Source organism: Catenisphaera adipataccumulans, assembly GCF_014202755.1.
GTDB classification, from domain to species: domain Bacteria; phylum Bacillota_I; class Bacilli_A; order Erysipelotrichales; family Erysipelotrichaceae; genus Catenisphaera; species Catenisphaera adipataccumulans.
Genome location: NZ_JACHHK010000004.1, coordinates 115344 through 173014 on the forward strand (window position 1 = coordinate 115344; position 57671 = coordinate 173014).

53 protein-coding genes and 1 other annotated feature (2 of these 54 cut by a window edge) are annotated in these 57671 nt (G+C 48.5%); of the genes, 39 read left to right on the top strand and 14 right to left on the bottom strand.

What is annotated here, in order from left to right; all coding sequences use genetic code 11:
- The 4 genes from HNQ47_RS06320 to HNQ47_RS06335 all read left to right on the top strand — a co-directional run.
- Window positions 1-341: the 3' portion of an electron transport complex protein RnfA gene (locus HNQ47_RS06320; protein WP_183328554.1), read on the top strand. 238 nt of this gene lie to the left of the window's left edge; only the last 341 of its 579 coding nucleotides appear in the window; its start codon lies beyond the left edge, outside the window; the stop codon is at window positions 339-341.
- Window positions 341-520, top strand: a complete 180-nt coding sequence (locus HNQ47_RS06325) for a hypothetical protein (protein WP_183328555.1) — start codon at window positions 341-343, stop codon at window positions 518-520. The genes HNQ47_RS06320 and HNQ47_RS06325 overlap by 1 nt, the downstream gene beginning before the upstream one ends.
- Window positions 520-825, top strand: coding sequence for a (Fe-S)-binding protein (locus HNQ47_RS06330; protein WP_183328556.1), 306 nt, complete (start codon window positions 520-522; stop codon window positions 823-825). Before HNQ47_RS06325 ends, HNQ47_RS06330 begins: the two co-directional genes overlap by 1 nt.
- A gap of 104 nt (window positions 826-929) precedes the next feature.
- A complete protein-coding gene (locus HNQ47_RS06335) occupies window positions 930-3086 on the top strand; it encodes an LPXTG cell wall anchor domain-containing protein (RefSeq protein WP_183328557.1) in 2157 nt (718 codons plus the stop codon).
- 49 nt (window positions 3087-3135) lie between these two features.
- Here the strand turns inward: HNQ47_RS06335 and HNQ47_RS06340 are convergent, their stop codons facing one another.
- The gene (locus HNQ47_RS06340; protein WP_183328558.1) at window positions 3136-4770 is read right to left on the bottom strand and encodes an Rqc2 family fibronectin-binding protein; all 1635 of its coding nucleotides are present in this window, start codon (window positions 4768-4770) and stop codon (window positions 3136-3138) included.
- Window positions 4771-4861: 91 nt separating this feature from the next.
- Between HNQ47_RS06340 and gmk the strand changes: the two genes are divergently transcribed.
- From gmk to HNQ47_RS06415, 15 genes are all read left to right on the top strand, one after another.
- The gene (gene gmk / locus HNQ47_RS06345) at window positions 4862-5440 is read left to right on the top strand and encodes a guanylate kinase (RefSeq protein WP_183328559.1); all 579 of its coding nucleotides are present in this window, start codon (window positions 4862-4864) and stop codon (window positions 5438-5440) included.
- Window positions 5441-5534: 94 nt separating this feature from the next.
- Window positions 5535-5990, top strand: a complete 456-nt coding sequence (locus HNQ47_RS06350; RefSeq protein WP_246346087.1) for a ribosome maturation factor RimP — start codon at window positions 5535-5537, stop codon at window positions 5988-5990.
- A 10-nt stretch (window positions 5991-6000) separates the two neighbouring features.
- Window positions 6001-7617 (top strand): transcription termination factor NusA, encoded by a 1617-nt coding sequence (nusA, locus tag HNQ47_RS06355; protein WP_183328561.1) that lies wholly within the window; start codon window positions 6001-6003, stop codon window positions 7615-7617.
- Window positions 7618-7625: 8 nt separating this feature from the next.
- A complete protein-coding gene (rnpM, locus tag HNQ47_RS06360) occupies window positions 7626-7883 on the top strand; it encodes an RNase P modulator RnpM (RefSeq protein ID WP_183328562.1) in 258 nt (85 codons plus the stop codon).
- Complete coding sequence (locus HNQ47_RS06365) at window positions 7876-8163, top strand: L7Ae/L30e/S12e/Gadd45 family ribosomal protein (protein ID WP_183328563.1); 288 nt, start codon at window positions 7876-7878, stop codon at window positions 8161-8163. Before rnpM ends, HNQ47_RS06365 begins: the two co-directional genes overlap by 8 nt.
- 10 nt (window positions 8164-8173) lie before the next feature.
- Window positions 8174-10075: a translation initiation factor IF-2 gene (infB, locus tag HNQ47_RS06370; RefSeq protein WP_183328564.1), complete on the top strand. Its 1902-nt coding sequence runs from the start codon at window positions 8174-8176 to the stop codon at window positions 10073-10075.
- Between the two features lies 1 nt (window position 10076).
- On the top strand, window positions 10077-10424 hold the full coding sequence (gene rbfA / locus HNQ47_RS06375; protein ID WP_183328565.1) for a 30S ribosome-binding factor RbfA: 348 nt from the start codon (window positions 10077-10079) through the stop codon (window positions 10422-10424).
- Window positions 10425-10580: 156 nt separating this feature from the next.
- Window positions 10581-11804, top strand: coding sequence for a thiolase family protein (locus tag HNQ47_RS06380; protein ID WP_183328566.1), 1224 nt, complete (start codon window positions 10581-10583; stop codon window positions 11802-11804).
- Window positions 11805-12029: 225 nt separating this feature from the next.
- A complete protein-coding gene (locus HNQ47_RS06385; protein WP_183328567.1) occupies window positions 12030-13169 on the top strand; it encodes an acyl-CoA dehydrogenase in 1140 nt (379 codons plus the stop codon).
- Window positions 13170-13189: 20 nt separating this feature from the next.
- Window positions 13190-13987, top strand: coding sequence for an electron transfer flavoprotein subunit beta/FixA family protein (locus HNQ47_RS06390; protein ID WP_183328568.1), 798 nt, complete (start codon window positions 13190-13192; stop codon window positions 13985-13987).
- 10 nt (window positions 13988-13997) lie between these two features.
- Entirely contained in the window at window positions 13998-15026 is a 1029-nt protein-coding gene (locus tag HNQ47_RS06395) for an electron transfer flavoprotein subunit alpha/FixB family protein (RefSeq protein ID WP_183328569.1), read from the top strand.
- Between the two features lie 21 nt (window positions 15027-15047).
- On the top strand, window positions 15048-15884 hold the full coding sequence (locus tag HNQ47_RS06400; protein ID WP_183328570.1) for a 3-hydroxyacyl-CoA dehydrogenase family protein: 837 nt from the start codon (window positions 15048-15050) through the stop codon (window positions 15882-15884).
- A 63-nt stretch (window positions 15885-15947) separates the two neighbouring features.
- Window positions 15948-16727: an enoyl-CoA hydratase-related protein gene (locus HNQ47_RS06405; protein ID WP_183328571.1), complete on the top strand. Its 780-nt coding sequence runs from the start codon at window positions 15948-15950 to the stop codon at window positions 16725-16727.
- Between the two features lie 11 nt (window positions 16728-16738).
- On the top strand, window positions 16739-18088 hold the full coding sequence (locus HNQ47_RS06410) for a butyryl-CoA:acetate CoA-transferase (protein ID WP_183328572.1): 1350 nt from the start codon (window positions 16739-16741) through the stop codon (window positions 18086-18088).
- Window positions 18089-18218: 130 nt separating this feature from the next.
- Window positions 18219-19253, top strand: coding sequence for a threonine aldolase family protein (locus HNQ47_RS06415; protein WP_183328573.1), 1035 nt, complete (start codon window positions 18219-18221; stop codon window positions 19251-19253).
- Here the strand turns inward: HNQ47_RS06415 and HNQ47_RS06420 are convergent.
- Genes HNQ47_RS06420 through HNQ47_RS06440 form a run of 5 tightly spaced genes read right to left on the bottom strand, consistent with a single transcriptional unit; the run spans window position 19223 to window position 23517 of the window.
- The gene (locus tag HNQ47_RS06420) at window positions 19223-20305 is read right to left on the bottom strand and encodes a metallophosphoesterase (RefSeq protein ID WP_183328574.1); all 1083 of its coding nucleotides are present in this window, start codon (window positions 20303-20305) and stop codon (window positions 19223-19225) included. The two genes, HNQ47_RS06415 and HNQ47_RS06420, sit on opposite strands and share 31 nt — an antisense overlap.
- Before the next feature lie 12 nt (window positions 20306-20317).
- The gene (locus HNQ47_RS06425) at window positions 20318-21055 is read right to left on the bottom strand and encodes an alpha/beta hydrolase (protein WP_183328575.1); all 738 of its coding nucleotides are present in this window, start codon (window positions 21053-21055) and stop codon (window positions 20318-20320) included.
- A 7-nt stretch (window positions 21056-21062) separates the two neighbouring features.
- Entirely contained in the window at window positions 21063-22301 is a 1239-nt protein-coding gene (locus HNQ47_RS06430; protein ID WP_183328576.1) for an ATP-grasp domain-containing protein, read from the bottom strand.
- Window positions 22298-22816 carry an NUDIX hydrolase gene (locus tag HNQ47_RS06435; RefSeq protein ID WP_183328577.1) on the bottom strand — a complete coding sequence of 173 codons (519 nt, stop codon included), beginning with the start codon at window positions 22814-22816 and terminating at the stop codon, window positions 22298-22300. The genes HNQ47_RS06430 and HNQ47_RS06435 overlap by 4 nt, the downstream gene beginning before the upstream one ends.
- Entirely contained in the window at window positions 22816-23517 is a 702-nt protein-coding gene (locus HNQ47_RS06440; RefSeq protein WP_183328578.1) for an N-acetylmuramoyl-L-alanine amidase family protein, read from the bottom strand. Before HNQ47_RS06440 ends, HNQ47_RS06435 begins: the two co-directional genes overlap by 1 nt.
- Window positions 23518-23593: 76 nt before the next feature.
- Between HNQ47_RS06440 and HNQ47_RS06445 the strand changes: the two genes are divergently transcribed.
- From HNQ47_RS06445 to HNQ47_RS06510, 14 genes are all read left to right on the top strand, one after another.
- Window positions 23594-24328: a segregation and condensation protein A gene (locus tag HNQ47_RS06445; protein WP_183328579.1), complete on the top strand. Its 735-nt coding sequence runs from the start codon at window positions 23594-23596 to the stop codon at window positions 24326-24328.
- Window positions 24325-24873, top strand: a complete 549-nt coding sequence (gene scpB / locus HNQ47_RS06450; protein WP_183328580.1) for an SMC-Scp complex subunit ScpB — start codon at window positions 24325-24327, stop codon at window positions 24871-24873. The genes HNQ47_RS06445 and scpB overlap by 4 nt, the downstream gene beginning before the upstream one ends.
- A 2-nt stretch (window positions 24874-24875) precedes the next feature.
- The gene (locus tag HNQ47_RS06455; protein WP_183328581.1) at window positions 24876-25589 is read left to right on the top strand and encodes a pseudouridine synthase; all 714 of its coding nucleotides are present in this window, start codon (window positions 24876-24878) and stop codon (window positions 25587-25589) included.
- Window positions 25586-26305, top strand: coding sequence for an RsmE family RNA methyltransferase (locus HNQ47_RS06460; RefSeq protein WP_183328582.1), 720 nt, complete (start codon window positions 25586-25588; stop codon window positions 26303-26305). Before HNQ47_RS06455 ends, HNQ47_RS06460 begins: the two co-directional genes overlap by 4 nt.
- Window positions 26305-27585: a tRNA (N(6)-L-threonylcarbamoyladenosine(37)-C(2))-methylthiotransferase MtaB gene (mtaB, locus tag HNQ47_RS06465; RefSeq protein ID WP_183328583.1), complete on the top strand. Its 1281-nt coding sequence runs from the start codon at window positions 26305-26307 to the stop codon at window positions 27583-27585. The genes HNQ47_RS06460 and mtaB overlap by 1 nt, the downstream gene beginning before the upstream one ends.
- A 4-nt stretch (window positions 27586-27589) precedes the next feature.
- Complete coding sequence (locus HNQ47_RS06470) at window positions 27590-29056, top strand: UDP-N-acetylmuramoyl-L-alanyl-D-glutamate--2,6-diaminopimelate ligase (RefSeq protein ID WP_183328584.1); 1467 nt, start codon at window positions 27590-27592, stop codon at window positions 29054-29056.
- Window positions 29057-29123: 67 nt separating this feature from the next.
- A complete protein-coding gene (gene rpsU / locus HNQ47_RS06475) occupies window positions 29124-29303 on the top strand; it encodes a 30S ribosomal protein S21 (RefSeq protein ID WP_183328585.1) in 180 nt (59 codons plus the stop codon).
- A 45-nt stretch (window positions 29304-29348) separates the two neighbouring features.
- Window positions 29349-30314, top strand: coding sequence for a PhoH family protein (locus HNQ47_RS06480; RefSeq protein ID WP_343052928.1), 966 nt, complete (start codon window positions 29349-29351; stop codon window positions 30312-30314).
- A gap of 35 nt (window positions 30315-30349) precedes the next feature.
- On the top strand, window positions 30350-31081 hold the full coding sequence (locus HNQ47_RS06485; RefSeq protein ID WP_183328586.1) for a YebC/PmpR family DNA-binding transcriptional regulator: 732 nt from the start codon (window positions 30350-30352) through the stop codon (window positions 31079-31081).
- Window positions 31077-31273 (top strand) — a binding site (T-box leader). It overlaps the preceding gene by 5 nt.
- A 35-nt stretch (window positions 31274-31308) precedes the next feature.
- The gene (hisS, locus tag HNQ47_RS06490; protein ID WP_183328587.1) at window positions 31309-32589 is read left to right on the top strand and encodes a histidine--tRNA ligase; all 1281 of its coding nucleotides are present in this window, start codon (window positions 31309-31311) and stop codon (window positions 32587-32589) included.
- 3 nt (window positions 32590-32592) lie between these two features.
- Entirely contained in the window at window positions 32593-34374 is a 1782-nt protein-coding gene (gene aspS, locus HNQ47_RS06495; protein WP_183328588.1) for an aspartate--tRNA ligase, read from the top strand.
- 82 nt (window positions 34375-34456) lie between these two features.
- Complete coding sequence (locus tag HNQ47_RS06500; protein ID WP_183328589.1) at window positions 34457-35860, top strand: sodium-dependent transporter; 1404 nt, start codon at window positions 34457-34459, stop codon at window positions 35858-35860.
- A 272-nt stretch (window positions 35861-36132) separates the two neighbouring features.
- Window positions 36133-36723 (top strand): HD domain-containing protein, encoded by a 591-nt coding sequence (locus HNQ47_RS06505; protein ID WP_183328590.1) that lies wholly within the window; start codon window positions 36133-36135, stop codon window positions 36721-36723.
- Window positions 36716-37210: a nitroreductase family protein gene (locus HNQ47_RS06510; protein WP_183328591.1), complete on the top strand. Its 495-nt coding sequence runs from the start codon at window positions 36716-36718 to the stop codon at window positions 37208-37210. The genes HNQ47_RS06505 and HNQ47_RS06510 overlap by 8 nt, the downstream gene beginning before the upstream one ends.
- Window positions 37211-37264: 54 nt before the next feature.
- Here the strand turns inward: HNQ47_RS06510 and rpmB are convergent, their stop codons facing one another.
- The gene (rpmB, locus tag HNQ47_RS06515) at window positions 37265-37456 is read right to left on the bottom strand and encodes a 50S ribosomal protein L28 (protein ID WP_183328592.1); all 192 of its coding nucleotides are present in this window, start codon (window positions 37454-37456) and stop codon (window positions 37265-37267) included.
- A 137-nt stretch (window positions 37457-37593) separates the two neighbouring features.
- Between rpmB and mraY the strand changes: the two genes are divergently transcribed.
- Genes mraY through HNQ47_RS06530 form a run of 3 tightly spaced genes read left to right on the top strand, consistent with a single transcriptional unit; the run spans window position 37594 to window position 40723 of the window.
- On the top strand, window positions 37594-38571 hold the full coding sequence (gene mraY, locus HNQ47_RS06520; RefSeq protein WP_183328593.1) for a phospho-N-acetylmuramoyl-pentapeptide-transferase: 978 nt from the start codon (window positions 37594-37596) through the stop codon (window positions 38569-38571).
- A 1-nt stretch (window position 38572) separates the two neighbouring features.
- Window positions 38573-39895 (top strand): UDP-N-acetylmuramoyl-L-alanine--D-glutamate ligase, encoded by a 1323-nt coding sequence (gene murD / locus HNQ47_RS06525; protein WP_183328594.1) that lies wholly within the window; start codon window positions 38573-38575, stop codon window positions 39893-39895.
- A gap of 3 nt (window positions 39896-39898) precedes the next feature.
- Window positions 39899-40723 (top strand): undecaprenyl-diphosphate phosphatase, encoded by an 825-nt coding sequence (locus tag HNQ47_RS06530; RefSeq protein WP_183328595.1) that lies wholly within the window; start codon window positions 39899-39901, stop codon window positions 40721-40723.
- A gap of 28 nt (window positions 40724-40751) precedes the next feature.
- Here HNQ47_RS06530 and HNQ47_RS06535 read toward each other — a convergent pair whose 3' ends face one another.
- Both HNQ47_RS06535 and trpS read right to left on the bottom strand, forming a co-directional pair.
- The gene (locus tag HNQ47_RS06535; RefSeq protein WP_183328596.1) at window positions 40752-41855 is read right to left on the bottom strand and encodes a glycerol dehydrogenase; all 1104 of its coding nucleotides are present in this window, start codon (window positions 41853-41855) and stop codon (window positions 40752-40754) included.
- Window positions 41856-41924: 69 nt separating this feature from the next.
- Window positions 41925-42914: a tryptophan--tRNA ligase gene (trpS, locus tag HNQ47_RS06540; RefSeq protein WP_183328597.1), complete on the bottom strand. Its 990-nt coding sequence runs from the start codon at window positions 42912-42914 to the stop codon at window positions 41925-41927.
- Between the two features lie 96 nt (window positions 42915-43010).
- Between trpS and HNQ47_RS06545 the strand changes: the two genes are divergently transcribed.
- On the top strand, window positions 43011-43511 hold the full coding sequence (locus HNQ47_RS06545) for a Spx/MgsR family RNA polymerase-binding regulatory protein (protein ID WP_183328598.1): 501 nt from the start codon (window positions 43011-43013) through the stop codon (window positions 43509-43511).
- Between the two features lie 11 nt (window positions 43512-43522).
- Here the strand turns inward: HNQ47_RS06545 and HNQ47_RS06550 are convergent, their stop codons facing one another.
- The gene (locus HNQ47_RS06550; protein ID WP_183328599.1) at window positions 43523-44962 is read right to left on the bottom strand and encodes an LTA synthase family protein; all 1440 of its coding nucleotides are present in this window, start codon (window positions 44960-44962) and stop codon (window positions 43523-43525) included.
- A 209-nt stretch (window positions 44963-45171) separates the two neighbouring features.
- Between HNQ47_RS06550 and ppdK the strand changes: the two genes are divergently transcribed.
- Window positions 45172-47799 (top strand): pyruvate, phosphate dikinase, encoded by a 2628-nt coding sequence (gene ppdK / locus HNQ47_RS06555; protein WP_183328600.1) that lies wholly within the window; start codon window positions 45172-45174, stop codon window positions 47797-47799.
- 76 nt (window positions 47800-47875) lie between these two features.
- The gene (locus HNQ47_RS06560; RefSeq protein ID WP_183328601.1) at window positions 47876-49060 is read left to right on the top strand and encodes a MalY/PatB family protein; all 1185 of its coding nucleotides are present in this window, start codon (window positions 47876-47878) and stop codon (window positions 49058-49060) included.
- 30 nt (window positions 49061-49090) lie between these two features.
- Here HNQ47_RS06560 and HNQ47_RS06565 read toward each other — a convergent pair whose 3' ends face one another.
- The 4 genes in view from HNQ47_RS06565 to HNQ47_RS06580 are tightly spaced (at most 21 nt apart) and all read right to left on the bottom strand, a layout consistent with a single transcriptional unit that may run on beyond the window.
- The gene (locus tag HNQ47_RS06565) at window positions 49091-50536 is read right to left on the bottom strand and encodes a glutamate synthase subunit beta (RefSeq protein ID WP_183328602.1); all 1446 of its coding nucleotides are present in this window, start codon (window positions 50534-50536) and stop codon (window positions 49091-49093) included.
- Between the two features lie 12 nt (window positions 50537-50548).
- Window positions 50549-55021, bottom strand: a complete 4473-nt coding sequence (gene gltB, locus HNQ47_RS06570) for a glutamate synthase large subunit (RefSeq protein WP_183328603.1) — start codon at window positions 55019-55021, stop codon at window positions 50549-50551.
- Between the two features lie 9 nt (window positions 55022-55030).
- Window positions 55031-56614, bottom strand: a complete 1584-nt coding sequence (gene asnB / locus HNQ47_RS06575) for an asparagine synthase B (RefSeq protein ID WP_183328604.1) — start codon at window positions 56612-56614, stop codon at window positions 55031-55033.
- Window positions 56615-56635: 21 nt separating this feature from the next.
- A protein-coding gene (locus tag HNQ47_RS06580; RefSeq protein ID WP_183328605.1) for a glutamine synthetase III family protein crosses the window boundary here: on the bottom strand, window positions 56636-57671 show its 3' portion. Its footprint extends 1055 nt past the window's final position; 1036 of the gene's 2091 nt are visible here — the last part of the coding sequence; its start codon lies beyond the right edge, outside the window; it ends in the stop codon at window positions 56636-56638.

The following is a 57671-nucleotide window of genomic DNA, read 5'->3' on the forward strand; positions in this document are numbered from 1 at the left end:
TGGTCATTGCTTCTTTGGTCCAGCTGACCGAAATGTTTATCAAGAAAACCAGTCCGGGCTTGTATAAATCTTTAGGTGTATATTTACCGTTGATCACGACCAACTGTGTTGTATTGAATGTATGCCTTGTGAATATCACAAATGGATATGATTTCCCGCACATGTTGATGTATTCCATCGGTACGCCGTTAGGTTTTGCACTGGTGCTGGTCATTTTCTCGACGATCCGCGAACGTCTGGATCTGTCCGATGTACCGGAATTCTTTAAAGGAAATCCAATTGCCTTAGTTTGTGCTGCCATCATGGCTATGGCATTCTCCGCCTTCTCCGGAGTCATTTAATGGCATTGGTTTACGGCATCCTGTTTTTAGGCGCACTGGTAGGAATTTATATCTTCCTCTATATTCAGAATAAGAAAACGCCGGTGCCAAAAGGATGCGAAAATTTAAAAGCCGATTGTGAAGGCTGCAAGATCACGAGCTGCAGCCTGCGGGATAAAAAATTGAAGGAGGAGAAATAATGGCAGCAGCAATTATCATGATGTTGATCCTGGGCGCGATCTTAGGATTCGGTCTGGGAATCGCAGATTCAAAGTTAAAAGTAGAAGTCGATGAGCGTGTTGAAAAAGTCACGAACATGCTGCCGGGATATAACTGCGGCGGCTGCGGCTATCCTGGATGCTCTGGTTTTGCGGAAGCAATGGTCAGCGGAGAAGTGGATCACTACTTATGCAAACCAAGTAAGCCGGATCAAAAAGCCGAGATCATCGATTACTTGAAAAATACACCGGGTCCGGATGGATCGACGGTCGATATTAAAGCGTAATGAGTATCAGGTTTATCCTGATACTTTTTTTGTACCGGAAATTGTAAAATCAAAGCGGATACGATACTATTTAAGTGGGTATAAGTATGAAGGGAGATTTATTTATGAGGCGTTATAAGATCCTACAATATGCCGTCAGTTTCCTGTTGGCAGCCGTCCTGCTGATTCCAGGTACGGCTGTATCGGCTGACGAAACAGTTCTCAGCGAAGACGATCTGAACATTGAGATCGATGCGCCGCAGCAGGTAACGACTGGCCAATATCTCAGTATAAAAGTGTCATTTGAGAAAAGCGAAGGCTCAGAGATCCAGGCCGGCGACATGTTTGAAATCACCTGGTCCGATACACTGATTGGCGCAGATGATACCATTTCGGTGCTCAACAATGACAAGGAAGAAATCGGCACATTGACCGTTCGGTCCGACGGTGCTGAAATGTCTTTTCAAAACGACTTATCCGAAGAGGATTCGGTGACCGGCAGTTTCCGGATCGCGTTATTAGCCAATTCAGAAGGTACAGGAACGATCAATATTGGTGATCACACAGCGGAGATCCAGATCCAAAAAGGAAACACGACAAACAATGACGAAGATCCGTTTGCGGGAATATCTGGTAAATTAGGAACGACCGACGCAGGAGAGCCTTATATCGACTGGTCCGTGCGTGTGAATGAAAATTATACAGATTTAGTTTCCGGAAATGTCACGATCACCGATGCTTTGCCGGATTCGCTTACGTATGACCGTGTTCGGTCCGTATCGATCGATACCTGTGATGATGCGGAAGAACCGACCGAAACCACTCTGGAACAAGTCGGCGGCACGATCACAGCTGATGGACAGAATATAACGTTAAAGATTCCATCCAATGCGTTAAAAAATGAGGAAGAAGAGCCCGTTTTAATGACGATCCAATTCCGCACATGGATCAACGCACTGGGATCGAATAATAAAATCAAAAACTCGATCGAAACAACCCGAACGATCAATGGCACGGAAGAGACGAAAACTGTTTCAGCCAACGTGAACGTCAGCAGTGATGCCGCTCAATGGCTGTCCGATCAGAAAACCAATGCTTTGACCATACAATATGTGCGAGGATCCAATGATCCAATTGAAGGTGCTTCATTTCAGATCGCAAAACTAGACAGTTCAAACAAGGAAGAAACCAATTGGTATCATGACGGGCAATATGCGGAAGGCACAACGGATGCAGACGGAAAAATCGTTCTGAAACATGTGACGGCGGGTACGTATGAAATTCGTCAGACCTCCGGACCAAGCGACGTTACATCAGCGGATTACCTCACGAAGAAAGTCGTTGTTAAGAAACAAAACGGCAAAGTGCAGGCGAAGACGGTCACGTTAAAAATGAAGACCAAAAAAGTTGCTTCGGTCAAGAAAGTACAAACTCAACAAGCCGCTGACACATCCACGCAAAGCGTAAAAGCGGAAGTCGAATGGATCGATGATTTCAGCGAGCATCCGACCGTTTATCTGCAGCTGTACCGGACCTCCGCCAATCAGACCGATCCTGAATATGTCACAAGCGTCAAGCTCACTGGCAGCGATACTTCAGCCGACTTTGGCAGCCAGCGTGTTAATGATGACCAGAATTCGGCCTATCAGTACTTTGTCAAACAGACCGATGAAGCGAAAAACGATTATACACCAAAGGGATATACAAAGAGCGAAGAGGGACTGAAGGTAACCAATCGGCTGAATAGCGAGCATCATCTCATCCACAATAAATTGACTTTGAAGAAAACCGATGCGAAGGGCGATCCTTTGGATGGGGCATCGTTCACAGTTTATGAAGATAAGCAGTGTACAAAAGCCATCCGCACGTATGAAGCAACAAACGGAAAAACAGAAATCTCAACGCAAGATCTATCTGAATATTTACCGTCCAACGGTCAGACGCAGACGCTGTATTTTAAGGAAACCAAAGCACCGGATGGCTATCAGATCGTTGACGAAGCAGTTCCGATCACACTTACCGCCGCAGAAAGTGCAGGATGGAATACGGATCATACGATTTACAATACGTATACAGAGTACAAGATCCAGTCAAAAGACAGTACGGTCGTTACGTTGATCAATTCGAAAAAATCCAATGCTTCGGCTTATGATAATGCAAAAAAGGCCAACAACCGATCAAAGACCGGAACACAGACGAATGAAACACTGTGGTTCGTGCTCGTGGGCATTGCCTTGATCGTACTGATCCTGGTGTTACGCAGCCGGAAAAAAGATAAATAAAAATGCTTCATGATCATCTTGAGTAATTGAAAAATGAGAGCCTTCGCTCTCATTTTTTTTCATATTGCTGGATCCAGGATTCAATTTGAGATTCATCTGGATCGATGTAAATCGTTTTATACGATTTCATTGTCACAAATCCAGCCGGCGCTCCCGGGACTTTCTTCAGCTGCCGGACCGGACAGTAATCCACCGGTACGCTGCTGGATTGCTTGCCTTTGGAAAAGTAAGCTGCCAGATTGGCGCACATCCGGATCAGACGTTCATCTGGTGTTTCACATTTCAGCAGGACATGGGCGCCGTGATAATCTTTGACATGGAACCAAAGGTCGTTCTTGCGGGCCAGCTGATGTGTAATGTAACTGTTCTGCATGTTGTTTTTGCCTACGAAGATCGATGCATCTTCCAGTTCAAGCCGCAGGAAATTCGGTCTTTTTTTCCGGCGGCTGCGTACGATTTTCTTCTTTGGCAACAAGATATGTTTCTGGATCAATTCTTCACGGATCTCGGCAGCATCCTCCACATTCGCATGGAAAAGCTGTTCCTCCAGCTGGGTAAAGTAGGCAATATCCCGATGACATTGTTCGATTTGTTCCTGCAGGACCGACTGGGAGCGTTTCAGCTTATGGTATTTCTGATAGAATTTGTTGGCGTTGGTCTTGATATCATAACGCATATCGATCGGGATGATCACATCGGTCCCATCGTTAAAAGAAGGCAGAGTGATCTTTGGGGCTTTTTCGATCTGTCCCATATAGGCAAACAGTAAATCACCGTATTCCTGATATTTTCGATAGTCACGTGACTTGTCCAATGCGTTTTCCAGCTTTGGCAGTTTCTTTTCACTTTTGCGTTTTTCCTGTCTGACAAAGCGGATCAAATCGCCGCATTGTTCCTTGATCCGGGCCTTGTTTTCCCGATCTTCATACAAGTGATTCAGTCCCTCCATCAAAGGATACGTTTTTGCTTCTTGATGAAGATGCGTCAATTCGATGCAGTGGTAGTCTTTCGGATAGACATAGAGCGTATCGGAAGTCAGCAGTTCCTTCAGACAGTCCGCATAGCTTTGATGATTTGCCATCCGATATTGGAACTCACGCGAAAGCAGCGGGGAAAAACCGTAGATCTGATCGACCAGGCTTTGATCCGGATCTAGATGTGTTACATGCTCCGGGTCCTGCTTTTCTTTTTGGACCGGCAGACTGTATTTTGCCCCCGGATGCACAAAGCGTTTGGAATTTTCATAAACCGGGATGCGTTTCAATGCATCAATGATCGTATTGTTTTCATCCACCAGGACCATGTTCGCATATTTTCCCATCAGTTCCAGGTAGAGCTTCATCGGCCGGTAATCCCCAAATTCATTGCGGGTCGAAAGCTGCATGCATAAGACCCGGTCAAAGTGTGCCTGCGCAATGGATTCTACGATTGCCTGGGCACATTGTTTGCGGAGCACCATCACAAAATTTGACGGCCGCGTCTGACCGACTTCTACATGCTGGGCAACATATAGACGGTTGATATTCGAGTGAACATTGACCACCAGTTTTCGGTTTCCGTTTCGAGTATGCAATTGGAAGAGGATCTCTTCTTCGCTGATATTTTGAATTTTATTGAGCTTGCACGGGCAAAAAGCCTGCAGCTTTTTGGTCACGTTGCAAAGCAGTAATCCATCCATTGCCATAGAATCACCTCGAAGGGTATTTTATCAGAATCCATAAACTTTTGACAGTATGATATCGTAAAGGTAAAATAAGAAAAAAAGGGAGAATAGTATGAAACGAGGTCTATTGATCATCCTGAGCGGCCCCAGCGGCGTCGGCAAAGGAACGATTCGAAAATATTTTGAAAAGAACGAAAGGCTCCGTCTGGCTTATTCGATTTCCATGACCACACGTAAACCGCGTGCAGGCGAAGTCGACGGCAAAGATTATTATTTTACGACAAAAGAGGACTTTCAAAATCGGGTCAAGAACGGTGAACTGCTTGAATATGCGGAGTTTGTCGGCAACTATTATGGCACACCGTTAAAAGAAGTGGAGCGCCTTCGTGATGAAGGCAAGAACGTTCTGCTTGAAATTGAAGTGCAGGGCGCGACCCAGGTGCAGAAAAAGTGCCCGGATGCCATCAGCATCTTCATCATTCCGCCTTCGATGGAAGAATTGGAAGCGCGGATCCGCGGCCGGCGCAGCGAGCCGGAAGAGATCATTCAGCAGCGTTTGGCCAAAGCCGCCAACGAGATGAAAATGATCGCGCAGTATAAATATATTGTCTGCAACGATGATCCGAAACTGGCAGCGGAGCTGATCGAAACCATCATCCTGCGCCATATGGAGCTGGAAGAAAACAAATAGGCCTTGATTCCGGCCTGGAAATATGATAGATTTTTCATGTATCGAACAACAGGAGTGGGTAAAACCACTCCTTCATTTTGGAAGGAGAAACCGAATGGATGAATTGAAACAAAAAATTCGCGAGATCCTGGCATCCAAAAACTGCCGTTTGTACGAGCTGGAATGGCTGACCAACCAGAAACCGCCCGTGCTGCGCGTATCCGTCGATAAAGACGGCGGGGTGGACCTGGATACCTGCGCGGATTGTTCTGAAGCCATCAGTCAGATGTTGGATGAAGAAGACTGGAATGATTCAGAATACAATCTGGAAGTTTGTTCGCCCGGTGCCGAACGGGAACTGAAGACCGATGAACAAATCGAACAGGCCATCGGTTCATATATATATGTGAAGCTCAAAGACCCGAAGCAAGGTCTGGACCACGTATTCGGCGATCTAAAAGCAGCCAACGATGATACGGTCACCGTTGCCTATCGTGTAAAGACACGAACCAAAACCATTGAAATTGAAAAAACAAATATTTCTGTCATCATGACAGCGGTCAGAATATAGGAGAAGAAAAGTGAAAGTTAACGTAGAACAGTTGAAAGCCGCATTTTTAGGCATTGAAGAAGATCGGCAGTTGTCGCCGGAAATTGTAGAAAATGCGTTGAAAGACGCTTTGACCAAAGCGTATCAGAAACACGTCGGCTTAAGTGATGCCCATGTGCGGGTCGAAATCGATAAAGGCAATATCCACGTCATTCCGCAACTTGAAGTGGTCGAAGAAGTCACCGATGATGAATTCGAGATCTCGCTGGCAGATGCGCAGGCAGTCAAGCCGGATGCGCAGATCGGCGATATGATCGATGAAGAAGAAGCGGATATTTCTGAATTTGACCGGGTCGAAGTTGTTTTGGCAAAAAATGTCATGAAACAAAAGATCCGTGAAGCGGAAAAACAAATTATTTATGAAGAATACCACGACAAGGTTGACGAGATGGTCTCCGGCCGCATTGAAACGGTCGAAGATAAATTCGTCATTGTCAATATCGGCAAGGCCTCTGCTATGCTGCGGCGTTCTCAGCAGATCCCGACGGAAACCTATACCGAGGGGCAGATGATCAATGTCGTGATCACAGAGGTCAACCAGGAAGGCAAAGGGGCCCAGGTCCTTGTCTCCCGCAGCACGCCGACGCTGGTGCGCCGTTTGTTTGAAAAAGACGTGCCGGAAATTTACCAAGGTGTGATCGAGATCAAAGCCATTGCCCGTGAGCCGGGCGAACGCTGCAAGATCGCGGTCTATTCGCACAATGAAAACATCGATCCGATCGGCGCCTGCATCGGTCCGAAGGGACAGCGGGTACAGAAGATCATTGAAGAACTGCACGGGGAGAAGATCGATATCTTTGAATGGTCCGACAACATCAGTGAATTTATCAAGAATGCACTGAGTCCGGCTGAAACCATTGCAGTTTTCCCGAATGAAAACGTTGAACGCGGACTGATCGTTGTCGTGCCGGATAACCAGCTGTCGCTGGCCATCGGCCGCAAAGGCAAAAATGCCCGCCTCGCTGTGAAGCTGACCAATCGTAAGATCGATATCAAATCCGTTTCCGAAATGGAAGAACAAGGCATCGATTATATGGCGTTGGCTGATGCAATGCAGGAAGAATACGAGCAGAAAAAGGCAAAAGATCTGGCATACCGTCAGCAGGAAAAGATCGACGCGCTGAAAAATGAAGCGCAGGAAATCCAGGATGTCGAAGATGTTGATTTCACATACGGTGAAGAAGAATTCGAAGAGGAAAATCCGAATCGGAATGTGAAGACAATGTTCGAAGACGAACAGGAAAAGAAAGAACAGGATGAGATGGAAGAGGCAGCCCGACTGGCAAAAGAAATGCGGAAAAACAAATCAGCCAGCGATGTCAAAGAGTACACTTCCAAGTTTGAAGATTTTGCGGATGCTTCGAATAAGTCGAACGAACAGCCGGCTGCCAAACCGAAAAAGAAATCTGAACCAAAAGAAACAGCTAAGGTCGAGATCGAAGTCAAGAAGCCTGCTTATGATGAGCAGATGAAACCAATCTATTCCGAAGAAGAACTGGAAGAGATCGAAGAGGCGGAAGATGAAGAGAACGATCGTTGGGATGATGATATCGACTACGAAGAATTTGATTCCTACTACGATGACTAGGAGGTTTTATGCGTAAAGTCCCGATGAGAAAATGTGTTGTGACCCAGGAACGATTCCCGAAAAAAGAATTGATCCGGGTGATCCGCACACCGGAGCAGACCATTGAAGTGGATCTGACCGGCAAGAAAAACGGCCACGGTGCTTATGTTTCCAAGCGCAGAGAAACCATTGAACTGGCCCGTAAAAATAAAGCTCTGGACCGTGCGTTAGGCCAGCCCGTGCCGGATGAGATCTATGATCAATTGATGGAGCTAGTGAGTGAATAAAAAAGTTGTTTCGCTCTGTCAGCTTGCGTTCCGTGCCGGCAAGGTCAGCTATGGATCCCGTCTGATCCCGTCGATCCAGACCCGGCAGGCAAAACTAGTTTGTCTGTCGCCGTTCTGCGGCAAAAACCGGACCAAAAAGCTGCACGACAAATGCGCATTTTATCACATTCCCTGTCTGACACTGGCGGATTGGGATGCGATCAGTAAGAAATCAATACAGTCGTTTGCGATCCTCGACGAAGGATTTGCACAAGCGATCTTAGAAGAAATGAAAGGATAGGTGAGTGTGAATGGCATATAACAACAGTCGTCAACGTAACAAACGTAAAAACAACCACAACCGCAACAACCACAACCGCAACAACCGCAATCGGAACAACCGCGGCAATAACCGTCATAAGCAGCAGGCGGCACCGCGCAGACAAGAAGAAAAAGTAACAGAAATCACGTATTCTCAGCCGATCACGGTCGGACAGCTGGCTAAATTGATGCATCGAAACAGTTCTGAGATCATCAAGTTCCTGTTTATGTTGGGAAATATGTCCACCATCAACACAACCATGAGCGATGATGATGTGGAATTGGTTTGCGCACAGTTCGGTGTGGAATGCCATAAAGAAGTGGTCATCGAAGAAGATGATATCGAGGATCAGTTAAAGAATATTGAAGAAGATGAATCCAAGCTGCAGCCGCGTCCGCCGGTCGTTACGATCATGGGCCATGTTGACCATGGTAAGACCACACTGCTGGATACCATTCGGAAAACGAACGTCATCGAGGATGAATTCGGCGGCATCACGCAGCACATTGGTGCCTATCAGGTATCACTGCACGGCCGAAAGGTCACTTTCCTGGATACACCGGGACATGAAGCCTTTACGGCGATGCGTGCCCGCGGAGCACAGGTAACCGATATTGTTATTATTGTAGTTGCTGCTGATGACGGTGTCATGCCGCAGACCAAGGAAGCCGTCGACCATGCGAAAGCGGCCGGCGTGCCGATCGTCGTGGCCGTCAACAAGATCGATAAACCGGGTGCCAACCCGGATCGGGTCATGAATGAAATGGCTGAATTAGGCATCATGCCGGAAGAATGGGGCGGCGATACCATTTTTCAGCGCATCTCAGCGAAGACCGGCGAAGGCGTCAACGATCTGTTGGAAACGATGCTATTAGTAGCTGATATGCAGGAACTGAAAGCCAACCCAGATGCATTGGCCAGCGGTACAGTGATCGAAGCAAAATTGGATAAAGGCCGCGGCCCGGTTGCTACGCTGCTCGTACAGCGCGGTACGCTGCATACGGGGGACAGCGTCGTGGTCGGCACCAGCTACGGCCGTATCCGCCGCATGACCAATGATAAACACAAAGAAGTCAAGAAAGCGACACCAAGCATGCCGGTGGAGATCATCGGTCTGAGCGAAGTGCCGCGTGCCGGAGATGTCTTCATGACCTATACCGACTATAAAAAAGCCCAGACGATCGCTTCCCAGCGTCTGGAAAAACAGATCTTGAAAGAGCGCAATGCCTCAAGTGCGATGTCGCTGGAAGATCTGGCCCGCAAGATCGACGAAGGTGATGTAAAGGAAATCAATGTCGTCATCAAAGCCGATGTGCAGGGCTCTGCCGAAGCGCTGAAGGCTTCCATGGAAAAACTGGAAGTCGAGAATGTCCGTGTCAATGTCATCCGTTCAACGGTCGGTACGATCAGTGAATCGGATATCATGCTGGCGAGTGCTTCTGATGCGATCATCTACGGATTTAATATCCGCCCGAGCGCGGCGATCCGGAAGAAAGCCGAAGAAGAACATGTTGAGATCCGTCTTCACAACATCATCTACAAGGCATTGGAAGAATTGGAAAGTGCCATGAAAGGTATGTTGGCGCCGGTCTACGAAGAAGTTACGCTTGGTCAGGCAGAAGTCCGCAAGACGTACAAAGTTTCCCGCATTGGAACGATTGCCGGCTGTATGGTCACGGATGGTGTGGTCAAACGCGACTGCAAGGCCCGCGTGATCCGCGATGGTATCGTGATCTACGATGGTAAACTGGGTTCGCTGAAACGTTTCCAGGACGATGTGAAAGAGGTAACGTCCGGCTTCGAATGCGGTCTGACCATCGAGAATTTCAATGATATCAAAGTTGACGATATCATCGAAACCTATGAGGACCAAGAGGTAGAACAGGAGTAACATGTCTTTAAAACAAGAACGCCTGGACATGATCATGCAGCGTGAGATATCCAATATTCTGCAGTTTGAGATGAAAAATCCCAAACTTGGATTTGTGACCGTAACCGATGTCCAATGTACGCGTGACTTGTCACAGGCCAAAGTTTATGTGTCGTTTTTAGGCAAACAGGAACGAAACGATGCCGGTCTGCGGATCCTGAATTCTTCCAAAGGTTATATCCGGAGCAATTTGGCAAAAAAGCTGACCATCCGGAAAGTGCCGGAATTGATCTTTATTCAGGATAAAAGTCTGGAGCAGGGCAATCGGATCGATCAGATCCTGCATGACATCGACGAACAGGAAAAGTAGAAATATACGCATTTGTACAGTTGTGTGCAAATGCGTTTTTTTATATTATCTTGAATAAGCGGTTAAAAGAAAAAAAGATAAAAAATTATTTGTGAAATTTTTGACAACCTTATATTTTCATGATATGGTATATCCGTAAATATTGGAGGTAAAAACATGGAAACAAAAGAAGTTGTAATTGTTAGTGCCTGCCGTACAGCCATTGGTAAATTCTTAGGGGAATTTAAAAATGTATCGGCTCGTGATTTAGCAATTACGGTCGGAAAAGAAGCCATCAAACGTGCCGGTATCGATCCGAAACAAGTCGATGAGATCGTTATGGGTGAAGTTTACACCGGTATGCAAGGTTCTTTGCCGGCTCGTCAGGTATCGATGCGCATCGGTATGGACGAAACCAGCAACGCAGTCAACGTCAACCAGAACTGTGCATCTGGTATGCGTGCCTTGGAAATCGCATGCAACGATGTTCAGTTAGGCAAAACAGAGATCGGTCTGGTCATCGGTACAGAAAACATGACACAGGCACCGTTCCTGCTGCCGAAAGCTCGTATGGGTTATCGGATGGGAAGCATCCCTCAAGCCGGTGCAGCAGAAATGTACGATTCGCTGCTGCATGATGCATTGTACGATGAATTAAGCGGCGGACATATGGGTTCCACAGCAGATAATGTTGCGAAATTATACAACATTACCCGTGAAGAATGCGATGAACTTGCAGTAATGTCCCACAGCCGTGCTGCCAAAGCAACTGCTGAAGGCAAATTCAAAGACGAGATCATTCCGGTCGTTGAGCACACTCGTAAAGGTGACGTCGTTCATGAAACCGATGAGCACATCATTCCGGACTGCAACTTAGAAACCATTTCCAAGTTAAGAACTGTATTTAATAAAGATGGTGTAACGACCGCTGCCAACGCTTCCGGTATCAATGATGCCGCTGCAGCAGTGATCATTATGTCAAAAGAAAAAGCTGAAGAATTAGGCATCAAGCCGATGGCAAAGATGCTGTACATCTGCGGCAAGGGCGTTGATGCAAGCGTTATGGGTCTTGGCCCTGCTGTATCCATTCCGAAGTGCTTGGATGCTGCCGGTGTGAAATTCGAAGACGTCGATTACTGGGAAATCAACGAAGCCTTTGCAGCACAGTTTATCGGCTGCGAACGCAAGCTGAAAGAAGACCACGGCTATATCGTTGACCGTAACAAGACTAACTTGAACGGTTCCGGTATTTCTCTGGGTCACCCGGTTGGATGCTCTGCTCTGCGTATCATTGTCACGCTGCTGTATGAAATGCAGCGCCAGGATGCGAAGATCGGCTGTGCATCGCTGTGCGTCGGCGGCGGACCTTCCATGGCATCGCTCTGGACAAGAGAAATCTAACAATCGAAAGGGGAAGACAGACAAAATTGCCTGCTTCCTTTTTTCATTTATACATTTGTGAAAATATGAACTTGTGAAAAAACGCGTTCTTTTCACCACTTGTAAATAATTTCACAAAGTCATTGACGAGGTCAGATTCTCTTTGTATAATTTAAATTGTATGGAATCATTCTGTTTTCATGCAATAACTTGAAGTTAATAATATGGAAAGGAGAACTTCAATTTATGGATTTCAATTTAACAGAACAACAAAAAATGATGCAGAAGTTGTTCAGAGAAGTCGCGCAGAATGAAGTAAAGGACAATGCTGCCGATGTCGATGAACAAGAACGCTTTCCGAAGGAAAACGTTGAAGTCATGCGTCAGGCAAAAATGCTGGGAATCCCTTTCCCGCGTGAATACGGCGGTGCAGGTGCAGATTATCTGAGCTATATCCTGGCAGTCGAAGAGATTTCCAAGGTTTGTGCAACGACCGGAACGGTTTTAAGTGCGCATACGTCTTTGGGTACTTGGCCGATCGCTAAGTTCGGTACGCCGGAACAGAAAGAAAAATATCTGCCGGATCTGACGACCGGAAAGAAAATTGCCGCTTTCGGTCTGACAGAGCCGAATGCCGGTACCGATGCTGCCGGACAGCAGACGACTGCTGTTTTTGACGGTGAAAACTACATCCTGAATGGTACGAAGATCTTCATCACCAACGCCGGTGAAGCAGATGTTTATATCATCTTTGCCATGACGGATAAATCCAAAGGAAACCACGGAATTTCCGCATTTATCGTTGAAAAAGGCTGGGAAGGATTTACTTTCGGTCTGCATGAAAAGAAATTAGGTATCCGCGGATCGGCTACCCGTGAGTTGATCTTTAACAACGTGAAGATCCCGAAGGAAAACTTATTAGGCCAGGAAGGAAAAGGTTTCAAGATCGCCATGATGACCTTGGACGGCGGCCGTATCGGTATCGCCGCACAGGCAGTGGGAATTGCACAGGGTGCCATTGATGAAGCCGTTGTATACGTTAAACAGCGTAAACAGTTCGGCCGTCCGATCGCCCGTTTCCAGAACACACAGTTCCAGCTGGCTACGATGCAGACAAAAGTTGATGCAGCCCGTTTGATGGTTTACCGTGCTGCTATGGCCAAAGAAAACGGTGAATCACATACTGTATTAGCTGCCGAAGCAAAATTGATCGCTTCCGAAACCGCAATGGAAGTCACCACAAAAGCAATTCAGCTGTTAGGCGGTTATGGTTATACCCGTGATATGCCAGTTGAAAGAATGTTCAGAGATGCGAAGATTACTGAAATCTACGAAGGTACATCCGAAGTACAACGTATGGTCATTTCAGGATCTATGTTGCGATAAGGAAAGGGTGGAAAACAGATATGAAAATCATCGTTCTTGAAAAACAAGTACCGGATTCAACTGAGATCAGTGTTGATAAGAAGACCGGAACATTGATTCGTGAAGGCGTTCCAAGCATCACGAACCCGGATGATATGGCAGGTTTGGAAGCTGCTTTACAAATCAAAGATAAAAACCCGGATACCGAAATTACGGTTATGACAATGGGTATTCCGAAAGCAAAAGGTATGCTGGAGGAAGGCATCGCCCGCGGTGCTGACAAGGGTGTATTGATCACCGACCGTGCATTCGCCGGTGCCGATACATGTGCAACCAGCCGTACCTTGGCTGATGCCATCAATAAAGTTGGTTATGACATTGTATTCGCCGGCCGTCAGGCAATCGATGGTGATACGGCGCAGGTCGGACCGCAGACCGCAGAACGTTTAGGTGTTCCGCAGGTTACTTACGTTGACGAGATCCTGGACGTTAAAGAAGACCAGATCACCGTTAAAAAATCCTTAGAAGATGTAGAACAAGTTGTTACTGTTAAATTGCCGTGCTTATTGACGTTCTTGTCCGACAGCGTATATAAACCGCGTTACATGAACTGCAACGACATCGTTGATCTGCAGAAAGAAGATAAAGTTCAGGTTCTGACCAACGGCGACTTGAATATGGATCCGTCTTTGATCGGATTGGCCGGATCTCCGACTTCCGTAAAACGTACATTCACAAAGGATGTCAGTGATAAGACTGAAACTTTCACGTTATCTGAGCAGGAAACCGCAGATATGATTGCGAAGACTCTGAAAGAGAAACAAATCATTACGAAGTAGGAGGATAAAAATGGCTAAATTTGAAGAATATAAAGACATTTATGTTTTCGTAGAACAAGAAAACGGAAACATCGCCGAAGTCGGATATGAACTGATCAGCGAAGCCCGCAAGCTGGTCGCTACGATTCCGGCTATGGGATACAAAGTTGTCGGCGTACTGCTGGGCAACGGTATCAAAGATAAAGCACAGGAAGTCATCGCACACGGTGCAGATAAAGTTATCGTTGTAGATGATGAACTGCTGAAAGATTACTCCACACAGTTCTATGCAGATGCATTGACTCAGTTGATCAACAAATATAAACCAGATTCATTCCTGACAGGTGCAACACCGTTAGGACGTGATTTAGCACCGCGTGTTGCAGCCCGCATCAATGCAGGTCTGACTGCCGATGCTACAAAGATCGAAGTGGATCAGGAAGAAGCGGCCAACGGTGTCGCTCTGCTGGATGTTACCCGTCCGACTTTCGGCGGTAACTTATTCGGTACGATCGTATGTAAGAATACGCGCCCGCAGATGGCAACCATCCGTCCGAAAGTATTCGAACTGGCACCGGTTGACGAAAGCCGCACGGGTGAAGTAGAAGAATTTAAACCGACTTGGACAACAACAGAACCGGAAGTATTCGTTGAAAAAGTCATCGAAAAAGTCAAAGGTGATGTCGACATCACGAAAGCAGACATCTTGGTTGGTGCCGGCCGTGGTGCAGAAGGCTGCCTGGATCTGGTTCAGCAGGTTGCCGATGAATTAGGCGGCGTTGTTTGCTGCAGCCGTGCCGTTGTCGAAGACGGATATATGGATAAAGACCGTCAGGTCGGACAGACTGGTAAGACGGTTCGTCCTTCGCTGTACTTAGCATGCGGTATCTCCGGAGCCGTTCAGCACTGTGCAGGTATGGATAAATCCGATATGATCATTTCCATCAACCGTGACCCGCAGGCAGAAATCTTCTCGATTTCCAACATGGGATTCGTCGGTGATGTCAATAAAGTTCTGCCGCTGTTGGTAGAATCCATCAAGGCAGCAAAATCTGAGTAAAAAAAGGAGGCAAAATACACTATGAGTAAGATCGGTGTCGTAGGTGCCGGAACGATGGGACAGGGCATTGCCCAGTCTTTCGCCAGCGCCGGAAACCAGGTAACCGTCTGCGATATCAAATTAGAATGGGCGCAGAACGGAATCAACAAGATCGGTGCGAAACTGGACAAACTGGTATCGCGCGGAAAAGTAGAACAAAGCTTTGCGGACGAAGTAAAAGGCAACTTAAAAGCCGGCGAATATGCTGACTTGGCTGATGCAGATTACATCGTCGAAGCCGTTCTGGAACAAGTATCCGTTAAACAGGATCTGTTCAAACAGTTGGATGACATCTGCAAAGATTCGACGATCTTCTGCACGAATACATCCAGCCTGTCGATCACGGAGATCGCAAACGGAATCAAACATGAAGTCATCGGTATGCACTTCTTCAACCCGGCTGACCGCATGAAACTGATCGAAGTCATCCGCGGTGAGAATACTGCAGACGCAACCAATGATGCAGTCATCGAACTGTCGAAACAAATCGGCAAAACGCCGGTACAGGTCAACGAAGCCCCGGGCTTTGTGGTAAACCGTATCCTGGTGCCGATGATCAACGAAGGCATCTTCGTTCTGCAGGAGGGCGTTGCCAGTGCTGAAGATATCGATACCGCTATGAAGTTAGGCGCAAACCATCCGATGGGACCGTTGGCATTGGCTGACTTGATCGGCTTGGATATCGTATTGGACGTAATGGAAGTTCTGTACACAGAAACCGGCGACTCGAAATATCGTCCGTGCACGCTGCTGAAGAAAATGGTACGTGCTGGTAAATTGGGCCGCAAGACCGGCGAAGGATTCTATAAATATAACTAATTGCCGGAATTCAAGAAGTGGAACGCCATTGTTTCCACTTCTTTTTTAGAAAGGAATACAATCATGGAAAACGTATTATTTGAAAAACAAGGACATGTATCCATCATCACCATCAACCGCCCGAAAGCATTGAACGCTTTGGCAACGGAAGTTCTGCAGGACCTGGAAAAAGTTGTGAATCAGGTCGCAGAAGACAAAGACACTTATGTCGCAGTGATCACCGGAGCCGGTGAGAAGAGCTTTGTGGCCGGTGCCGATATTGTCGAAATGAAAGACAAGAGCGTAGAAGAAGCAGCAGAATACAGTGCATACGGAAATAAGATCTTCCGTCAGATCGAACAACTGCACTGTCCGGTCATCGCAGCGGTCAACGGTTTTGCGTTAGGCGGCGGCTGTGAGTTAGCAATGTGCTGTGATATTCGTATTGCCAGTGAAAATGCGGTATTCGGACAGCCGGAAGTTGGTTTGGGAATCACACCAGGCTTCGGCGGTACGCAGCGTTTAGCACGTTTGGTGCCGACGGGTATTGCGAAGGAAATGATCTACACGGCACGCAACATCAAGGCCGATAAAGCATTGGAGATCGGTCTGGTCAATAAGGTCGTAGCGAAAGAAGAATTAATGCCGGCAGTCATGAAACTGGCCAATACCATTGCGAAGAATGCACCGATCGCGGTTGCTCAGTCGAAGAAATCGATCAACGATGGTCTGCAGATGAACATCGATGACGGTGTTGCAAATGAAGTCAAGAACTTTGCTGACTGCTTCGCGACCGAAGATCAGACATATGGTATGGAATGCTTCGTCAACCGTGTAAAAGATAAGGAATTTAAAAACAAATAGGGGCGCAGATCATGGATTATCGTTCCGAATATGAGAATAAAAAAATTACGGCTGCACAGGCCGCTGAATTGATCCACAGCGGCGATTGGGTCGACTATGGATGGTGCAGCGGTACGCCGCATGATATCGATATTGAGGTCGCGAAACGCCTGCCGAAATTGGAAGATGTAAAATTCCGGGGCGGCATTCTGCTGACGCGTCCGGCCATCTTCGATGTCGAAAATGCTGCGGAACATATGACTTGGAACTCCTGGCATATGACAGGTGTTGAACGGGCGACGGTCAAAGCCGGCTTTGGTTTCTATGCGCCGGCCCGTTATTCCGAACTGCCGCGTTACTATCGTGAAAACGTCGAGCCGGGTGATGTCGCTTATCTGGTTGTTTCACCGATGGATAACTTTGGCTATTTCAGTTTTGGACCAAGTGCTTCGCATTTAGCCGATCTGTGTGATAAAGCGAAGAAAGTCGTTGTCGAAGTCAACGAGAACATGCCGCGCTGCCTGGGCGGATTCCGTACCGGAATCCACATTTCCCAAGTCGACTATATCGTTGAATCGACCAATACACCGATCCCGGAATTGCCGAGCGGCGGTGCGACCGAAGTGGATCAAAAGGTTGCCGAGCTGATCGTCAATGAAATTCCGGACGGTGCCTGCCTGCAGCTAGGAATCGGCGGTATGCCGAATGCGGTCGGTTCGCTGATCGCACGCAGTGACTTAAAGCACTTAGGTGTCCATACCGAGATGTATGTGGATGCGTATGTCGATATGGCGAAGGCCGGCAAGATCGACGGCATGAATAAAAGCCTGGATAAAGGACGTCAGGTTTATGCCTTCGGTGCCGGAACCAAGAAACTGTACGATTACTTGAATGACAATCCGGAATGCATGTCGGCACCGGTCGATTACACCAATGATGTGCGCGTGATCGCCCAGCTGGACAACTTCATCTCCATCAATAACACCGTGGATGTGGATCTATACGGACAGGTCAGTGCTGAATCATCCGGAACCCGTCAAATCAGCGGTGCCGGCGGTCAGCAGGACTTTGTCATGGGTGCTTACTTATCCAAAGGCGGCAAGAGCTTTATCTGCTGCTCGTCAACGTATACGAACCACCAAGGAGAGACATTCTCTCGGATCGTTCCGACGCTGAAGCCGGGATCTGCCGTAACGGATACGCGGCCGAATACACACTATGTGGTAACCGAATATGGCCTGGTCAATCTGAAAGGATTGAACACATGGCAGCGTGCCGAGGCATTGATCTCGATCGCACATCCTGACTTCCGTCAGCAGTTGGTTGAGCAGGCGGAAAAGATGCAGATCTGGAAGACACACAACAATCATTTTGAATTTTAAAAATACGCTTCCTTCGGGAAGCGTTTTCTTTTTCTGATCGATCATGGAAAAAAGCAAGGATCAAAGAATTTTTCGAATTTTTTCCCCGTATCACTAGATTCAATGATAAAATAACAGCGGAGGGATGAATATGCTAAACTTTCGAAATGATTACGGAGCAGGCTGTATTCCCGAAATTCTGGAAGAAATCAAGAATAACAACAATATCGTTCATACTGGCTACGGATTGGATGAACAGTGCGAAAAAGCCAAAGAGGTCATTCATTCGAAGATGCCGGATAACGATGTAGATATATATTTTGTGCAGGAAGGAACGCAAGCGAACATCGTGATGATCCGCTGTGCACTGAAAAGCTATGAGGCGGTCATTGCGCCGGATACCGGTCATATTGTCCGTCATGAGACCGGCGCGATCGAAGCGACCGGACATAAAGTTATTATCGTACCAAATCACGACGGCAAGATCACACCGGATGAAGTACAGAAAACGTACGAAAGCCATATGATCGACTCAGAAAAATGTGTTCTGCCGAAAATGGTGTATATTTCGAACTGTACTGAACTGGGTACGGTTTATAAGCGCGAAGAGCTGGAAGCGCTGCATGCGAAATGTCAGGAACTGGGATTGTATTTGATCATGGACGGCGACCGCATGAACACGGTCTTGATGTCCGGTGTGGATTACACGCTGAATGACTTACCGAAATGGTGTGATATGTTCAGTATCGGCGGCACCAAAGCCGGTGCTTTGTTCGGCGAGGCGGTCATTGTATCCAATCCGGAACTGAAGCCGAATTTCCGTTATGTGCTGCGGCAGTCTGCTGCTCTGATCGCCCGCGGCTGGCTGCTGGGCGTTCAGTTCCGTGCTTTGTTTGAAAACGATGCATTCTATAAGAATGCGGCACATGAAATTGAACTGGCGCAGCAGATCCAGAGTTTCCTGCATGACAACGGCTACTCGCTGCTGATCCGCAGTGAAACGAATCTTGTATTCCCGGTACTGACCAAAGAACAGTTTGAGTATCTGGCAGAGTATGTCGATTTTGATGTGTGGGAAAAACGCGATGATATGCTGATCATCCGACTGGTGACCAGCTGGAGCACCACGCAGGAAGAAGTCGATCAATTGTGCACTTATTTAAAGAAGGCCAGTGAACTGGTATAAGTCCAGCCTAGGATACCGTTTTTCTTGATTTGAACCTGATCTCCATAGGGGAACACGATTTTGACGTGTTCTCCTTTTTTTAATGGCATCTGATAGTTGGTGTATTCGGATACCTTATGATCACGGTAGAAAGCTTCATCGACCCAAAATGAACGATTTAAATGCTCATTGTACACATACAGCTGGCGGCCTTCACATTTCCGGATCGTTACATGGCCTTCATTCCAATTGACGAAAAACGGCAGCACGGTTTGTGCCGGGACATCTTCAAGCACCGTGGTTTCCGGCAGGTCATCCCAGGATGCATAGGAAACCCGATTGCCCTCCAGGATCAGTGCGTTGAGCTGACCGCTGGATTTGACCACGTTGCCGCCGTCGATCGAGTAGATGTTCCTGCTGGCATCGTAAATGGGATTGAAGGAGGCGATCCGCCGGCAGTATTCTGTTACCGGCATATGGCCGACCACGACCCGTTTCTCAAAACGGGGAAGATCCTCCCGTAAATAAAATGAATGATTGATGACTTCCCGAAAATCATCTCCATAGTGATCCGGTGATTGGATCGCACTGTGCGCAATGATCGTATCCGGCGTTTCGATGACATGCGGCAGATCATTGACAAATGCCAGTTCCGCAAGAAAATGCCGGCGGATGGTCTGACAAAAAACCGCCATGTCGGTATCCGGCTTGATCTTCAGGCCCAGCTCGGCGCCCATTTCATTTAAGACCGAACCCGGCCGCATCAGCAGGATCTTGCGCAGAAAAGTCAGGCGATAGGAATACAAGGCGTTCTTGCAGACAAAATCACAGTTTCCCATGATGCAGTGAACATCTTCGGTCTGGCTCTGACGCATCAGCTCATGCAGGATCGCGAGATTATCATGGCCTTTTTCAAGGAAATCGCCGTCGATGATCAAACGATCGATCTGCGGACGGTAGCCGACCTTTTTCAGCAGCGCATGGTAAGCTTTTAAGTTAGCGTGAATATCACTGATGATGATCGTTCGGCCGGCATGGGCATCAAGCGATCGGATGACGACATTTCGGTTCATGGGTTCCTCCTGTTATCGATGAAATAAGAATTTCAGAATTTCCGGCACTTCCAGGCTCCAGTCTGCTTCACAATGACGGCCTGAGGGTTTGACATTAAAATACACCGGAAAGTTTTTCTCGATCAGCCGATTGGCCAGCTCCGTACACATTTTGGTCTCGTAGACAAAAAGATGATCGCCGTTCTCCTTGGCGCCCCAGGACAGATAGAACGCGGTATCCGGGCTGATCACTGTCTCTTTGGTGAGCTGCAGGAACTGCTCATACATCGGGGCAATGAACGGTGAAACACAGACCGCTTTGGAAAAGACGGCACTGTGCCGTATGCCCGCAAAGTAAGCCATCGTACCGCCGCAGCTGGATCCGCCGATCCATGTAAAACGACGGTCGCGAAGCGTCGGATAATGCGCATCAATATAAGGCTTCAGCGTCTGGACGAAAAACTGCATCGTCCGATCGCCTTGTCCTTTCACAGGTTCTTTTTTAAAAACGGCTTCTTCAAAATCAAACGGACTGTATTCACTGATGCGGTTATCTCCGACATGGCTGCATTCCTGTCCGACGACGATCAATTCCTTGTGCATTTTTTGGATCGTATCAGCCAGATGCCAGGATGTGCCGTAGGTGGCTTCGCTGTCTTCAAATAAATTGTGGCCGTCGAACATATAGAGCACCGGATAACAGCGGCCGGCTTCCCGCCAGTCATCCGGCAGATATAAATGGATACGCCGCTCTTCATCAAAGGGCGGCATATACAAGTTAAATTTTTCGATCACTTACGTCAGACCTTTCTTCGTCCTGGCAGACATCGATCGTTTCCATCGCGGCATCAAAGAAGCGGCTGCGCTGCTTTTTGGATGTGAACAGTGCCAGGACGGCAACATCACCCATGGCGGAAGCAAAAGCCGGCGGCAGATAGATGGTGTCGATGATCTCATCCGAGAACATACTTTCAATTTCCTCTAAGGAATAGCGGTAATTCAGCTTGAAGCGGCGGCCCGCAAAACCGGCTGAAAAACGATGCAGCTTGGAGTAAGAGGCATTCTGCGTCAGCAGTACTTCTGCCCATAACTGATAGACATCCAGACTGCCGGCATAGTTCATCAGATCCGGCGAGAAGCCTCCGGGCGGCCGGAAGTTCATTTCCAGGCCAATGACATCGCCTTTTTTGCCTAAGCCTTCTTTATCGGCTGTCAGGCGGAAGTATTCGCCGTGGAAGAAACGGTTTTTAATACCGAACGCACGGATGACCCGCTGGGCCAGATCGCGGTATTCCTGCTTGACCTGGAAGGCTGTGTAGCATCCGATGCTCAGCTGGTAAACGACACTGTCCATACAGTTGCCGACATATTCGAGTGAATTGATATAACGGATGATGCCGTTTTCATCAGCAATGCCGTCAATGGTAAAGACATCGCCTTCGACATACTCTTCAAGGATCATTTGATATTGTTTGGTCAGCTGATAGATCTTGGCCAGTTCCCGGTCGCTTTCGATCTCGTAGGTCGAACTGGCTCCGACGCCGTGATCGGGCTTCATGACCAGCGGATAACCGACTTCGCGGGCAAATGCCTGCGCTTGTTCCAACGATTCCACCAAGGTATACCGGGCGGTCGGCAGGCCGGCTTTCTGATAGTATTTTTTCATGGCAGCTTTGGATTGGAATTCACGGATGGTCGCATGATCGAAACCAGTGGTCACGTGGAAGTCATCCCGCAGTCTGGCATCCAAGTCCATCCAGGCTTCATTATTTGACTCGATCCAGTCGATCTTGCCGTATTTGAAAGTGAAATAACCGCAGGCGCGGACCATGTCGTCGTAATTATAAAAACTTTTAACAACATAGATCTCATCACAGTATTCTTTTAGTTCCGGCTTCAGTGAATCATAAGGCTGGTCGACAATGGCCAGCACGGTAGCGCCGTATTTCTTCAGTCCCCGCGCAAACATCCAGTAGCTTTCTGGATAATTCGGAGAAATCAACACAAAATTTGTCATGAGTTTATCCTTTCCATACCAATACGTAAGATCGCAATAACAGTTTTCGCATCATCGATCGTCCCGTCCTTGACTTGACGGAGGGCTTCATCGATCGGCATCCAGACCAAGTCGATGAATTCATCGTCATCACAGGCCAAACGCTTGTCCGCCGGCTTGGGATCGACGGCTTCAAACAGCCAGATGCGCTCATCGCAGAATCCCGGCGTCGTCAAAAAAGAGGTGGCTGGCTGCAGATGTTCGCAGGTGAGCCCGGTTTCTTCATTTAATTCCCGCAGGCCGGCCGTTTCCGGATCTTCGCCGGGACGGCGTTTGCCGGCCGGGATCTCCAGGGTTTTTTGATCGATCGCATGACGATACTGACGCACAAGCAGGAGCTTGCCGTCCTGGATCACGATCACGCCGACCCCGCCGGGGTGCTTGAAGACCTCTTTGGTCAGGGTCATGCCTTCCAGATCGAAGGTACGTTCGTAAAGTACACCGGCCGTCCCTTGATAGATTTTTACATCTTTCATCAGTTCACCGCCTTTACAAAAGCTTTTGTGATGGCTTTGGCGATGGTCTGCTGATAGGACTCATCGGTCATTTTTTTATAGTCATCCGCATTGGTTATATATCCTAAATCGATCAGAATAGCTGGTGTGCTGCTGTCAAGGATCGCAAAATTATCGTAGTGATCACTGTCGGCTCCCAGAAACTGGGAATAGCTGATCGAATTCAGTTCGTCGGATAGGTCACCCGCCAGCTCGATCATCTGATCGTCATTTTGGGTGAAGATAGAATATCCTTTGACAAAAGGATTGGAATCATGGTTCAAAGAGATGCTCAAAATATAATCCGCATCATTTTTTTCGGCAATTTCAAGCCGCTCACTATCCGACAATGTCGTGTCGTTGTCCTCACGGGTATAAACGACTTTATAGCCGGCATTGCTTAACTGACTGCCGATTGCCTGAGAGAGATCCAGCACCAGTTCTTTTTCTGGTGTGGTATCATCGGATGTATATCCCGCATCATCGCCGCCGTAAGTCGGGTCGATGCAGATGGTCGCTTTTGATTTACATTTCTTTATATCGATATTTTCATTGGTGGTCGGCGTTCCGTTTGTATTCGTCGGGACCCGGCTGCTGCCGTAGCGTAAAGAAACATTCAGATTCGGCTGAATGACGAGTGCCAGAAAGATGGCGATACAAAGATAAATCACTGCTTTTTTCATAAAATAATCATATCACAAAAGGCCTTCTTTATATATTTTTAATTCAAGATTTGTTATACTGTGAAACGGTGATAAAATGGAATTTAATGTATCCATCGAACAATTTGACGGACCTTTGGATCTGATGCTGCATCTGATCAAAGAAAACAAATTGGATTTAATGGATTTGAATCTCGATGTACTGGCCGAGCAGTATATCGATTATATTCATCAGATGCAGGAAATGCATCTGGAAATTGCCAGTGAATATTTAACCGAGCTGGCTGGTTTGATCGAATACAAGTCGCGGAAACTGCTGCCGCGGGAAAAACCCGAACTGGAAGATGAATATGAGGAAGATCAGCGTGAAAAGCTGGTACGACGTTTATTGGAATATCAACAGTTCAAGGATGCATCGCAGACCTTGCGTACGCAGTTTGACCGCCGGCAGAAACAGTACACACGGCCGCAGGCTTCGATGGTCGAATCGTGGATGCAGATAAAATCCGACGGTACGATCGAACCGCAGTCGGTCTATGAACTGCTCAAAGCGATGGACCGGGTGTTAAAACGGCATGCGATCCTGCAGCCGTATGAAACGAAGGTCACGATCAAAGAGTTATCGGTCGAAGAACGGCTGGAACAAGTGAAAGCACGGATGAAAAATGAAACCCAAGCCATCCTGTTTGAAACCTTATGTGAGGACTGCACTTCGCTGCATATGATCATCGTGACATTTCTGGCGGTCCTGGACTTGGTCCATCAAAATGATTTGATTTGTTATATGGATGAAAACGAAGCCATTTGGATCCGGAAAGGAGCGGCACTATGAAACAGAAAACCATCATTGAAGGGTTGATTTTTTTGGCCGGGGAAGAAGGACTGACCTTTGAACAAATTTGTTCGGCACTGGATCATCCGGTCAACGATGCGGTCGTGGAAGATCTGGAAACGCTGAAAAAACAATATGACGATCCGGATTCCGGCATCGAACTGACCGAGTTTTCCAATCGCTATAAATTCATCACCAAAGAAGCGATCTACCCGTACGGACAGCGGATCTTCGAACATGCCAAACCGGCTTCCTTGTCGCAGGCAGCGCTGGAAACGCTGGCCATCGTCGCATACAAACAGCCGATCACGCGGGTGGAGATCGAAGAGATCCGCGGCGTCAACTGTGAAGTGATGCTTAAAAAACTGCAGGCACAGGGACTGATCGAAGCCAAAGACCGTCTGGATACCGTCGGTAAACCGCTTTTATATACGGTGACCGATGAATTTCTGGATGCCTTTGAACTGAATACGCTGGCGGAACTGCCGGAACTGCCGCAGCACGACGGTGAAGAAGATCTATTCGGAAATGAGGAAGAAGAATAAATATGGAACGTTTACAGAAAGTCATTGCGCAGGCAGGGGTCTGCTCGCGGCGCAAAGCGGAAGAATATATAACGGCCGGCAAGGTCAAAGTCAACGGCAAGGTCTGCACTACCTTGGGCACGAAGGTCTCGGGTAATGATTTGATCGAAGTCAACGGCACGCCGATCGAACGGGAAGATGCCGTCTATTATGTTTTTTATAAACCCAAAGGCTGTGTATGCACCGTATCCGATGATCTGGGCCGGAAAACGGTGATGGATTATCTGCCTAAGGACAAACGCATCTATCCGGTCGGACGGCTGGATTATGACACCAGCGGGGTGCTGCTGATGACCAACGACGGGGCGTTCACGAATTTGATGACGCATCCGCGCTATCATATTCCGAAAACATATGTCGTGAACTTACAGGGAAGACTGGAAAAAGAAGACGTTAAAAAGATCCGCAAAGGATTCAATGGCTATCAGCCGGCCAAGATCTTCTTTTTGGACAACGATCCGGAACGGGACCGGATGCGGTTTGAACTGACGATTTATGAAGGAAAGAATCATGAAGTCAAAAATATGATGAAAGAACTGGGCTATGAGGTGCGCCGTCTGCATCGGAAAACATTCGGTACGATCACGGCAGATGATCTGCGCCCGGGGCAATATCGTCGTTTAAAACCGCATGAGATCAAAGAACTCAAACGGCTGGCACAGGAGGGATCACGATGAAACAAGTGTTTATCGATGAAATCGGTCATACAGGCAGCCGGGTCGTCTTGAATGAAGAACAGGCCCATCATTTGTTTGATGTGCTGCGGATCCAGAAAAAGGAAGTCGTACGGGTCGTCGACAATCATTCGCAGGTCTTTTTGGCCCATCCGGAAGACCGTCCATATTTGTATTTGTTCAATGAAATTGAAGTGCTCAGCCGCCTGCAGCACGTGACCTTATGCGCCGCCTTGATCAAAGGCGACCGCTGGGAATGGATGCTGCAGAAAGCCTGTGAGCTGGGCGTGACCCGCATCGTTCCGTTCACGTCCCGTTTTACGGTCGTGCATATCGATGAAACAAAAGAAAAACGCAAACTGGAACGTTGGACGGCCATCTGCCGGAACGCCTGTGAGCAATGCAACCGCAGCGATCTGCCGGCCATTGAGCCGATCCAGACCGTCGAAACACTGCGGAACTTCCAGGGCGTGATGAATTTGGTCGCTTACGAAAAAGAAAGCGAGCACCATTTGGCGGAATTTCTGGCACAGGATCCGGAGTCGATCACATTCTGTATCGGTCCGGAAGGCGGATTTGCACCGGAAGAAATCGACTTGCTGAAAAACGATCACTTTCAGACTTGTTCCCTGGGGAATCAGATCCTGCGCGCGGAAACCGCGGTCTGCTACGTGTTGTCTGCCATTGAATATCAGCGCCATATCAAGGGGGAAAACTAATGCGTTTTCATATCGAGACATTGGGCTGTAAGGTCAATGCCTATGAATCTGAATATTATATTGAAGGTCTGAAACAGCTCGGTTATCAAGAAGTCGGTGCCCATGAACCATGTGATATCTGCATCATCAATACATGTGCTGTCACCAACACCGCGGCTCATAAATCCCGTCAGAAGATCCATCAGGCAAAAAAAGACAATCCCGATGCGTACTGTGTCGTGGTCGGCTGCCTGCCGCAGTTTGTCAGTCGGGAACAGCGGGAAGCCCTAGGCGCGGATCTGATCATCGGCGCTGATCATAAAAATGAAGTTCCGCAGCGCATCGACCGACTGGTCAAGACGGGCCGGCCGGATGACTTGGTCGAAGAAGTCAGCACGTTTCATCATTTTGAAGCGATGCCCATCCGCACCTTTGAAAATCAGCACCGTGCATTTCTGAAAGTACAGGATGGATGCAACCAGTTTTGTTCCTATTGTGCGATTCCGTTTGCGCGCGGCAGGGAACGAAGTCTGCCGGCCAAGCAGGCCGTGCAGGTCGCAAAGCAGCTGGCCGATGCCCATCATTTGGAAATTGTGCTGACCGGCATTCATACCGGACGGTATCATGACGGCAGCACCGATCTGGCCGGCTTGCTGAAGGAAATGCTTGCTGTGACACCGGCATCTGTGCATTTCCGCATTTCAAGCATCGAGATGACGGAGGTCAGCGATGAACTGATCGAATTGATGCGGGAAAATCAACGGATCTGCCGCCATCTGCACATTCCGATCCAATCCGGCTGCGATGCAACGCTGCAGCGGATGAACCGGCCGTATACTGTCGAACAGTTTCAGTCCCGCATCGATCAGATCCGAAGCGCATTGCCGGACGTATCGATTTCAACCGATGTGATCGCCGGTTTTGTGCAGGAAAGCGAAGCTGAATTTGAAACAACGATGCGAAATCTCGAAGCCCTGCAGTTTTCGTTCATGCATGTCTTCCCATACTCGAAACGTTCCGGTACGAAGGCAAGCACCATGTCTGGGGAGATCAACGGGAAGATCGCCAAGGCACGGGTCAGCAAGCTGCTGGCCTTATCCCAGGCGCTGCGTCTAAAAGACATGGCACGCTTTGATACGCTCGAAGTTCTCATTGAAAGAAAACAGGGAAATTATTATACTGGATATACGAGTCAGTACCATCCGGTACGGATCAAATCGGATCAGCCGCTGAGCGGCAGGCTGATCGTACATCCGGATTCATTGGATGAAAACGGATATCTCGTGACATTAAAGAGGTGAAACTATGCGATTGAGTAAATTGTTTAAAAACGCACCGACCACCAATGTGACCGGGCTGTGTTTTGATTCGCGTAAAGTCAAACAAGGAAATATTTACTTCTGCCTGCCGGGCATGACGCATGACGGACATGAGTATATCGGCCAGGCCATTGAACGGGGTGCCATCTGTATCGTTCATTCCAGAGAACTGACGCCGGAGGAAATGCCGACCGGTGCGATTTATATTCGGGTCAACGATGTGATGGCAGCCATGAATCAGTGTGCCCGCATCTACTATTCTTCCCCGAGCGATAAGTTGCTGATGTACGGCATTACCGGCACCAACGGGAAAAGCTCGATTGCCAATATCATCCGCAACATCCGGAACTTGAAAGAACCATGCGGCTACATCGGTACGATTGCGATCGAATACGGCAATGTGCGTCTGCAGCCGGATCTGACGACACCGGATGCGATCTTCCTGCAGGAAAAGTTATCAGATATGGTCCGCTGCGGCATGAAAGCCTGTGCACTGGAGGTTTCCAGCCATGGACTGGCGCAGCACCGGGTCGATGCGATTGATTTCGATGTGGCTGTTTTTACCAATCTGACGTATGATCACTTAGATTATCATGGTACGATGGAAAGCTACTTCAATGCCAAAAGCATCTTGTTCAAGGACCGTGTAAAAGCCGACGGTGTTTCGATCCTGAATATTGATGATCCGAAATTTCCGGAACTGAAGAAGTTATCCAAAGCCAGAGTGATCAGCTACGGGGTCAATACCGAGTGCGACTACCGGGCCATCAATGTGGAGATCCTGCCGAATCAGACGAATTTCGATCTGATTTACGAAGGGATGGCGTATCCGGTCAAGACCAACTTGGTCGCAACATATAATGTATATAACTTGCTGGCGGCGATCGCTGCTTTGCATGAAACAGGTATGGACCTGGAAACGATCCTGCCGGCTTGTGAAAATCTGCCGCAGATCGACGGCCGTTTGGAGCAGATCAACCTGGGACAGGATTTCCATGTGATCGTCGATTTTGCGCATACGCCGGATGGTATGGAACAAATGATGCAGTTCGGCCGTAAGATCGCCGGTAATCATCAGGTCATCGCGGTGTTCGGGTCGGCCGGCAAGCGCGATGTCGCGAAACGAAAAGTGTTCGGACAAATTGCCGATCAGTATTGTGATTCGATCATTTTAACGGAAGACGATCCGCGGGATGAAGATCCGAAAGAGATTGCCGATCAAATCAAAGAAGGCATTAAGACGAAACCGCATATCTTTATTCAGGATCGTTATGAAGCCATCCGCCAGGCCGTCGAGAGCGCAAACAAGGGCGATGTGGTGCTGCTGCTGGGCAAAGGTGACGAACCATATATCTATCGGGAGAACGGCCGGGCGCCGTATAAAGGCGATAACGTGATCGTCAAGGAGTGCATTGAAAAGTATGCTCTGGATCACGAGGACGATGAAAAATAAACGTTGCATTTTCATAGTTGAACAGATATAATAGTAACGGTATCTCGGGAAGGGAGGTTTGTTTGTAATGCCGAAAGTCGTTGTTAAGGAAAACGAGCAATTGGATGACGCATTAAGAAGATTTAAACGTCAAGTTTCTCGTAACGGTACCCTTGCTGAGGCGCGTAAAAGAGAGTTTTACGTAAAACCAGGTGTGCGCAGAAAGTTAAAGCCTGAAGCAGCACGTAAAGCACGTAGAGGAAAGTAACGAATCTGCATTTTATGCAGATTTTTTCTTTCGCAGGAGGTCGTCGTGGCATATAGAACCATAGATATTTCGCAGCATTCCATTGAAGAGATCCAGATCTTTGCCGGTGCGCAGGATGCAAATCTGGATGTATTTGAAAAGCATTTTAAGACGCGTTTTTCCATGCGCAGTTCAACATTACGTTTTGAAGAAACCGCAGAAGCGGATCTGATCGAACAGGTGGTGGATGTCTGCTTTCAAATTGTAGATACGTATTATAAATTAAGCGGTCAGGATATCGCCTATATCATTCAGCTGGGACGCAAAGGACAGCTGTCCAAATTCAAAGTCCATCAGCTGATCCCGGTGGGCAAGACCCGTTCCGGAAAGATGATCTATCCCAAGACATTGGGACAGGCAGAATTGTGCGATGCGTTCCGATCGAACGATATTGTTTTTGCGACCGGTGTAGCCGGAACCGGGAAAACGTATCTGGCCGTTTGCTATGCCGTGGATCTGCTGCGGCAGGAAAAAATCGAAAAGATCATTTTAACGCGGCCGGCGGTGGAAGCCGGCGAGTCGCTGGGCTTTCTGCCGGGCGATCTGAAAGAAAAAGTCGATCCTTATCTGCGGCCGCTGTACGATGCGCTCTATGAAATGCTCGGTACCGAAACGGTAGAACGGATGATCGAAAAACAAATCATTGAAATTGCGCCGTTAGCTTTCATGCGCGGACGCACTTTGTCTCATGCCGCTGTGATCCTGGATGAAGCCCAGAATACGACCCGGGCACAGATGAAGATGTTTCTGACCCGAATGGGCGATCATACGCAGATGATCATCAACGGGGATGTCACGCAGATCGACTTGATCCGTAAACAGGACAGCGGTTTGATCGAAGCCTGCCGGATCCTGAAAGGCATTGAGGGAATCGGGATGGTGCAGCTGCAGGCCGGGGATGTGGTCCGTCATCCGTTGGTACAGAAGATCATCGAGCGCTACGCAGAGATTGAAAAAGAGAGCTCAAACTGATATACTAAATAAGAAATTTTGGAAGGTGAAAAACGATGGGTAGACATTTTGAAGTACGCGCGGCGTCGATGCAGAAGACTGCCAACGCCAAAGCGAAAGTATATTCTAGATATTCAAAGGAGATCCTGGTCGCCGCTAAGAACGGCGATCCGGATCCGGACATGAACCAGGCTTTGAAAAAGGCCATCGAACGTGCAAAAGCAAACAATGTTCCGAATGACGTCATCAAAAGAGCCATTGATAAAGCAAAATCCAACACGAGCGAAAACTATTCCAGTGCCCGCTATGAAGGATTCGGCAACGGCGGCTCGACGATCATCATCGACTGTCTGACGGACAATCCGAACCGTACGATTGCTTATTTGAGAGCCTGCTTCAATAAGTCCCATGCAAAACTGGGCGTTTCCGGATCGGTTTCCTTCGGTTACGAGCATTTAGGCGTGATCGTCATTCAGTACGATGACGAAGATGCGATGATGGAAGCGCTGTTGGATGCGGACATTGATTTGCATGATATTGAAGTCGAAGAAGGCTATATGACCATTACTGTCGATCCGACACAGCTGGACGATGCCAAGAAGGTCATTGAAAAATTGATCCCGGATGTCAAATTTGAAGTCTTTGAAGATAAGATGGTTGCCAATGACATGGTCAATCTGCAGGGAGAAGATCTGGAACTGTTCCAGCGTCTGGTCAAACTGCTGGATGATGTTGACGATGTGCAGCACGTATACCATAACGTAGAAAACATTAACGAAGCCGCTTAATCCGTTGAAAAAGAGGGAACGCAGACCGAGCAGCACAGAGAGAAACAGGTTGGTGCGATGTTTCATGTGAGGATGCGCTCAGACACTTTGGAGGAGTCAGGTGTCCAAGCCTGACCGTTCGTCGCGTTAAGACGTCAAGCGTACAGAGCAATCTGTAAAATAAGGTGGTACCGCGTTTCAAACGTCCTTATAGAGGGCGTTTTTTTATTTATAGGAGGAAAAGAAACATGAGCTACAAGATCCCGCGCGGCTGTCAGGATATCTACGGCGAGAAGTCGTATCAATGGCAGTCACTGGAGCGAACCATTCGCGAATTCTGCTATTTGTATAACTATGATGAGATCCGCACCCCGATTTTTGAACATACAAATGTGTTCAAGAGGGAAAATGACTCGAGTGATATGGTCAATAAAGAAATGTATACTTTTCAGCTGGCCAACTCGAAGACTTCGCTGACCATCCGGCCGGAGGGCACTGCCGGGGTCGTGCGCAGTTTTGTCGAAAATAAAATGTATGCCAATCCGGATCTGCCGGTCAAATTATTCTATATGGGCCCGATGGCCCGTCATGAACGGCCGCAGAAAGGACGTCTGCGCATTTTTAATCAGTTCGGTGTCGAGGCGCTGGGCAACAAATCGCCGTTTGTCGATGTTGAAACGATCACGCTGGCTTTTTCGATCTTATCGACATTGGGCCTGCAGGATATCAAAGTCTGCATCAATACACTAGGCGACGATGCTTCCCGTCAGGCATATCATGATGCGTTGAAGGAATATTTTAAACCATACCTGCCGGAACTTTGTTCCGACTGTAAGCGCCGGTATGAGCAGAATCCGCTGCGTATCCTCGACTGCAAGGTCGATCATGATCAGCCGTTTATGAAAGACGTACCGGTCATGAAAGATTATCTGACCGATGAGGCACGGGAATACTTTGAGACCGTGCTGAACTTGCTCGATCGTCTGGAAATCCCGTACGAGGTCGATGACAAGCTGGTCCGCGGATTGGATTACTATACACATACGGTCTTTGAGATTGTTTCCATGAACAAAGAAATGGGTTCCCAGGCAACCGTATTGGCCGGCGGCCGCTATGACAATTTGATTCCATATTTCGGCGGACCGAAAGGCATGTCCGGCATCGGCTGGGCATTGGGAATGGAACGTCTGCTGATCGCACTGGAAGCCGAAGGCGCTGATCTGGGCGGTAAACCGGACCTGGACTGCTATGTCATGTGCCTGGGAGAAGATGTACGTATGTATGCATTTGAGGCAATGACCGAACTGCGGGCCGGCGGCTATCGCTGTGAAATGGATATGATGAATCGTTCGTTCAAAGCCCAGTTCAAAGCGGTTGACCGGGCGCATGCGAAGATGGTGCTGATCTTAGGCGAGGATGAGATGAAAGCCGGTCAGGTGACGATCAAAAATATCAAAACACAAGAACAGAAAACAATGGACCGCGACAAACTGTTGGAGTATGTCGATTCGGTTTTATGGGAGGAATAGATTATGGAAAGAACACATCATAACGGTGAGCTGCGTGCGCAGCACGTCGGCCAGCATGTTGCACTGGTCGGCTGGGTCGCGAAGAAACGGAACTTCGGACAGCTGGTTTTTATCGATCTGCGTGATCGCTCCGGTATCGTTCAGCTGGTTTTCAATGAAACGTTTGCGGAACTGACCAAGAAGATCCGTAATGAATATGTGATTCATGTGACTGGTACCGTTGTAAAGCGTCAGGAAGCAAATCCGGATCTGCCGACCGGAGAAATTGAGGTCAAGGTCGAAACGGCCGAGATCATCAACGCAGCCAAAACGACACCGCTGATCATTGCCGATGAGACCGATGCGTTAGAAGATACCCGGCTGACCTATCGTTATCTTGATCTGCGCCGGCCGATCATGCAGAAACGGCTGATGATGCGCCATCAGATCTGCCGCAGCATTCGTGATTATCTGGATCATCATGATTTTGTGGAGATCGAAACGCCGATGTTGGGCAAGAGCACGCCGGAAGGCGCCCGTGATTATTTGGTACCCAGCCGTGTGCATCCGGGCAGTTTCTATGCGCTGCCGCAGTCTCCGCAGCTGTATAAACAATTATTGATGATTTCCGGTTTTGAGCGGTACTATCAGTTTGCGCGCTGCTTCCGGGATGAGGATCTGCGGGCCGACCGTCAGACGGATTTCACACAGGTGGATATCGAAACGTCGTTTTTGACCGAAACCGAAATTCAGGAAATGATGGAAGAGATGCTCGTCAAGCTGATGAAAGAAGTCAAAGGCATCGACATCAAACGACCGTTTTTGCGCCTGACCTATGATGAAGCGATGAATACGTATGGCAGCGATAAACCGGACAACCGCTTCGGCATGAAGCTGCAGGATCTCTCGGATCTCTTCGCTGATTCCGAATTTAAGGTCTTCCGCAGCGTGTTGGCTGACCATGGCGTGATCAAAGCCATCGTCGTGCCGGGCTTCGGCGGGATCTCCCGCAAGAAGATCGACCGCTATACCAACCTGGCGAAAAAGAACGGTGCTAAAGGACTGGTCGTTCTGAAGGAAAAAGACGGCGATCTTGCTGGATCCGCCCGTAAATTCTTAAGTGATAACGAAGTACAGGCACTCTTTGAACGATTGACCATTCAGTCAAACGATGCGGTCTTCATCGTCAGCGATGCCTGGGATACGGCTTGTACCGTATTGGGGGCGCTGCGCAATGAGATCGGCCGTGAACTTGGTTTGAAGAAGAAGGATGAATTCTCGTTCTTGTGGGTCGTGGATTTCCCGATGTTCGAATGGAGCGAAGAACAAAACCGCTACATGTCGATGCATCACCCCTTTACGCAGCCGAAGGAAGAAGATCTGCCGAAGCTGGATCCGGCACTGACCAAAGTCAAGGGCAGTGCGTTAGGCGAGATCCGGGCCAATGCTTACGATATCGTATTGAACGGATATGAACTGGGCGGCGGCAGCCTGCGTATTTATGACAATGATCTGCAGACGAAGATCTTCGAATGTCTGGGCTTCACCGATGAAGATATCCGGCAGAAGTTTGGTTTCTTTATCGATGCGTTCCAGTACGGCACACCGCCGCACGGCGGCCTGGCATTCGGTCTGGACCGGATCGCGATGATCCTGACGGAATCTGATTCGATCCGCGATGTGATCGCATTCCCAAAAAATGCCAAAGCAACGTGCATGATGTCCAAAGCGCCGGCACCGGTCGATCCGGCCCAGCTGGAAGAACTGCACATTGCGATTACCGAAAAAGAAGAAGAGTCATGTTGAAAATGCATGACTTTTTTCATTTCCTCTTTTCAAATTGTTTCTTTTCGCTTATGATATTTACATTGGACTATAAGGAGAGAGCATGAACAAGAAGAAAAGTGAAAGCGGCTTTACCGGTCAGCTCGGTTTTGTGCTGGCAGCCGCGGGCAGTGCTGTCGGTGTCGGGAATATATGGCGATTTCCATATTTAGCGGCAAAGGACGGCGGCGGTCTTTTTATTTTGATTTATTTGATTTTGGTTGTCACGTTCGGATTCACGCTGCTGACATCCGATATTGCGATCGGCCGGAAAACGAAACAAAGTTCGATCAAAGCGTATGAAACGATGAAACCAGGATGGGGCTTTTTAGGTAAGCTGACCTTCCTGGTCCCCGTATTGATCATGACCTACTATGCGGTCATCGGCGGCTGGATCACACGGTATATCCTGGTCTATGTGACCGGCATGATGCATGCGGCAGCCGGGGATACCTTCTTTTCCGACTTTATCACCTCGACGACTTCGCCGGTGATCTATTCCTTGTTTTTCATGTTATTGACGGCATGGATCATCTACCGCGGTGTGCAGGACGGGATCGAAAAGATCTCCCGGATCGTCATGCCGATCTTATTGGTGATGATCATCGGCATTGCCGTCTACGCGATGACGCTGTCATATACTTCAAACGGTGCGACGCGCACCGGTCTGGATGGACTGCGGGTATATTTGACCGTGGATCTGTCCGGCATGACAGTCCAGAAATTCCTGCAGGTGATGCTGGATGCGATGAGTCAGTTGTTTTTCTCACTGAGCGTTTCCATGGGCATCATGATCACCTATGGTTCGTATGTAAAAAATGATGTCAATTTGGGCAAGGCAGTCACGCAGATCGAAGTCTTTGATACGGTGGTTGCGCTGCTGGCCGGCATGATGATCATTCCTTCGATCTATGTCTTTTCCGGCATGGCAGGCATGCAGGCCGGACCAGGTTTGATGTTCGTTTCGCTGCCGAAGGTTTTTGATGCGATGGGCACGCCCGGCATCTTTGTCGGTCTGGCATTTTTTATCATGTCGGCCTTTGCCGCATTGACGAGCTGCATTTCTGTATTAGAGGCCATCACGGCCAACTGCATCCAGATCTTTGATAAGCCGCGGGAATCGGTCACCAAAGTCCTGGCAGTCATTTATTCGATTGCTTCGGTGATCGTTACGCTGGGCTACAGTATTTTCTATTTTGATGTGACGCTGCCGACCGGAGCACATGGTCAGCTGTTGGATGTAATGGATTACATCAGCAATAGTTTTTTGATGCCGCTGATCTCGTTCTTATCTGCGATCTTGATCGGCTGGATCGTTAAACCAGAATGGATCATTGGTGAAATGGAACGCAACGGGGAAAAATTCCGCCGAAAAAAACTATATGCCTTTATGATTAAATACATCGTACCGGTCATCATGATGGTTCTGTTTTTGGAGTCGGCCGGTTTCTTCAACCTCATTTTCTGATGGTCAATTTGACCGTTCTGCCGGACTTTTCGGTCCGGCTTTTTGTTTGTTTCGGGCAATCTTGAAAAAGAAATCAAAACCAGTTATTATAAAAATGGTCAAGGAGAACATACATTTTTCCTACACTTAGAGATAAGGGAGACCGGACGTTGCTTCTCTGTGTTGAATACCTTTGCATCGCTTAGGGATCCTAAGGTTGAGCACAGGTCACCCACCTGTACACACAGGGAAAGATCTCTGCCTCCTTGGCTTTTTTCTATGGGAGAAAATCAATGACAAATCAGGAACGTTTCAATGAAATTTTTCAGGATAAGATCAAAAGGCCGGGCAGCGAAGAGCTGTTGGCTTTTCTGAACGGCCCGCATTCGGATTTCTTTACTGCACCGGCCAGCACGCGGTTTCACGGCAATTACGAAGGCGGCTTGGTCGAGCATAGTCTGCATGTTTATGAATGCCTGACCGATTATCTGGCACGGGAACGTGTAAAGCAGATTTATGACATGCACTACAGTGAGGATACGATCGCGACGGTAGCCTTGCTTCATGATATCTGCAAGATCAACTGCTATACGGTCGGTAAACGCAACCGGAAGATCAACGGCAGCTGGCAGGAAGTGCCGTTTTATCAGTTCAATGATGAGATGCCGTACGGACATGGGGAAAAGAGCGTGTACATGATCACACCGTTCATGAAGCTTTCCCGTGAAGAAGCGTTTGCGATCCGTTACCATATGGGATTTTCAAATGATGATCCAAAAAACAATGTCGGATATGCGTTTGAGCATTTTCCGCTGGCGTTTGCGCTGAGCACGGCTGATATGGAAGCAACATATTTTTTGGATGAGGTGAGATCCTATGAATAGCATTTTTCACCGTACGAGCATCCGTCAATATAAAAATAAGCCGGTGGAAAAGGGGAAGATCATCAAACTGCTGCAGGCGGGCATGCAGGCACCTTCTGCCGGCAATCAGCAGCCGTGGCAGTTTTATCTGGTAACCAATCCCCATGCACGGGAAGAACTGGCAGCAGCCAGTCCGTATGCGGGCTGTGCCGAAGATGCACCCTTGGTGATCGTGATCGCCATGGAAAAAGCTGTGCGCTTTGCGGAATTTGAACAGATCGATTGTGCGATGGCCGCTCAGAATATTTTATTGGAGGCCGATGCGCTGGGACTGGGCGCGGTCTTCCTGGGTCTTGCCCCGATCTATCAGCGGGTCCGCCGCGTCAATGCGATCCTGCGCCTGCCGCATACTTTGGATGCTTTCGGAATGATCGCGGTCGGCTATCCGGATGAGTACGCCGATGCACACAGTCGGTATAATGTCGAAAAGATACATATTGTGAAGTGATCATGCGGTCACTTTTTTTCATTTGGGCATAAAAAAAGCGGATGTTCATCCGCATTAAATGGCATTCTTCTTTTTAAGGGTTCTCAGAGCACGGGCGCTGACGCGTACGGTCTGTTCTTTTCCGTTGATGTTCATACGAACCTTCTGCAGGTTGGCATCCCATTTGCGGCGTGAAGCACGCATAGAGTGAGAACGTTTATTTCCGTATAAAGGACCCTTACCAGATACTGCACAAACTTTTGACATCTTGTGGCCTCCTTACTTTTCATGTTACGCAATCGCTTAATTATCTTATCATGAGAGGAAATTGTTTTCAAGCGAAAGTTGATATTTGTGTAAATATAGTTTCATGATATAATATTTCAGTTGAATGGAGCGATAAGATGTTTGATCACAAAGTTTTATATATTGTCGGATTTCTGCTGAGCGTCGGCTGCATGCTTGCGATCATGCCGCGGCTGATCGCCTATCTGCATAAAATTAATTTCGGTCAGACCGAACGCGAAGAAGGACTGGCCAGCCACAAGAAGAAAAACGGGACGCCGACGATGGGCGGCATTGCTTTTATCCTGGTGCCGGTCATCTTGTATTTATTGTTTGCTGTTATCGGATTCTTTCCGCTGGATACCAATATCGGGATCATCCTGCTGGCATATCTAGGGTATGGACTGATTGGTTTTATTGATGACTATATCATTGTTGTTAAGAAAGATAATACCGGACTGAAACCATGGGTAAAATTTTTGATGCAGTCGGTATTGGCGGTTGCCTTCTTTCTATTATACGCATCCCGGGAACCGATGGATATCTGGATCCCGATCGCCAATATTCGGCTGAATCTGGGTAATTTCTATTTTATCCTGGTGTTCCTGATGTTCACGGCCGAAACCAATGCGGTCAATCTGACCGACGGATTGGATGGTCTTTGTGCCGGGCAGATGATCATTGCCTTGGTGCCGTTCTTTATTTTCTCGATCCGGCAGGGGTTTGACAATATTGCTTTTCTGATCATCATCGTGATCGGGGCGCTTTTAGGCTATTTGCGGTTCAATAAACATCCTGCACAGATCTTTATGGGGGATACCGGTTCTTTGGCCTTAGGCGGCTTTATATCGGCTGTGGCGATGGTTTTAAAACAGGAAATACTGCTGGTTTTGATCGGCGGAGTATTTGTGGCCGAAGTGCTGAGCGTTGTCATTCAGGTCACACATTATAAGCGGACGCATAAACGGATCTTCCGTATGGCGCCGCTGCATCATCATTTTGAAAAAGGCGGCATGCCGGAAACACAGGTGGTCCATCGTTTCTGGTTTGCCGGTGTGATCTTATCCGCATTGGGCTTATGGTTAGGAGTGATGTAGCATGAAAACAGTCCTGGTGATCGGTGCTGCCCGCAGCGGCATCGCTGTAAGTAAATTGTTAATGAAGCATGATTATCAAGTGCTCTTAACCGATATGAAAGAGGTCCCGGAAAAAACCGAGCTGGAACAAGCCGGCATTCAAGTGTATGACGGCGGCCATCCGGATGAGCTGAAACGGACCGATTATGCCTTTGTCGTCAAAAATCCGGGCATCCGTTATCAGGTGCCGTTTGTGCATTATTTCGTGGAACACCACGTGCCGATCTATACGGAAATTGAGATTGCCTACCGGTATGCCCCGGAATTTACTTTCGCGGCCGTGACCGGAACCGACGGCAAGACCACGGTCACAACGATGCTGCACTTGATGTTAGAGAAAAAAGCCCCGAGCCTGGCAGCCGGCAATATTGGTATTCCGCTCAGTGAGCAGGTTTTACAAAGCGACGGCACCAAAAAAGATGTGGCCATTGAGCTGAGCAACTTCCAGCTGCTCGGAGTGGATACCTTCAGGCCGCATGTATCGGTGGTCACCAATTTGGCGCCGGATCATCTGGATTATATGGATACCTTGGAAGATTACTACCGCTCCAAGATGAATATCTATAAGAATGAAACCAAAGACGATTATTTCATCCGCAATGTCGATGATGAAAACATCATGAAATATGCACAGAATATTCCATGTACGGTCATTGATTTTTCTTTAAAACGGGATGATGTCGATTTATACCGCAAAGGGCATTATGCCTACTATCACGATATCTGTCTGTTTGATACGGATACATTGAAGATCGTCGGGGATTTTAACTGCGGTGATGCGATGATGGCTGCATGTATGGCCTATCTCATGGGCGTCGATGTCAAAGATATTCAGGATGTCATCGAGCATTTCAAAGGGGTCGAGCACCGGATCGAATATGTGGAAACCATCAACGGTGTACGCATCTACAACGATACGAAGGCGACCAATACCCACAGTGCCTGTGCAGCGCTGAGCGCATTTGATAAAAACGTGATCCTGCTGTGCGGCGGGAAAGACAAGCACATTTCCTTCGATGATATGAAGCAGTTTGATCAGGAGGTCAAATACTGTATCTCATTCGGAGAGACAAAGAACCATTTCAAATCGATCTTCACACATTGGAAAGCCGTCGAGACCATGGAGGAAGCCCTGAAGGAAGCACTCAAGATGGCCGAACCGGGTGATACCATCCTGTTAAGTCCGGCATGTTCCAGTTTTGACCAGTTTAAGAACTATGAAGTCCGCGGAGAGATCTTTAAGGACTTGGTTCACAAATATGCCGAAGCAGAAAGAGAGGACTAATCCATGAGCTTTATCGCTGATTTGATCAAAACCATTCTCCTGGGAATCATTCAAGGTATTACGGAATGGCTGCCCATCAGCAGTACCGGCCACTTGATCATTTTCAACAGTATTTGGCCGCTTTTACCCCCGGAATTTTTCGAAGTCTTTAAAGTCGTTATTCAGTTCGGCAGTATCTTGGCCGTTTGTGTTCTGTATTTCCATCGGCTGAATCCGTGGGATAAAAAGAAAACACCGGAGAAAAAGAAAGAAACGTTTGAACTGTGGGGCAAAGTCATCATTGGTGTGATCCCAGCCTGTATTTTAGGGTTTTTGTTCGATAATATCATCGAAGATTATTTATCAGCCAATTTTGTCATTGCCGTCACGCTGATCGCATATGGTATTATTTTTATTGTTGTTTCCAATCATCCCAAGCGGCCGACGATCAAACATGTCAAAGATCTCGATTATAAAACAGCCTTTGAGATCGGCTGCTTCCAGTGTCTGGCATTGATTCCAGGTACGTCCCGCAGCGGTGCGACGATCTTAGGCGGTCTGTATGAAGGCTGCAGCCGGACCGTTGCCAGTGAGTTCAGTTTCTTCCTGGCGATCCCGGTGATGCTCGGGGCCAGCGTTCTGAAAATTGTGAAGTTCCTGATCGGTTCGGGTTCTTTTACCGGTACGCAGATCATCCTGCTGATCGTAGGAACCTTGGTTTCCTTTATTGTCAGTATGTTCTCGATCCGGGCCTTGCTGAATTACGTGAAAAAGCATGACTTCCGCTCTTTCGGTATTTACCGTATCGTTCTGGGTGTGATCGTCATCCTGCTGTTTTATATCTTATAAAAAAGGAGCGGATCTTCCGCTCCTTTCCTTATTTCAGAAAACTCAATGCCTGACGTCCGTAGGCATCGGCTGCATAAATGGCGTTCTTGACCAGTTCCGGTGTAACTTCAAACGGCATATTGTGAATGGTGTCGTTTTCCGCACAAGCTGCCTTGGCGACGGCCATGATCTTTTCTGGGGAGGCATTCTCGATGCCGAGCTGCTTCAATGTGACCGGCAGACCGAGCTGAACGCAGAAGTCCAGGATCTCATCCAGTTCATCGGCATCTACATCTTCCATGACCAGCTGCGTCAAGGTACCGAAGGCAACCTTTTCGCCATGATACATCAAGTGGCAGTCTTCCAAAACGGTCAGTCCGTTATGGATGGCATGGGCACCGGCTAATCCGGCACTTTCAAAACCGATGCCGGAAAGCAGGGTATTGGCTTCGATGATTTTTTCCACGGCCGGTGTGCAGGCACCCGCTTCCAGTGCGATCTTCGCTTTGATGCCGTTTTCCATCAACGTATCGAAGCAAAGCTCCGCCATGGCCATTGCAGCCTGCGTCACTTTGCCGCCGGCACAAGTCAGTGCATCACTGCGTTGGCAGGCACGGGCCTCAAAATAGGTTGCCAATGCATCGCCCATTCCGGAAACCGTCAGACGGACCGGCGATTTGGAAATGATGGTCGTATCCATCATGACCAGGTTTGGGTTGGCTTTCAGATATAAGTAATCCTCAAATTGTCCTTGATCGGTATAGATGACGGACAAGGCACTGCACGGGGCATCGGTCGATGCGATGGTCGGACAGATGATGACCGGATGATCGGTATAGTAGGCAACGGCTTTCGCGGTATCAAAGATCTTGCCGCCGCCGATGCCGATGATGACATCGCATTGTTTTTCGCGGACCACGCCTTCTAAACGCTTGATTTCGGTCATGCAGCATTCGCCGTTGAAATAATCGAAGACAAAATCCATCTTTGCATCCGCAAACGATGCTTCGATCTGCTCGCCGCTGCGTTTATAACCGCCGCGACTGATAATGATGAGCGCTTTGTTTCCATATCGTTTGGCATATTCACCGACATGGTTCATTTCGCCCGGGCCCTGGACATAGCGGCTGGGGCTGATAAAGATTTTTGACATAACGATTCCTCCTTTGTTACTTATTTCACATATTATAACATGGATAAGAAAAAAGGTATCGAAGGATACCTATTTCGTGATCGTAAAGCCGACTTTTTTGTAGACTTTGCGGATTTTTTTGTTTGCGATGTAATTGGCTTTTTCCGCACCGTTCTGTAAGACTTCGTTGATTTGTCCGCTGGCCATGATGTCTTTGTATCTGGCCTGCAGATCGGTCAGGAAATCGAAAACGGTTTGGCCGATGGCTTTTTTCAGTTCGCCGTAGCCTTTGCCTTCAAAACGGGCAACGATGCTTTCAATGGATTCTCCGGTCAATGCGGATTCAATGGTCAGCAAGTTGGCGATGCCGGGCTGATTTTCCGGATCATATTGAATGATACCGACGGAATCCGTGACGGCAGACATGATCTTTTTGCGGGCTGCAGCCGGCGGATCAAGCAGATCGATGGTGCCTTTGGGATTTTCCTCTGATTTACTCATCTTTTTGGTCGGATCCTGCAGGGAATAAATTTTTTGTCCGACAGTGGTCATCAGCGGTTCCGGCAGCACGAAGGTGTCGCTGTAGCGATTGTTGAAACGTTCAGCCAGATCGCGGGTCAGTTCCACATGCTGCTTCTGGTCAATACCGACCGGCACGTATTTAGGATCATACAGCAGGATATCTGCTGCCATCAGGCAGGGATACGTAAATAAACCAGCGGTGATCCCGGTTTCGCCGTTGGCGGTCTTACTTTTGTACTGCGTCATGCGCTGCAGTTCGCCCATATAGGACATACAAGTCATGACCCAGCCAAGTTTCGCATGAGCATCCACATCACTTTGTAAAAAGAGGGTCGTCTTTTCCGGGTCGATGCCGCTGGCTAGATACAAGGCAATCAGATCTTTCGTATTCTGCCGGAGCTCTTTGGCCTCGATCGGTACCGTAATGGCATGTTCATTGGCAATAAAGATGTACATTTCGTATTCGTCCTGAAATTTGACGAACTGTCGGATCGCTCCGATATAATTTCCGAGGGTCAGACGGCCCGTCGGTTTGATGGCACTAAGCATTCTCTCCATAATTGTTTCACTTCCTTTGCCTTCTATTTTACTTGCTATTGACATTATATACAAGTGCGATATAATAAACTGAACACAGTAAAGGAGGTTTATAGTATGGTTATTATTTATACATCTCCGGGGTGCGCAAGCTGCCGTAAAGCAAAACAATGGCTGAAAAACAACCACATCGAATTTGTGGAAAAAAACATTTTCAAAAGCATCCTGAACGAAGACGAGATCAAATACATTCTGTCCCGCAGTGAAAACGGAACCGAAGATGTGATTTCCGTTCGTTCCAAGGCTTTCCAAGCCTTAAAAAAACAGGACAAAGACATTGATGATTTATCGATGAAAGAACTGGCCCAGCTGATCCAGGAAAATCCTTCGATCCTGCGCCGGCCGATCATGATCAGTGAAAAGAGTTTCGTTGTCGGCTATGATGATGATGAGATCACGACGATGATGACGCCGTCGATGCGCAGAGCGATCGATGACAGCTGCAACCCAAGCTGCCCGAATTACGCAGTCTGCGGCAGTGTTCGGAAAGACTGTGATGAAAAGGCCGGTCAGCTGCATTTGGAAACACAAAATGAAAAGACTCGCATTCCTGCGTAGTCTTTTTTTGTTTATAAGATCTTCTTCCAGTAGACATCGGACTGTTTTCGTAGTTCTTGATCCAGTTTTTCCAGACCGACGGTTTCTGCCAATGTTTTCTGTCCGGAAAATAAATCGGTGCCCAGTCCTAAGCGGTGGCCGGGTATCTTGACGCCCATCGCAGAAAGGGTGGTCGGGAACAGGTCCATTGTCGTAAAGAGCCGGCGGTGCGTATATTCGGTCTTGTTTTTTGCATGCAGGAATACGTTGTACACCGTGCGGTCATAATCTTTCTCATAAGTATGACGGATGTAGTCTTCTGCCATGCTCGTATGATCGCCGCTGATCATCACCGTCGTGTTCGCATAGAATGGCTGCTGCTGGATCCATTCGACCAGCTCGCCGATCCGTGCGGAACTGATGCGGATGATATTGCTGAGCCGTTCCGGATAGATATCTTGATAGTCGTGTCCTTTATATCCTTTGGGATGATGGGTATCCACGGTCAGCAGGGTAAAGTGAAAAGGCTGATCGCCGGCAGCCAGACGGGTAAGCTCCTGCTTGGCAAATTCGACCAGTTTTTCATCTTCGAATCCCCAGAAGACATGATAACCTTCCGGCAGGAATGCCTTGGCTTTTTCATAATCAAAGATCTCCGTATGACCATGCTGTTCATAATAATATCGCCGGCCGCCGAAGGTCGCATCGCTGCCGATGCACAATTCCTGTTGGTATCCTTGTTCTTCAAGAATATCGCCCAATGTTTTCGAATGGCCGAGAAACGGCGTATTTTCTTTAAAGCGGTGGCTGACGGTCGGAACGGTCAGGCCGACGCCTGCAGTCTGGGCCACCATGCCGCCGGTCGTCCAGCCGGTGCCGGCAACCACATGAGCACCGCCCATGCGGTCCGTATGGGAAAAATGGACGTTGTCCGGATCTTTGGCCAGTTTCGATAATTCGGGGATCAAGTCTTCCGGATAATCGCCGCCGTTTTCTTTTGAAGTATAGGTCGTTTCCATGGACTCCATAAAAATATGGATCAGGTTCTGCTTCTGTTCCGGAAATTCCAGATGGACATCATGCGGATCGGTATAATACTGATCATATAGACCGGTATGCCGGAATTGATTGATGACCCATTCAAAGAAACCGACACGATGCGCGGCAATGATCAAAAACAACAGACAAAGCCAGGCGCTGATATAACCGGATTCTATGCGAATGATCGGTACACAGAGGATCAGCAGCAGAAAAATGACAGTCGCGGCGATGGCTTTCGAAAAGCATAGGCGGACCCAGTCATGGAGAAATTCTGTATTTGTGCCTTCCAGCGGAACTTTTAAGTGGAAGACAATTTGTTCAAAGCACGAAAGACCGAAATAATTCATGGCCCATTTGGCCGAAAAGGCCAGTGCAGATGTAATTAAAACGCCTAGTAAACTAAAAAAATATCCCATTCGAATTCCTTTCAATGTGTGATTATAACACACTCGGTCACAATTGCGTACAACGAAGCCGGCTAAATAGTTAATGGATTTGAAATATTTTCATCGGTGTAAATTTTTTGAAAACATGTGAAAGAAAATCGGGAAAAATCCCTTTATATAAAATATGTTTGTATCAGCGGTAAACTATGTTATAATTTCTCCGGGAATGGAATCGTTTACATAAAGGAGGAACTATGGGAAAGAAGTATACCTATTTATTCCGCGAAGGAAACGAAAACATGCGTGAGCTTTTGGGCGGCAAGGGTGCCAACCTGGCCGAAATGAGCAATCTTGGCATGCCGGTTCCTTACGGATTTACGATCACGACCGAAGCTTGTACACAATATTACAAGGACGGCGAAAAAATTAACGACGAAATCAAAGAACAAATCTTTGAATATTTGGATAAGCTGGAAAAACAGAGCGGCAAGAAGCTGGGCGATAAAGAAAATCCGCTGTTAGTCAGCGTGCGTTCCGGTGCCCGCGCCAGCATGCCAGGTATGATGGATACAATTTTGAACCTTGGTTTGAACGATGAGGTCGTAGAGACAGTTGCAGAATTAACGAAAAACGAACGGTTTGCGTATGATTCGTACCGCCGTTTTATTCAAATGTTCTCCGATGTCGTCATGGGTCTGAATAAAGCCCGTTTTGAAAAGATCATCGATGATTTGAAAGCAAAACGCGGCATCGAAAGTGATCTGGATCTGACGGCTGATGATATGAAAGAACTGGTTGTTTTGTTCAAACAGTTCTATGAAAGCGAATTGCTGGAAAGTTTCCCGCAGGAACCAAAAGAACAGTTGATGCGTGCCATCGAAGCCGTTTTTAAATCTTGGGACAACCCGCGTGCCATTTATTACCGCCGGATGAATAACATTCCGTCCAGCTGGGGCACAGCGGTCAACGTACAGATGATGGTCTTCGGCAACATGGGCAACGACTGCGGCACCGGTGTTGCATTTACCCGCAACCCAAGTACCGGAGAAAAGAAACTTTACGGTGAGTTTTTGATGAACGCACAGGGCGAGGATGTTGTCGCCGGTGTGCGCACCCCGAATAAAATTGATGAATTAAAAGAGATCGCACCGGATGCGTACGATCAATTTGTGAATATCTGCAGTACGTTGGAAAAGCATTACCGTAACATGCAGGATATGGAGTTTACCATTGAAAAGGGCAAACTGTTCATGCTGCAGACGCGCAATGGTAAACGGACAGCACAGGCGGCACTGAAGATTGCCTGCGATATGGTCGACGAAGGCATGATCACGACGGATGAGGCCTTGATGATGGTCGAGCCGCAGCAATTGGATTCGCTGCTGCACCCGATGTTTGATGAAAAAGCGCTGAAGAAGGCAGAGCCGATCGCTTCTGCTTTGCCGGCCAGCCCAGGCGCTGCCTGCGGTGAGATCGTCTTCTCTGCAGATGAAGCCATCCAACAAACAGAAGCCGGACATAAAGTTGTCCTGGTTCGTTTGGAAACCAGTCCGGAAGATATTGAAGGCATGCACGTTGCCGAAGGTGTGCTGACGGTGCGCGGCGGTATGACCAGCCACGCTGCAGTTGTCGCCCGCGGTATGGGCGCCTGCTGTGTTGCCGGCTGCGGTGTCCTGAACATGCACGAAGAGGAAGGATATTTTTCGGTCGGCAATAAAAAATATTTCCGCGGCGATGTCATCTCCATCGATGGATCGACGGGAAATGTTTACGGCGAAGCTATTAAGACCGTGCCGGCAACGATTTCCGGCAACTTCGAACGTTTCATGCGCTGGGCCGATGAACGCCGCACGCTGGAAGTGCGCACGAATGCCGATACGCCGCGGGATGCCAAACAAGCCTACGACTTCGGCGCACAGGGAATCGGTCTGGTTCGTACGGAGCATATGTTCTTTGACGGCGACCGCATCAAAGCCATGCGGGAAATGATCGTTGCCAAGACGGCCGAACAACGCCGCAAAGCATTGGATAAGATCCTGCCGATGCAGCGCAACGATTTTGTCGGTATCTATGAAGCGATGAACGGCAATCCGGTCACGATCCGTTATTTGGATCCGCCGCTTCACGAATTCCTGCCGAAAACCAAAGAGGATATCGTTGCTTTGGCTCATGAGATGAATATGCGCCCGCAGGATCTGGAACAGGTGGTTGCGGATCTGCATGAATTCAACCCGATGTTAGGTCACCGCGGTGTCCGTCTGGCGGTTACGTATCCGGAAATTGCCGAAATGCAGACGAAAGCCGTGATCGAGGCTGCGATCCTGGTACAAAAGGAACATTCCGAATGGAATCTGGAACCGGAGATCATGATCCCGCTGGTTGGTGATTTAAATGAGTTCAAATATGTCAAAAAAGTTGTCGTACGGACAGCGGATGACCTGCTGAAGAAAGCGAATATGAAACTGAACTATCATGTTGGTACGATGATCGAGATCCCACGTGCCGCTCTGCTGAGCGATCAGATTGCGGAAGAAGCCGAATTCTTCTGCTTCGGTACAAACGATCTGACCCAGCTGACATATGGTTTCTCCCGTGATGATGCCGGTGCATTCCTGTCGGATTACTATGATAAACGAATCTTTGAACAAGATCCGTTCGTGCATTTGGACCAGCAGGGTGTCGGTCGCTTGATCCGTTACTCGGTCAAGAAGGGCAAGGAAACACGTCCGGATATCCATCTGGGTATCTGCGGTGAACACGGCGGCGATCCAGAATCGATCGAGTTCTGCCATCGAGTCGGTTTGAACTATGTATCCTGCTCACCGTTCCGGGTACCAATTGCCCGTCTGGCAGCTGCACAGGCTGCAATCAAAAACGACTGATTGAGAGGGACTTTTGTCCCTCTTTTTTTCGGGCGGGAAACAGAGTAAAATAAAACCATAGAATAGGAGTGAACACATGAAATACGATTTTGATCAGGAAATTATCCGTAAAAATACCGATTCATTAAAATGGGATTCAGAAAATGCGAAACTGCCGATGTGGGTAGCTGACATGGATTTTGAAGTTGCGCCATGCATCCGTAAAGCGCTTCAAAACCGCGTGAATGTCGGCGCATACGGCTACAGCTTGATCCCGGATGGTTTTTATAAAACGATCCAGCGCTGGTGGCTGGAACGGCACGGTATCGGCTTTGATTCCGAGATGATGCAGTTCTGCATCGGCGTGCTGCCGGGCATCACTTCGGCGATCCGTCGTTTTACTGCACCGGGCGAATCGATCTTGATCCAGTCACCCGTCTACCACATGTTTTATCATCTAGTCGAGCAGGCCGGCCGTCGTGTCGTGGAAAATCCGCTTCGGTATACCAATCATCAGTATGCGATCGATTTTGAGGATCTGGAAAGTAAATTAGCCCGTCCGGATGTGACAATGATGATCTTATGCAACCCGCAGAATCCGACCGGAACCATCTGGGAAAGGGACGATCTTGCTAAGATCGGCGAGCTTTGCCAGCGTTATCATGTATTGGTGATCAGTGATGAGATCCACTGCGATATCGTGCAGCCAGGCTTCTCGTATATTCCGTTTGCGAAAGTCAACGAAACGTGCAAGAACAACAGTATCACGTTGGTCTCTGCCACCAAGGCTTTTAACATTGCCGGCATTGAGTCGGCATGTGCCATTGTTCCGGATCCGGCGATCCGCGAACGTTTTCAGCGGCAGGTACAGGTCGATGGTTTCTCACAGCCAAATTTCTTCTCTGCAGATGCATCGATCGCGGCATTTGAAGCGGGGGATGACTGGCTGGATCAGATGAATGCGTACGTGTTTGAAAACAAGAAGACGGTCGTAGAATTCTGCCAGGAATCGCTGCCGAAACTGCACATCATTGATAGTCATGCGACCTATCTCCTGTGGGTTGATTGTTCGCAGATTACGGATAATACCGATGATTTATGCGATCTGCTGCTGAAAAAATATGGATTGTATGTTTCCAAAGGAAGCGACTTCGGTGAAAACGGCCGACCGTTCTTCCGCATGAACATCGCCTGTCCGACACAGCAGGTCCTGGAATCGCTGCTTGCGCTGCGTAAAGGCCTGCAGGCATATAAGATCCGCAAAGCAGATTCGATCGAATAAAAAAATGCTCCGAAAATTCGGAGCATTTTTTTATAGATTTGTATAACCCATCAACCAGCGGTCGATTGCTTTGGCAGCTTCTTTGCCTTCATGGATCGCCCAGACGACCAACGACTGGCCGCGGCGGGCATCGCCGGCCGCAAAGACTTGTTCATCAGCGGTTTGATACTGATGGGTGACAATGGTATTGCGCGGTGTGGTTTCCAGCTGGAAAGCCTTCTGAACATAATCCTCAATGCCGACAAAACCAGCCGCGATCAGCAGCAGATCGCATGGCAGGGTCTGTTCGCTGCCGGCTACTTCCTGCAGCTTGCCGTCTTTGAAGCCGACTTTCACGGTCTTGACCGCTGTCAGCTGATTGTCTTTGGAAATAAATTCCTTGATCGTGGTTTCATAAATGCGCGGATCTTTGCCGAATCGGAAAATGCTTTCCTGCTGGCCGTAGTCGGTCTTGCAGACTTTCGGCCACTCTGGCCAAGGATTGTCGGCTGCCCGGGTGTCCGGGGCTTTCGGCATCATTTCCAGCTGCGTCACGGACGCACAGCCTTGGCGGATCGCAGTGCCGGTGCAGTCGTTGCCGGTATCGCCGCCGCCGACAATGATGACATTTTTATCTTTGGCATTGATATAGTCGGTATCATCCAGCAGATGTTTGGTCATCTGGGTGAGATAATCGACCGCAAAGTAGATGCCGCGGATGTTGCGGTTTTTGGCATTTAGATCACGGGCTTTTTTCGAACCGGTGCAGAGCAGAATAACATCGTAGTCTTTTTTCAGCTGTTTTTCGGAAAGATCTTGTCCGACATTGACGTTGGTTTTAAATTCTACGCCTTCTGCTTCCAGGATCTCGATCCGGCGCTTGATGTATTTTTTATTCAATTTCATGTTCGGAATTCCGTACATCAGCAGACCGCCCGGCCGGTTTTCGCGTTCAAAGACCGTGACGTGATGACCGCGTTGATTTAAATCATGCGCAGCTGCCAGTCCGGAAGGACCGGAACCAATGATCGCAATGCGCTTGTCGGTATGGATCTGCGGCAGGACTGGTTTGACCCAGCCGTTGGCATAAGCCGTCTCGATGATGAACAGTTCATCATCATGAATGGTCACGGATTGACCGTCATAACCGTTCAGGCAGGCTTTCTCGCACAGGGCAGGGCACACCCGGCCGGTGAATTCCGGATACGGGTTGGTCTTGCTTAAACGTTCATATGCTTCTTTCAAGTGATTTTTATAGATCGCATCGTTCCATTCCGGCACAAGATTGTGCAGCGGACAGCCGGTGACCATGCGGTTTAGTTCCAGTGCGGACTGACAGAACGGTACCCCGCAGTTCATACAGCGGGCCGCTTGTTTTCTCCGCTCTTCCGCATCATGCGGAAGTTTAAATTCTTCAAAATCCTGAATACGATCGGAAGGCGACTTCCATGTGTTTTCATTGCGTTCATATTCTAAGAATCCGGTAGGTTTTCCCATGTCTGTCACCTCCTAATGGTATTTGGCGCGGAATGCTTTCAGACGCGCCTCATCCGGTGTATATCCTTTGTCTTCCAATTCTTTGATGGCATTGTTCATCATCTCATAATCACGCGGGACGATCTTTTTGAAGTTCGCAAGATTGTTTTCGAAATCCGCCAGGATCCGTTCAGCGATCGCCGATCCAGTTGCCTGATAATGGTTATCCAGCAATTCTTGTACTTTTTCTTTATCTTTCTTCGATTGGACAGCTTCCATCTTCACCAGGGATTTATTCAAATGCAGATACAAATCATGATCTTTATCCCAGACATATGCAATGCCGCCGGACATGCCGGATGCAAAGTTTTTACCGGTCTTGCCTAAGATCATCGCAATACCGCCGGTCATGTATTCCAGACCGTGATCGCCGCAGCCTTCTGCGACTGCGACCGCACCGGAATTCCGGACGCAGAAGCGTTCGCCGGCAATGCCGCGGATATATGCCGTACCGCCGGTCGCCCCGAACAAGGCGACGTTGCCGACGATCACATTTTCCTCGGCTTTGAAGATCGAGTTTTTCGGCGGATATAAGATCAGTTTGCCGCCGGACAGACCTTTGCCGAAATAATCATTGGCATCCCCGGCAACTTCCAGGGTAATGCCTTTCGGCAGGAAGGCACCGAATGACTGGCCGGCGCCGCCTTGGCAATGCACCGTAAAGGTATCATCATCAAATGTTTTGCCGGACTGTGTGACGACGCTGCCCAAGATCGTACCCAGTGTCCGGTTGGTACTGGAGATCTTGATGGACGTTTCTTTTTTCTGATTCTTCTGGATCGCTTTTTCAAAAGTTGGCAGCAGGATCTTTTCATCGATGGTCTTTTCCAGATGGAAATCATATGGTTTCTCAAAATGAACCGGTGCCGGCGTGCGTAAAATGGCTTGATAATTCAGCATATTCTGACGCGGTAAATTCGAGTCGCGCACTTCCAGACAGTCGGTGTGACCGACCATTTCGGCTAAGGTCTTGAAGCCAAGTTTTGCCATGATCTCACGCACTTCTTCGGCAATAAACAACATAAAGTTTTCGACGTATTCTGGTTTGCCTTTGAAGCGTTTGCGAAGAGTTTCATTTTGAGTCGCAATGCCGAACGGGCATGTATCCTTGTTGCAGACACGCATCATCCTGCAGCCCATGGAGATCAGCGGTGCGGTCGCAAAGCCGAATTCTTCGGCTCCCAGCAATGCGGCAATCGCCACATCACGGCCGGTCATTAATTTACCGTCCGTTTCCAGACGGACTCGATCGCGCAGGCCTTCCTGCACCAGCGCTTGATGCGTCTGGGAAAGACCCAGCTCCCACGGCAGACCGGCATTGTGGATGCTGCTGAGCGGGGCAGCACCGGTACCGCCGTCATAGCCGGAAATCAGAATGACGGTCGCGCCGGCTTTGGCAACACCGCAGGCAACCGTACCAACGCCGTTTTCACTGACTAATTTAACTGAAATATCGGCAGCGCGGTTGGCATTCTTTAGATCGTAGATCAGCTGAGCCAGATCTTCGATCGAATAGATATCGTGATGCGGCGGCGGGGAGATCAATGTGACGCCCGGCGTCGAGTATCTTGTTTTTGCGACCCACGGATAAACTTTCTGTCCCGGCAGATGGCCGCCTTCGCCTGGCTTAGCGCCTTGTGCCATTTTGATCTGGATCTCTTTGGCGCTGACTAAATATTCACTGGTTACACCGAAACGGCCGCTGGCGACCTGTTTGATGGCACTGTTTTTGATCGTGCCGAATCGTTCTGGTTTTTCGCCGCCTTCACCGGTGTTGGATTTACCGCCTAATGTATTCATCGCGATCGCCATGCAGGTATGGGCTTCTTCAGAGATCGATCCATATGACATGGCACCGGTCTTGAAACGTTTGACGATTTCACTGGCCGGTTCGACTTCTTCGATCGGGATCGGTTTGCGTTTGGATACAAATTCAAAGTTGCTTCGCAGCGTGTGCGGATGGTCTTTGTCATTGACCAGGGCCGAGTATTCTTTGAACGCCTGATAGTCGCCGTTCTGTGTTGCTTTCTGCAGCGTGACGATGGTTTTCGGATCATATAAGTGGTCTTCTTTATCTTCGCCGCTGCGCAGCTTGTGGAAGCCGATCGAATCTAAGGTTTCGTCGGTATTTAATCCCAACGGATCAAATGCTTTATTGTGATGATATTCCAGATCTTCTTCGATTTCTTTTAAGCCGATGCCGCCGACTTCATTGACCGTACCGGTAAAGTACTCATCGACCACATCCTGCGCCAGACCGATCGCTTCGAAGATCTGCGCAGACTGATAGGACTGCAGCGTGGAGATGCCCATTTTCGAGGCAATCTTAACGATGCCTTCCAGGATCGCGCGGTTGTAGTCTTCGATGGCCTTGCTTGGTTCCTCATCGAGCATGTCTTTGTCAATCATTTCTTCGATGCATTCATGGGCCAGATATGGATAGATGGCGGAAGCACCGTAGCCTAACAGGCAGGCAAATTGATGAACTGTGCGCGGTTCTCCGGATTCCAAAACGATGGAAATCGCAGTCTTCTTCTTCGTGCGGACAAAATACTGTTCGACAGCGGAAACAGCCAACAGGCTCGGGATGGCCATGTGGTTTTCATCAACGCCGCGGTCTGAAAGGATCAAGATCGAACAGCCACGATGATAGGCACGTTCACATTCGATGAACAAATGATCCAGTGCATCTTTCAGCGGCATGCCGCGGTAAAAGAGCAGGGAAACCGTCGCATTTTTAAAACCGTCCTGATCCAGTTTGCGGATCTTGTCCATATCCCGTGCATCCAGGATCGGATTGGTGATTTCCAGCATACGGCAGTTTTCGGCTTCTTCCTGCAGAACGTTGCCGGCTGCACCTAAATATACGGTCGTATCGGTGACAACTTCTTCCCGTAGGCTGTCCATCGGCGGGTTGGTGACCTGCGCAAATAATTGTTTGAAATAATTGTCCAGGGTCGGGTGCTGCTTGGATAAAACGGCCAGCGGCACATCGACGCCCATCGCACCGATCGGTTCTTTTTTCTGCTGGACCATCGGCACGATCGAATCCATGACATCTTCATACGTATAGGCAAAGGCTTTGTATAAGCGGTTGCGTTCTTCCTGCGTGTACATCCGGGTCTTGCGGTCCGGGGCATCTAATTTATTGAGATGCAGCAGATATTGGTCCAGCCATTCGCCGTATGGGTTCTGATGGGCAAATTCTGCTTTCAGTTCTTCATTCGGGATCAGCTTTTTCTGCTTGAGATCGACCAGCAGCATCTGTCCCGGTTTCAGGCGGTCTTTGCGTAAGATATCTTCATTGCGGATATCGAGCACGCCGACTTCGCTGGCTAAGATCAGCTGATTTTGTTTCGTAATATAGTAGCGGCACGGGCGCAGTCCGTTGCGGTCCAATACCGCGCCGGCATAATCACCGTCACTGTACAGAATGGCGGCCGGGCCGTCCCATGGTTCCATGACCGTCGCATAATAATGATAAAAGTCTTTTAACGACTGCGGCATCGGAACTTGTTTCCAAGGTTCCGGAATGGTGATCATGACCGCTTTGGCCAGATCCATGCCGTTCATGACCATGAATTCCAGCGTATTATCCAGCATGGCGCTGTCAGAACCCGAGTTATTTAAAGCCGGCAGGATACTGTCCTTGTATTTGTCCATAAACGGACTGTACATACTTTCTTCCCGGGCCAGCATTCGTTTATAGTTGCCGCGGATCGTGTTGATTTCGCCGTTGTGGGCAATAAAACGATTCGGATGGGCCCTTGACCAGGATGGTGTCGTATTGGTCGAGAAACGGGAATGCACGATGGCAATGGCAGATTGATAGTTTGGGTCCTGCAGATCCGGATAAAAAGAGCGCAGCTGATTGACCAGGAACATGCCTTTATAGACAATGGTCCGGCACGATAAGCTGGCCACATACGTTTTTGGCGAACTTTTTTCAAATTCCCGGCGGATCACATACAAATAACGGTCAAAATCCAAATCGGATTTCATTTCTTCCGGCCGGTCAATGAAGACTTGTTCAATGTACGGCATGCAGTCGCGGGCTTTTTCACCGAGGATCTCGGGATGGCATTCAACCTTCCGCCAGCCTAAGATCTTCGCTCCATGGGTCTCGGCAATCGTGGTAAAGGTCCGTTTCGATAAGTTGCGTGCTAAATAGTCTTGTTCAAAGAAAAACATGCCGACGCCGTAGCCGCGTTCTTTGGTCAAAGGAAAGGGAACTTTCTTGGCAAAGAAGGAATGGGAAATCTGAAGTAAGATTCCCACGCCGTCGCCGACTTTTCCGGTGGCATCTTTTCCGGCCCGGTGATCGAGCCGTTCTACAATTTGAAGCGCCTGATTGACAACTTGGTGGCTTTTCTTGCCGTCCATGTTGACGATCATACCGATGCCGCAGGCATCGTGTTCGCGCTGTTGGGGGAATGAATTCTGCATATTGAACCTCTACTTTCCACTGTCTCCGTAATTGGATAATACCCGTGCGGATGGGTCGTTGACGTTGCATCCAGGCCAGGTTTTGTTCGGCATCCAGAAATCAACGATCATATCGCCCTGTCCAGGGTAGTATTTTTCAAATATTTCACGATACAATAAGGATTCTTTACTGATGGGCGGCACATGGGTGTATTGTTTCCGCTTGGTTTCGAATTCCTCATCGCTGTAGCATGTCTCCGCATAATCGCAGAGATCATCTTTCAGAGAATGTCCTACCGCATCCGAGAAGGCGGCTTTTTCCCGCATCAGAATGCTTTCCGGCAGGATCTTGTCGGCTTCAAATGCATGCCGGAGCAAGTACTTGCCTTTGCCGTACGTGTTCATTTTCATGGCCGGATCGATGGACATGACATACTGCACAAAATCCAGATCGCCGAACGGCACGCGGGCTTCCATTGAATGGCTGGCAATGCAGCGGTCGGCACGCAGCACATCGTACATATACAATTCGCGGATGCGCTTTTCGCTTTCGGTCTGGAACTCTTCCGGGCTCGGTGCGAAATCGGTGTATTTATAGCCGAATAATTCATCGCTGATCTCACCGGTCAGCAGTACGCGGATGTCGGTGTGCTCGTGGATGTATTTGCAGACCAGATACATCCCGATGGATGCCCGGATGGTCGTGATGTCAAAGGTGCCCAGCGCATAAATGACCGGTTCTAAGGCTTGGATGACATCGTCTTTCGTGATGATGACTTCGGTGTGGTCGCTGTGAATATAATCGGCAACTTGCCGTGCGTATTTTAAATCGATGGCATCGATGTCCATACCGATGGCGAAAGTGCGGATCGGTTTGTTCAGCAATTTTTGTGAAATCGCGCAGACCAGACTGGAGTCCAAACCGCCGGACAGCAGGAAGCCAAGCGGCGCATCGGAATCCAGACGTTTTTCAACACCGGCTGTCAGTTTGTCATGGATCTTACGGCAGGTAGTTTCTAAATCATCATGGGATACGGCTTTGACTTTGGTCATGTCGCGGTAGCAGGTGAATTCTCCGTTTTTATAGTAATATCCCGGAGGGAAAGGCAGAATTCTTTGAACAAGACCACTTAGGTTTTTGGCTTCGGAAGCAAAGACGATGGCACCGTCTTTGTCATAGCCATAGAACAAGGGGCGGATGCCGATCGGATCGCGGGCGGCAATGATCGTATCGTTTTTTTCATCATACATCACCATCGCGAATTCGGCATCCATTTTTGCGAAAATCGCACATCCTTCTTGTTCATACCAGGGAATCAGAATTTCGCAGTCACTGTCACTTTGGAAACTATATCCCTGTTTTTCTAAGCGCTCTTTAATAGGGCGAAATCCGTAGATTTCGCCGTTACAAACCAGATGAATACCATTTCGCTCAAAGGGCTGCATGCCTTCCGGCGTCAGGCCCATGATCGACAGGCGCTGAAACGCCATCTTTCCATTTGTCAGATCGATGATCCGGGTGTCGTCCGGACCGCGGGTTATAGTCGGAGCCAGCGCTTTCTGAACTTGATCGGCAGTCACTCCTTTTTTAAAGTAAGCAAATATGGTACACATATGATTCCTCCTGTTGATTGATTAAATGATACCGAATAACAGCTTGCCGTAAGTTGGGAACGGCCAGATCTCATCGTCGCAGATTTCTTCCAGCTTGTCACACGGTGCCCGCAGGGCATCCATGGCCGGCAGGATCTCGTCGCGCACATAATAGGCAGCCTTGTCGAATTCGGTGATGCTATGCAGCGTTTTGATCTTTTCATCCAAGGTGCTGCAGGCAGTCATCGCTTCGGTTAAATAGGCAGAAATTTCTTTGACGTTGGCTTCTTCATATTCGGTTTCAATTCCTAATTCTTTCTTCGATAGTGCCGTTTCGGTCAAGGTCTTGGAGTAACCCATGACGGCCGGCATGATTTGTTTGCGGGCCATATTGACCATTGTCAGCGCTTCGATGTTCACGATCTTGGTGTATTCTTCCATCGTGATTTCATAACGTGAACGGGCTTCTTCTTCACTTAAGACACCTTGACGTTTGAACAATGCGATGTTTTCCGGTTTGATGGAATACGGCAGGGCATCCGGGGTCGTGCGTAAATTCAGCAAGCCGCGTTTTTCGGCTTCTGCGATCCAGGAATCGTCGTAGCCGTTGCCGTTGAAGATGATGCGTTTGTGTTCCTTGATCGTTGTTTTGATCAGCTGATGCAGGGCATCTTCAAAGTTTTCCGCGCCTTCGAGCTGGTCGGCAAATCCTTCCAGAACATCCGCAACAGCCGTATTCAGCATGATGTTGCAGCCAGCGATGGAATTGGAGCTGCCAAGCATACGGAACTCAAATTTATTGCCGGTAAACGCAAACGGCGAAGTACGGTTGCGGTCCGTCGCATCTTTCTTGATCTTCGGCAGGATATCGACGCCGATCCGCATGACTTCTGTACCGCTTTCTTCGATCGGTTCATCGTTTTCGATTGCCTTCAATACTTCGGTCAGCTGTTCGCCTAAGAAGATCGAAATGATGGCCGGCGGGGCTTCGTTGGCGCCCAAACGGTGATCGTTGGCAGCGGTAGCAACGCTTAACCGCAGAATATCCTGATGTTCATCGACAGCTTTGATGACGGCA

Coding starts and splice junctions, on each gene's coding strand:
- HNQ47_RS06430 (WP_183328576.1), bottom strand. CDS start 22,301: ATGACAAATTTTGTGTTGATTTCTCCGAATTATCCAGAAAGCTACTGG.
- HNQ47_RS06350 (WP_246346087.1), top strand. CDS start 5,535: ATGGATGAATTGAAACAAAAAATTCGCGAGATCCTGGCATCCAAAAAC.
- HNQ47_RS06485 (WP_183328586.1), top strand. CDS start 30,350: ATGGGTAGACATTTTGAAGTACGCGCGGCGTCGATGCAGAAGACTGCC.
- hisS (WP_183328587.1), top strand. CDS start 31,309: ATGAGCTACAAGATCCCGCGCGGCTGTCAGGATATCTACGGCGAGAAG.
- HNQ47_RS06460 (WP_183328582.1), top strand. CDS start 25,586: ATGAAACAAGTGTTTATCGATGAAATCGGTCATACAGGCAGCCGGGTC.
- HNQ47_RS06380 (WP_183328566.1), top strand. CDS start 10,581: ATGGAAACAAAAGAAGTTGTAATTGTTAGTGCCTGCCGTACAGCCATT.
- scpB (WP_183328580.1), top strand. CDS start 24,325: ATGAAACAGAAAACCATCATTGAAGGGTTGATTTTTTTGGCCGGGGAA.
- gmk (WP_183328559.1), top strand. CDS start 4,862: ATGAAACGAGGTCTATTGATCATCCTGAGCGGCCCCAGCGGCGTCGGC.
- rbfA (WP_183328565.1), top strand. CDS start 10,077: ATGTCTTTAAAACAAGAACGCCTGGACATGATCATGCAGCGTGAGATA.
- rpsU (WP_183328585.1), top strand. CDS start 29,124: ATGCCGAAAGTCGTTGTTAAGGAAAACGAGCAATTGGATGACGCATTA.
- HNQ47_RS06425 (WP_183328575.1), bottom strand. CDS start 21,055: ATGCCGCCCTTTGATGAAGAGCGGCGTATCCATTTATATCTGCCGGAT.
- HNQ47_RS06560 (WP_183328601.1), top strand. CDS start 47,876: ATGAAATACGATTTTGATCAGGAAATTATCCGTAAAAATACCGATTCA.
- aspS (WP_183328588.1), top strand. CDS start 32,593: ATGGAAAGAACACATCATAACGGTGAGCTGCGTGCGCAGCACGTCGGC.
- HNQ47_RS06545 (WP_183328598.1), top strand. CDS start 43,011: ATGGTTATTATTTATACATCTCCGGGGTGCGCAAGCTGCCGTAAAGCA.
- ppdK (WP_183328600.1), top strand. CDS start 45,172: ATGGGAAAGAAGTATACCTATTTATTCCGCGAAGGAAACGAAAACATG.
- HNQ47_RS06395 (WP_183328569.1), top strand. CDS start 13,998: ATGGCTAAATTTGAAGAATATAAAGACATTTATGTTTTCGTAGAACAA.
- gltB (WP_183328603.1), bottom strand. CDS start 55,021: ATGCAGAATTCATTCCCCCAACAGCGCGAACACGATGCCTGCGGCATC.
- HNQ47_RS06440 (WP_183328578.1), bottom strand. CDS start 23,517: ATGAAAAAAGCAGTGATTTATCTTTGTATCGCCATCTTTCTGGCACTC.
- HNQ47_RS06565 (WP_183328602.1), bottom strand. CDS start 50,536: ATGGGAAAACCTACCGGATTCTTAGAATATGAACGCAATGAAAACACA.
- HNQ47_RS06420 (WP_183328574.1), bottom strand. CDS start 20,305: ATGAACCGAAATGTCGTCATCCGATCGCTTGATGCCCATGCCGGCCGA.
- HNQ47_RS06385 (WP_183328567.1), top strand. CDS start 12,030: ATGGATTTCAATTTAACAGAACAACAAAAAATGATGCAGAAGTTGTTC.
- rnpM (WP_183328562.1), top strand. CDS start 7,626: ATGCGTAAAGTCCCGATGAGAAAATGTGTTGTGACCCAGGAACGATTC.
- HNQ47_RS06505 (WP_183328590.1), top strand. CDS start 36,133: ATGACAAATCAGGAACGTTTCAATGAAATTTTTCAGGATAAGATCAAA.
- trpS (WP_183328597.1), bottom strand. CDS start 42,914: ATGGAGAGAATGCTTAGTGCCATCAAACCGACGGGCCGTCTGACCCTC.
- rpmB (WP_183328592.1), bottom strand. CDS start 37,456: ATGTCAAAAGTTTGTGCAGTATCTGGTAAGGGTCCTTTATACGGAAAT.
- murD (WP_183328594.1), top strand. CDS start 38,573: ATGAAAACAGTCCTGGTGATCGGTGCTGCCCGCAGCGGCATCGCTGTA.
- HNQ47_RS06405 (WP_183328571.1), top strand. CDS start 15,948: ATGGAAAACGTATTATTTGAAAAACAAGGACATGTATCCATCATCACC.
- HNQ47_RS06400 (WP_183328570.1), top strand. CDS start 15,048: ATGAGTAAGATCGGTGTCGTAGGTGCCGGAACGATGGGACAGGGCATT.
- HNQ47_RS06415 (WP_183328573.1), top strand. CDS start 18,219: ATGCTAAACTTTCGAAATGATTACGGAGCAGGCTGTATTCCCGAAATT.
- HNQ47_RS06410 (WP_183328572.1), top strand. CDS start 16,739: ATGGATTATCGTTCCGAATATGAGAATAAAAAAATTACGGCTGCACAG.
- mtaB (WP_183328583.1), top strand. CDS start 26,305: ATGCGTTTTCATATCGAGACATTGGGCTGTAAGGTCAATGCCTATGAA.
- HNQ47_RS06390 (WP_183328568.1), top strand. CDS start 13,190: ATGAAAATCATCGTTCTTGAAAAACAAGTACCGGATTCAACTGAGATC.
- HNQ47_RS06530 (WP_183328595.1), top strand. CDS start 39,899: ATGAGCTTTATCGCTGATTTGATCAAAACCATTCTCCTGGGAATCATT.
- mraY (WP_183328593.1), top strand. CDS start 37,594: ATGTTTGATCACAAAGTTTTATATATTGTCGGATTTCTGCTGAGCGTC.
- HNQ47_RS06335 (WP_183328557.1), top strand. CDS start 930: ATGAGGCGTTATAAGATCCTACAATATGCCGTCAGTTTCCTGTTGGCA.
- HNQ47_RS06535 (WP_183328596.1), bottom strand. CDS start 41,855: ATGTCAAAAATCTTTATCAGCCCCAGCCGCTATGTCCAGGGCCCGGGC.
- HNQ47_RS06325 (WP_183328555.1), top strand. CDS start 341: ATGGCATTGGTTTACGGCATCCTGTTTTTAGGCGCACTGGTAGGAATT.
- HNQ47_RS06510 (WP_183328591.1), top strand. CDS start 36,716: ATGAATAGCATTTTTCACCGTACGAGCATCCGTCAATATAAAAATAAG.
- asnB (WP_183328604.1), bottom strand. CDS start 56,614: ATGTGTACCATATTTGCTTACTTTAAAAAAGGAGTGACTGCCGATCAA.
- HNQ47_RS06435 (WP_183328577.1), bottom strand. CDS start 22,816: ATGAAAGATGTAAAAATCTATCAAGGGACGGCCGGTGTACTTTACGAA.
- HNQ47_RS06330 (WP_183328556.1), top strand. CDS start 520: ATGGCAGCAGCAATTATCATGATGTTGATCCTGGGCGCGATCTTAGGA.
- HNQ47_RS06445 (WP_183328579.1), top strand. CDS start 23,594: ATGGAATTTAATGTATCCATCGAACAATTTGACGGACCTTTGGATCTG.
- HNQ47_RS06340 (WP_183328558.1), bottom strand. CDS start 4,770: ATGGCAATGGATGGATTACTGCTTTGCAACGTGACCAAAAAGCTGCAG.
- HNQ47_RS06455 (WP_183328581.1), top strand. CDS start 24,876: ATGGAACGTTTACAGAAAGTCATTGCGCAGGCAGGGGTCTGCTCGCGG.
- HNQ47_RS06500 (WP_183328589.1), top strand. CDS start 34,457: ATGAACAAGAAGAAAAGTGAAAGCGGCTTTACCGGTCAGCTCGGTTTT.
- HNQ47_RS06470 (WP_183328584.1), top strand. CDS start 27,590: ATGCGATTGAGTAAATTGTTTAAAAACGCACCGACCACCAATGTGACC.
- infB (WP_183328564.1), top strand. CDS start 8,174: ATGGCATATAACAACAGTCGTCAACGTAACAAACGTAAAAACAACCAC.